This is a genomic window from Streptomyces sp. NPDC044064 (assembly GCF_056434245.1).
This window is the reverse complement of record NZ_JBWKFN010000018.1, coordinates 56,063-112,067: the sequence shown is the minus strand read 5'-3', so window position 1 is coordinate 112,067 and position 56,005 is coordinate 56,063. Positions and strand designations below refer to the sequence as shown.

Genomic DNA, 56,005 nt, shown 5'->3' with positions numbered 1-56,005 from the left:
GTGTACCTGGACGTCGGCCTGGCCCTGCACTACACGGGCCCGGCCCGCTCCCGCGCGGTGCTGGAGGAGGCGCTGGAGATCACCCCGTTCCGCAAACTGCTGTACAGCTCGGACGCCTACGGTGTGGCCGAGTTCCACCACCTGGGCGCACTGTCCTTCCGGCAGGGTCTGGCCGCAATGCTCCAGTCCCGGGTGGACGCCGACGAGTTGAGCCTGCCCGACGCCCTGCGTATCGCGGCCTGGACGGGCCGTGACAACGCCCGCCGACTGTACGGACTGCCCGCAAACGATCCGGCCCGCGACTGAGCGCGCGCCCCACCCGGAAAGTATGATCAAGCAATGTCTGACATGACCGAAACCACGCCCGGCTGGCTGACCACGGACGAGCTGGAAATGGCCAGGGCCCGGATGCCGATCCTGTACGTCGAGGCCGTGCCCGTGCGCGTGGACGACAGCGGCGAAGTCACGAGCATCGGACTGCTGCTGCGCATCGGCCCGGACGGAACGGTCAGCCGGACGCTGGTCTCCGGCCGCGTCCTGCACCACGAGCGGGTCCGTGACGCCCTGCTGCGCCATCTGGAGAAGGACCTCGGCCCGGTCGCGCTGCCCCGGGTGCCGGCCTCCCTGCAGCCGTTCACGGTCGCCGAGTACTTCCCGACTGCCGGCATCACGCCGTACCACGACCCGCGCCAGCACGCGGTGTCCCTCGCCTACATCGTCCCGGTGACCGGCGACTGCCGGCCCCGGCAGGACGCACTGGACCTGGTGTGGTTCAGCCCCCAGGACGCCGCCTCGCCGGCCATGCAGAGCGAGATGCCGGGCGGGCACGGGGTGCTGCTGAGGCAGGCCCTCGCCCACGTGGGTGTCGTGTCCTGACACAGGCCGCCCGGGTGACTGGCCTGCCTATCAGGCCAGTCAGGGCCCTGACCAGGGCTTTCCCGGACGCTTTCAGGTTGTGTTCAGCTCTGCGGCGGCCTGTGGCAACACCTTCACCAGAAGCCCCAAAACTATGGCAAAGGGGTCTGGGGAAGGGGCAGTTGACCATGCGAGGGTGCGCCCATGAGTACAGAGCACGTCCTCGACCAGCGGTCCCACGACCCTGGCCGCGCCCGCATCCGTGCGGCCGCGAACAAGGTGCCCGAGGTCACCGTCTACTTCTGGATCATCAAGGTCCTCACCACCGGCATGGGCGAGACCGCGTCCGACCTCCTGGCGCACCTGCTCGGCCCGGTCCCGGCGGTCGGCCTCGGCGCTCTGGCCCTGGTGGCGTCGCTCGCGGTGCAGTTCGCCGTCCGCCGGTACGTGGCCTGGGTCTACTGGACGGCGATCGTCATGGTCAGCGTGTTCGGCACCATGGCGGCCGATGTCCTGCACGTGGGCATCGGCGTGCCCTACACCCTCTCGACGCCGCTCTTCATGGTCGCCCTGGCCGCCGTCTTCACCCTCTGGTACGCGAGCGAGCGGACCCTGTCGATCCACAGCATCCACACCCGCCGCCGCGAGGCTTTCTACTGGGCGGCCGTCCTCGCCACGTTCGCGCTCGGCACGGCCGCGGGCGACCTCACCGCGTCCATCGGCTTCGGCTACCTCGGCTCGGCGGTCCTGTTCGCCGTCGCGATCTGCGTCCCGGCCCTCGCCCACGGGGCGGGCACCCTCGGCGCGGTGCCCGCTTTCTGGACGGCGTACGTCATCACCCGTCCCCTCGGCGCCTCGATCGCCGACTGGATGGCGCTGGAGCCGCACCGTGGCGGCCTCGGACTGGGCCTCGGCCCGGTGACGCTGTCCTGGACGGTGGCCATCCTCGGGCTGGTCGGCTACCTCGCGCTCTCCCGGAGGGATGTCTCCAACGCCTGATTCGTTCGGAACGCCTGATTCCGCTCAGCGATGCCACAATCAGAAGGCGACGCAGCCGCTTGATCGGATCGTGCCAGGAGGCCGGAACACCATGGCGAGGGAGAGGGAGGGGAGACCGCCCGAGCAGCCGCACCTGCCCGACCTGCATGTGCAGCTGCGTTCCGAGCTGGGCCGGATCGACGACCAACTGCGCGACCTGCTGTCCGCCATGGACCGGCTGCAGGGACTGCTGGACGCGGTCGTGGCCATCAGCCGAGAGGTGGAGCTGCCCGCGGTGCTGCACCGCATCGTCACCACCGCCATGGACCTGGTCGGCGCCCGCTACGGGGCGCTGGGGGTGCTCAACGAGTCTGGGGAGCGCCTGGAAAAGTTCATCACGGCCGGACTGTCCGAGCAGGAACGCAATGATCTGGCCAACGTCGGCCTGCCACGGGGCCGGGGTGTCCTCGGCCATCTGATCCGCCACCCCGAACCCCTGCGGATCGCGGACATCCCGGCCCATCCCTCCTCCGCCGGCTTCCCGCCCGGCCATCCATGCATGGGCACCCTGCTCGGCGTCGCCATCACCGTGCGCGGCGAGATCTACGGCGATCTCTACCTCTCCGAGCGGCACGACGGACAGCCCTTCGACGTGCACGACGAGAACGTCGTCCTCGCCCTGGCCAGCGCCGCCGGCATCTCGATCGAGAACGTCCGGCTGTTCGAGCGGGTGCGCGTGGGAGCCGAGCAGTTCCAGCGGCTCCTCCTGCCCACCCTGCCCGACCTGCGGCCTTTCACCGCCGCCGCCATCTATCAGCCCGCAACCCAGCCCAGCCAGCTGGGCGGGGACTGGTACGACGCCATCCCCCTGCCCGACAACGTCGTGGCGGTCGTCATCGGCGACGTCGTCGGGCACGACATGCATGCCGCGGCCGCCATGGCCTCCACCCGCAACATGCTGCGCGCTCTGCTGCTCGACCAGACCAACCCGCCCGGCACGGTCCTCACCCAGCTCGACCGGGCCCTGCAGGCCACCACGAACAATCCCGTCACGACCACCACCCTGGCCCGTATCGAACCGGAGGGATCGGGCTGGCGGCTGCGCTGGAGCACCGCGGGCCACGTCCCGCCCCTGCTGATCACCCCTGAGCGCCACATGGAGTTCCTCTTCGCCGAGCCCGGACTGCCGCTCGGGGTCGACACCGAGCAGGCGCGCCCCGACCACTCCCGCTTCCTGCCTCCGGCCGCCACCGTGGTCTTCTTCACCGACGGACTGGTCGAACATCCCGCACACTCCATCGACGAGAGCCTGGCCGGGCTGGCGAAGCTCGCCACGGAACATGCCGCCCTGCCCCTGCAGGAATTCGTCCGGGCACTGGCCGAGCACCATCCCAGTGACGGTCACGACGACATGGCCATCCTCGCCCTGCGCACTCCGGACGCCTGAACGGTGGCGTGGAGGATCCGCCGGATCCGACGGATGATGGGCATCGGGGCGATGGACACGGAGGTCGCCCGATGGCTGTCGCACCGCATGAACGGCTCGGGCGGGCCGGGCTGGCCGTCCTGGAGATCTGTGTCATCGCCGGGCTGTATTTCGGCGCGGCGAAGGTCGGACTGCTCCAGCAACTGGTGCGCGGCCAGGTCACGCCACTGTGGCCGCCCAGCGGTATCGCGGTGGCGAGCCTGCTCCTGCGCGGCCCGCGGGTCTGGCCCGGGATCGCGCTCGGCGCGTTCCTGGTCAACTTCCCGCTGGGGCCGTCACTCCCGGCCGTACTGGCGATCGTGGCGGGAAACACCCTCGCACCCCTGTGCTCCTGCTGGCTGCTGCACCGTTCCGGGTTCCACAAGGAGCTGGACAGCTTCCGGGACGCCCTCGCCCTGATCTTTCTCGGCGCGTTCACCGGGATGCTGGTCAGTGCGACGACGGGCACCGGAACCCTGGTCCTGTCCGGGGTGCTGCCCTCCAGCGACTTCTGGCCCACGTGGTCGGTGTGGTGGACCGGCGACGCGATGGGTGTCCTGGTGGTCACGCCGGTCCTGCTCGTCCTGAGTTCGGCACGCTGGCCGAGGGAGGCGACGTCGGCCCGCTGGGTGGAGGGGCTGCTGCTGCTGGCTGCCGTTGCCACCATCGGTTACATCGAGACCAGCCGTACACCGCTGCTGTTCCTCGGCTTCCCGCTGCTGGTCTGGGCGGCCTTCCGCTTCCAGCTGGCCGGGGCCGCACCGTGCGCGCTGGCCGTGTCGACCTTCGCGATCATCGCCGCCGGCCGGCAGACCGGCCCGTTCTCAGGTCGCGACCTGCTCACCAACATGATCACCCTGCAGGCGTTCAACGGTTCCGCCGCACTGACCGCACTGCTGCTCGCGGCCGTCGTCAGCGAGCGGAACACGGACCATCTGGAGATCGAGCGAGCCTGCCGTCAGCTGGCCGGGATGGCGGCCAGGATCGCCACCGGCGACCACCGCCCGACACTTCCCGACGGGGAGGGCGGGAGTCCCGCGCAGACGGACGCGAACGCGGACACGAATGCGGGAACGGAAGCGGACACGGGAACGGAAGCGGGCACGGAAAAGGCCGCCCCCTCATCCCTGAGAAGACGGCCTCCGACCGGCAACAAAGCTGGTCGGGACGACAGGATTTGAACCTGCGACCCCTTGACCCCCAGTCAAGTGCGCTACCAAGCTGCGCCACGTCCCGGTGCCCGTTTGACCTGGGGTTTCCCCGGTCGAAACGCGCAGGGAAACAATACCGCACTCGGGTCGGTGGTCGCGCACGCTTTCCGGTTGACCTCAAGCTTGGTTGAGGTTGCACGATCTTCGACATGAAGATCGCAGCGGACGACACCCGCACCTACGGCTACGACGACCTGCCCCGGCTCATGGCGCTCATGACGGGCGACGAGAAGCACGGCCCCGCGGCCACCTCCACGCTCGACGCGCTGTGGGTGCTGTACGACCGGGTGCTCCGGGTCACGCCGGAGCGGCGCGAGGATCCCGCGCGGGACCGGTTCCTGCTGAGCAAGGGGCACGGGCCGATGGCGTACTACGCGGTGCTGGCGGCGAAGGGCTTCGTGCCCGTCGAGTGGCTGGCGGGGTTCGGGGCGTACGACTCCCCGCTCGGGCATCACCCCGACCGGGTGCTGGTCCCGGGGGCCGAGATCGGCAGCGGGTCGCTGGGGCACGGGCTGCCGATCGGCGTGGGCAGCGCGCTGGGGCTGCGTGCGCAGGGGCTGCAGGAGCCGGGTGTCTGGGTGCTGATCGGGGACGCCGAGCTGGACGAGGGAAGCAACCACGAGGCGATCGCCTTCGCGGGGCCCGCCGGGCTCGAACGACTGCACGCCGTCGTGATCGACAACTCCTCCGCCAGCCATGCCCGGCCCGGCGGGATCGCCGCCCGTTTCGAGGCCGCGGGCTGGTCCGCGGTGACCGTCGACGGGCGGGACCACGAGTCCCTGTACGCCGCGTTCACCGCGCCGCACCCGGGGCGTCCGCACATGGTCGTCGCCCGCGTGGAACCGAAGAACGCCTGATCCCTCCGGTCCTTCTCGTCCCTCGCGTACGTCCCGGCCGTCCTTTCGTCCGTCCCGTCCGTCCCGTCAGAACTCATTGGAAAGGGTCCAGCCCTCATGGACACCATGCGTGACCGTTTCGCCCCCGTCGTCTCCCGGCTGCTCGACGAGGATCCGCGGGTCGCGGTCGTCCTCGCCGAGATCGGCAAGGACGGCTTCGCCGGGGCACTGCGCCGGCATCCGCACCGGGTGATCAACGTCGGCATCCGCGAGCAGCTGCTGGTCGGCGCCGCCGCCGGTCTCGCGCTCACCGGGCTCAGGCCCGTCGTGCACACCTTCGCCAGCTTTCTCGTGGAGCGGCCCTTCGAGCAGGTCAAGCTGGACCTCGGGCACCAGGACACCGGGGCGGTACTGGTGAGCGCGGCCGCCTCCTTCGACTGGCCGGCCGGCGGCTACACCCACATGGCACCCGGCGACGTGGCACTGCTCGACACCCTGGACGGCTGGACCGTGCACGTGCCCGGACATCCCGACGAGGCCGAGACGCTGCTGCGGCACGCGGTCGCCGCGGGGGACGACAAGGTGTACGTCCGGCTCTCCGTGCAGGCCAACCGGAAGGGGCTCGCGGTCGACGGGGAGCGCTTCCTGACGGTCCGCGAGGGGCGTGCCGGTGTGGTCGTCGCGGTCGGGCCGATGCTGGACGCGGTGCTCGCCGCCACGGAGGGCCTGGACCTGACCGTGCTGTACGCGACGACGGTACGGCCCTTCGACGCGGCCGGGCTGCGCCGGGCCACGGAGTCCGCGGGCACGGACGTCGTCCTGGTCGAGCCTTACCTCACGGGAACGTCGACGGCAGCAGTGAGCGAGGCACTGGCGGATGTCCCGCACCGGGTTCTCGGCCTCGGCGTGGGACGCCGTGAGCTGCGGCGCTACGGCACGATCACGGAGCACGTCGCCGCACACGGGCTCGACGCACAGAGCCTGCGCGAGCGCATCGGGGCGTTCGTGGGGGCGGGTCGGGCGTCCGTGCGCGCGTGAGGCCGGGGCGGTTCGGCACGTGGGCAAGAGGCCATGCGAGCCGCCAACCCCGGCACCGGCTCGATGCCGGGACGCCAGCCGCTGCGAGCTCGACGGCGGCACCGGCGCGAAGCGCGGACGACAGCCGTGCGAACCCGGTTGAGGCACCCCGTCCGGGGCACACGCGGGAGCCCACGTGGCACCGGCTCAGCACCCGGACGGCCGGCATACGAACCCGGCCGAGGCCCCCCGGCCAGAGCCCACACGCCATGCCGCGACGCTGGCTCAACACTCGGACGGCAGCCATACGAGCCCGACCATCGCACGCCGCCCAGCACACCCGCGGCAACCCACCACGAGCCCGATCACGGCACCCCGGCCCGAACACGCGCGGGAGCCCCACGAGCCCAGCCGCGACGCCCGCCCAGCACTCGGACGGCAGCCATACGAACCCGACCTTCACACCCCCGTCCGGCACACCCGCGGGAGCCCCACGAGCCCAGCCACGACGCCCGCCCAGCACTCGGACGGCAGCCATACGAACCCGACCTTCACACCCACCCAGCACACCCTTAGGAGCCCGCCACGGGCCCAGCCGCGGCGCCTGCTCAGCGCATCTGCGTCGGCGTCTCCGCTCGCACCAGGCCCCGGATCGCGGGGACCGAGAGCAGGGCCGCGGCCACCACCACGCTCATGACGGCGGAGACCAGCAGGACGTGGTCGGCGCCGAGGGCCGCGGCCGCCGGGCCCGCGAGGGCCTGGCCCACGGGCATCATCGCGAGGGAGCCGGCCACGTCGTAGGCGTGGATGCGGTTGAGGACGTCGGACGGGACCTGGGTCTGCACGCTGGTCGACCACATCACTCCCCAGAACGACATCCCGGCCCCGGCCAGCGCCGCCCCGGCCGCCATGGCGGGCACGCCGAGTCCGGCGCCGACGGTCGCCGGGAAGCCGAAGAAGGCGAACAGGGCGAGCGCACCGGCCCGCAGCATTCGGCGGGGGCGCAGTCTCAGCGAGAGCAGGCCGCCGATCACGGTGCCGGCGCCGAGGGCGGAGTTGACCAGGCCGTAGGCACGGGGACCGTGGTGCTGGACGACCTCGGTGGCGACGAGCGGGACCGTCGGCCCCCAGACGGTGATCATGTACACGCACCACACGGCGATCACGCCCCACAGCCAGGTGCGCGACCTGAACTCCCGCCAGCCTTCGACCAGGTCGGCCCGGAAGACACGCAGGCCGGGGCCGGCGGCGCGGGCGGCCGAGGGGAGCGGGGACAGCCGCAGGACGAGCAGGCACAGGGCGCTGGTGGCGTAGGTGGTGGCGTGCACGGCGAACAGGCCGCCGGGCGAGACGAAGCCGACCAGGACGCCGGCGACGGCCGGCCCGGCGAGCTGTGCCGACGACTCGGCGATCCGGATCGCGCCGTTCGCCCTCTGGACGTCGGGGGCGAGACGGGGCACGGTGCTGGCCACGCCCGGCTGGAAGACGGCCGCGGCCGCGCCGTTGAGGACACCGATGGCGCAGATCTGCCACAGGACCACGTGCCCGGTGAAGAAGAGACCGGCGGCGAAGGACTGGGTGACGAGCCGGACCAGGTCGGCGCCGATCATCAGCCTGCGGGTGCTGAACCGGTCGGCGACGACCCCGCCGAGGACGACGAGTCCGGCGAAGGCGGCGACGGAGGAGGCCATGGCGAGGCCGACCGCGCCCGCGCCGTACCCGTGCTCCAGCAGACCGGCGGCGAGCGCCACGGGCAGCATGGTGTCGCCGAGGCGGGCGACGGCACGGGCGACGAAGAACAGCGCGAAGTCCCGCGACCAGACGCCCGGGGGCTCGGCACCGGCCTTGCGCCGAACCCGGGAGACGATGCCCGCGATGTCACGCCGTGCGTCCGTACCCGTCACGCGTACGCTCCCCTCCCCGCCCCACGGCATCCCCGCCGCGCGGGATCATGCCACGCCGCCGCTGCCCCCGCCGAGGGATTTTCAGCTGCCGCCGGGCAGGCCCAACTCCGGGTAGGCCTCCAGGAGTCGGGGCGGCGCGGCCTGCCTCCAGGAGTCGGCGAGGATGTCCCGCAGCTCGTCCTCGCCCTCCAGCGCGGCGAGTCTCGCTCTCACCCAGGCGAACTGGGCCTCGTGATCGGCGATCCAGAACTTCCCCGGCTCGGCCATGACCAGTTCGTCGCGCTCCTCCTTGGGGCAGCGCACGGCGATGGACGTCTCGTCCTCGGGCAGCGTGGCGAACATCTTCCCGGCAACCCGGAACGTGGGCATGCTCCAGGCGATCTTCTCCGTGGTGTCCGGCAGGGACAGGGCGACACGTCGTACGTCTTCAGCATCCGGCATGCCACGCACGGTAGTCCCTGCCACAGACAGTCACCCGGCCGGCGGATCCAGCCGCTTGTAGTAGAGGGTCGTCGGGCGCAGTTCGCCCGCCGGGTTCGCCGCGTAGTCGGGGAGGGTGCCGGCCTCGGTCCAGCCGGCCGAGCGGTAGAGGTGCTCGGCGGGGCTGCCGGTCTCGGTGTCCAGGTGGAGGAGGGTGATGCCGATGGCGGCGGCCGCGCCCTCGGCAGTGGCGAGGAGTCTGTGGCCGAGGCCCTGCCCGCGCGCGGAGCGGTACACCATCAGCTTCACGAGTTCGGCGCGGTGCCGGCTGTTGGGCTTGTCGGGCAGGGCCAGGCTCACCGTGCCCGCGACACGGCCCGTGTCGTCCACCGCCACCCAAAGCGCCAGCCGCCCGGCCGCCACCCCGTCGGCCCGGTCCCGCCACCAGGCGGCCGCCGCCGTCCGCCCGAGCGGCGCGAGGAAGCCGACCGAGGCACCCCCGGCCACGGCGTCGGCCAGCAGTCCGGCCAACTCCTCACTGCCGTCCCGCACTTGGGCCTCGTTCCAGCGCAGCACCCTCACGGCCGCACCACCGCCAGCACATAGCGTGCCTCCTCCGGCCCGGCGCAGCGGAACCTGGTCGGCCCGAGGACCCGCATCCGCAGACAGTCGCCCGCGTCGAGACGGTGGCCGGTGTCGCCGACGGTCACCTCCAGCGCGCCCTCCAGAACCCACAGGTGCTGTTCCAGGCCGGACACGGGCGGGCGGTCGTAGGCGATGTCGGCGCCCGGGGCGAGCCGGCCCTCGACCAGTTCGCCGCGCAGGCCGGCGTGCGGCGGGGACACGGACCGGCGGACGAAACCGGCGGCGCGGTCCTGCCACAGCTGCTGCTCGGCCGCCCGCACCAGCGGGGCCGGTTCCGCCTCGACCTCGCTGAGCAGCTGGGACATGGTGCGTCCGTAGGCGTGGCAGAGGCGGTTGAGGACGGCTGCGGTGGTGCTGATCTCCGCGCGCTCGGCCCGGGACAGGGTCGACCTGCTCACACCGCTGCGCTCGGCCAGCTCCCCCAGGGACCAGCCGTGTCGAGCCCGGAGTTCGGCCAGCCGGGCACCGATCCGGGCGTCGACGGGTTCAGGACCATCGCTTCTCATATCCGGGACGCTATCCCGGATATGAGACAGGGGTGTTACGGAAGGCTCACGCCTGCGCCGCCTCCCCCAGTGCCGCCAGCACCTGACGGATCAGGGGGTGTCCTTCGGCTCCTCGCCGCACGGCAGCGAAGACCCGGCGGGTCGGGGCCACACCGTCGACGGGGCGGACGACCACACCCGTGAGGTCCATACCGCGCAGGGCCGAGCGCGGCACGAGGGCCACGCCCGCGTCGGCCGAGGCCAGGGCGACGACGGCGCGGAAGTCGTCGGAGGAGTGCTCGAGGCGGGGCTGGAACCCGGCGCTCTCGCAGGCGAGGACCACCACGTCGTGGCAGGGGTTGCCGGGGTACGGGCCGATCCACGGGTCTTTAGCCAGCTCCGCCAGAGGAACCTCGGGGGCGTCCGCGAGGCGGTGGCCGACCGGTACGACCGCGTCGAAGGGCTCGGCGTACAGGGGCACGTGGGTGAGCCGGGGATCGTCGGCGGGCGGGGCCCCGCGGTACTCGACGGCGACCGCGACGTCCACCTGCCGGTCCAGGACCATGGGCAGGCTGGCATCGCCCTCGGCGTCCTGGACGCGGATGCGTATGCCGGGCGCGGCGGCCGCGAGGCGGGCCACCGCGGGCGCCACCACCTCGGCGATGCCGGTCGCGAAGGCGGCCACGGTGACCGTGCCCGCCTCCCCCGAGCCGTAGGCCGCCAGTTCGGCCTCGGCCCGCTCCAGCTGGGCCAGGACCGCGTTGGTGTGGCCCAGCAGGATCTCGCCCGCCGGGGTGAGCCGGACACCCTTGGCGCTGCGCTCCACCAGGCGGTGCCCGGTCTCCTGCTCCAGGGCCGTCAGCTGCTGGGAGACGGCGGAGGGGGTGAGATAGAGCGCGGCGGCCGCCGCCGTGACCGTGCGGTGGTCAGCCACCGCACGGAGGATGTGGAGCCGCCGGGCTTCGATCATGGGATCAATTATCTCAGGGTGTCCGCACTGGTCAGGCCGCCAGCTCCGCGCGGGCGGCGACGAAGGCGTCCACGGCCCGGTCGACGTCCTCGGTGGAGTGCGCGGCGGACAGCTGCACGCGGATGCGGGCCTGGCCCTGCGGGACGACCGGGTAGGAGAAGCCGATCACGTACACGCCCCGCTCCAGGAGCAGCTCCGCCATGCGGGCCGCCTCGGCGGCGTCGCCGATCATGACGGGGGCGATGGCGTGGTCGCCGGGGAGGATGTCGAAGCCCTCCTCGGTCATCCTGCGGCGGAACAGCGCGGTGTTCTCGGCGAGCCGGACCCGCAGTTCGTCGGCCGACTCCAGCAGGTCGAGGACCTTCAGGGAGGCGGCGGCGATCACCGGGGCCAGGGTGTTGGAGAACAGGTACGGGCGGGAGCGCTGGCGCAGCAGGGCGACGATCTCGGCGCGGGCTGCGACGTAGCCGCCGGAGGCGCCGCCGAGCGCCTTGCCGAGGGTGCCGGTGATGATGTCGACGCGGTCCATGACGCCGTGCAGCTCGGGGGTGCCGCGGCCGCCGGGGCCGACGAAGCCGACGGCGTGCGAGTCGTCGACCATGACCATCGCGTCGTAGCGGTCGGCGAGGTCGCAGATCTCATCGAGCGGGGCCACGTAGCCGTCCATGGAGAAGACGCCGTCGGTGACGATCAGCTTGCGCCGCGCGCCGCCCTCGGTCGCCTCCTTGAGCTTGGCCTCCAGGTCCGCGAGGTCACGGTTGGCGTAGCGGAAGCGGCGGGCCTTGGACAGGCGGATGCCGTCGATGATGGAGGCGTGGTTGAGGGCGTCGGAGATCACCGCGTCCTCCTCGCCGAGCAGGGTCTCGAAGACACCGCCGTTGGCGTCGAAGCAGGAGGAGTACAGGATCGTGTCCTCCTGGCCGAGGAACGCGGACAGACGCGCCTCCAGCTCCTTGTGCACCTCCTGGGTGCCGCAGATGAAGCGTACGGAGGCCATGCCGTAGCCCCAGCGGTCCAGGGCCTGGTGGGCGGCGGCGATCACCTCGGGGTGGTCGGCGAGGCCGAGGTAGTTGTTGGCGCAGAAGTTGAGGACCTCGCCGGGGCGGCCGCCGGCGCTGACGCTGACGGTCGCGGACTGCGGGCTGTCGATGACCCGCTCGGGCTTGTGCAGGCCGGCGGCACGGATCTCGTCGAGGGTGGCGCGCAGGTCGTCACGGACAGAGCTGAACATGAGGGGGCTCCTCTGAAGGTGCTGGCGGAAGAAGGGGGTTACGCAGTCCAGTCCAGGATGATCTTGCCGCCGGTGCCGCTCGCCGCGTCGGCGAAGGCCGCCTCGAAGTCGCGGTAGCCGTACCGGCCGGTGATCACCGGGGCGAGGTCCAGGCCGCCCTCCAGCAGGACCGACATCGCGTACCAGGTCTCGAACATCTCCCGGCCGTAGATGCCCTTGATGGTGATCATCGAGGTGACGATCCGGGACCAGTCGACCGGGAACTCCTCGGCGGGAAGGCCGAGCATGGCGATCCGGCCGCCGTGCGTCATGTTGGCGATCATGTCGCGCATGGCCTCGGCGCGGCCGGACATCTCCAGGCCGATGTCGAAGCCCTCCCGCAGGCCCAGCTCCCGCTGCCCGTCGGCGATCGAGGTCCGGGCGACGTTCAGGGCCAGGCTCACGCCGATCTTTCGGGCGAGCTCCAGGCGCTCCTCGCTGACGTCGGTGATGACGACGTTGCGGGCGCCTGCGTGGCGGGCCACCGCCGCCGCCATGAGGCCGATCGGCCCGGCGCCGGTGATCAGGACGTCCTCGCCGACCAGCGGGAAGGACAGCGCGGTGTGCACGGCGTTGCCGAACGGGTCGAAGATCGCGGCGACGTCGAGGTCGACGGGGATGCGGTGCACCCAGACGTTGGACGCGGGCAGCGCGACGTACTCGGCGAACGCGCCGTCCCGGCCGACACCGAGGCCGATGGTGGCCCGGCACAGGTGACGACGGCCGGCGAGACAGTTGCGGCACTTGCCGCACACCAGGTGGCCCTCGCCGCTGACCCGGTCGCCGACCCGGATGTCGGTGACGTCACGGCCGGTCTCGACGACCTGCCCGACGAACTCGTGTCCGAGCACGAGCGGAGTGCTGATGGCCTGCTGCGCCCAGCCGTCCCAGGCCCGGATGTGCAGGTCGGTGCCGCAGATACCGGTCCGCATGACCTTGATCAGTACGTCTCCGGGGCCGATTTCCGGCTCGGGTACGTCCGCGAGCCAGAGCCCGGGCTCCGCCTTCTCCTTGACCAGCGCCTTCAACGCTACGACTCCTGTGGGTGAGGTCCCGGTCGCAGGCATGCCGAAGGAGCCCGCACCGGGTCAGAGGGGTGGAATCACCCTGCAATCTGCCGTACGCGCGGGCCGGGGTCCATCGAGCTTTTCTTAACCGCCGCCTCAGCTTTCCTTCACGCCTCCCGGATCCCCACGGTCGTGTCCGTCCCCGCGGGCACTTCAGATCGGCAGCCCGTCGTCCGCGGACCGTTCGATGCGTGCGACGAGTTCGGCGGCCAGCGCCTTGATGGTCTCCAGCCCGGACCTCCCCCAGGCCCGGGGTGCGACGTCGAAGGCGCACACGGTGCCGAGCGCCATGCCGGAGCTGTCGATGAGCGGGGCGCCGAGGTAGGAGCGGATGCCGTACTCGTCCACGACCGGGTTGCCGGCGAAGCGGGGATAGTCGCAGACGTCCTCCAGCACCAGGGCCTTGCGCCGGACCACCACATGCGGGCAGAAGCCGTGGTCGCGCGGCAGGACACGGCCGATCTCGGGCCTGCTGCCGTCCTCCCGGACCACGGGCGCGGTCACCGGGGTGCGCAGGCCCGCGAAGTACTGGTGGCCCTCGCCGACGAAGTTGACCATGGCGTACGGCGCGCCGGTGAGCTGGGCGAGATGGTGCGCGAAGGCGTCGAGAGCGGCTTCGGGCCGCTCCCCCAGGCCGAGTCGGCGCAGCCGGGAGGTGCGGGCGGGCGCCTCCCTGTCCTCGGGGGTGAGCAGCAGACCCCGGACCGGTCGGGGCGGCTCGTAGCTCATGGCCGGGCTCCGGCGCTGTGGGCGTGTCGCATGGGGCGGCTCCGTGAACGGTATGGCTGGATCACATGTGGGCGCCGTGGCTCGGCGCGGGCGCCGGGGCGTGGGCGATGAGGTGGCGTACGAGGGTGAGCAGGGTCTGTACGCCGGAGCTGGAGATGCGGGCGTCGCAGCAGACGACCGGGATCTCCACGTCGAGGTCGAGGGCCGCGCGCACCTCCTCCGGGTCGTACCGGTAACCGCCGTCGAACTCGTTGATGGCGACGATGAAGGCGAGGCCGCGTTCCTCGAAGAAGTCCACGGCCGCGAAGCACTCCTCCAGGCGGCGCGTGTCGGCGAGGATGACCGCGCCGAGCGCCCCTTCCGACAGCTCGTCCCACATGAACCAGAACCGCTCCTGCCCGGGCGTGCCGAACAGGTACAGGACGTGCTCCGGATCGAGCGTGATCCGGCCGAAGTCCATGGCGACCGTCGTCTCGACCTTGTTCTCGATGCCGTCGAGGTTGTCCGTGGCGGCACTGACGGTGGTGAGCAGCTCCTCGGTGCTGAGCGGGGCGATCTCGCTGACCGCTCCCACGAAGGTGGTCTTGCCGACCCCGAACCCGCCCGCCACCAGGATCTTGAGGGCGGTCGGAAACGGGTCAGAGCTGTCGTCGTAGTCCATCGAGCACTGCCTCCAGCAGAGACCGGTCAGTGGGGTTGTGGTGGAACGCGGGGGGCTTGGTGGTCAGCGCCCCGCAGTCGACGAGGTCCGAGAGGAGCACCTTGGTGACCACGGCGGGCAGTTTGAGATGCGCGGCCACCTCGGCCACCGAGACGGGCGCGCGGCACAGGTCGAGCGCCTGGGCGTGCTCGGGGCCGAGGTAGCCGAGCGGGGTGACACCGGTGGCCATCACCTGCGACATCAGGTCGAGGGCGATGCTGGGCTCGGTGCGGCCGTTGCTGACCGTGAACGGGCGCACGAGCCGTCCGGCCGCGTCGTCGAGCCAGGGCCCGTCGCCGGCTGCGGCCACGTTCAAGGCCTCATCGCCGTGGAATCGACAGCGTGCTGCCGGGGTGCTGTCGCCAGGTAGGGGCGGACGCTCTTGACCAGCATCGCCATCTCGTAGCCGAGCACGGCGGCGTCGGCCTCGCGCCCGGCGAGCACGGCGAGGCAGGTGCCGGAACCGGCGGTGGTGACGAACAGCAGCGTCGAGTCGAGTTCGACGACGACCTGGCGGACGTCCCCGCCGTCGCCGAACCGGACGCCCGCGCTGCGGCCGAGGGAGTAGAGGCCGGAGGCCAGGGCCGCCATGTGGTCGGCGCTGTCCGGGTCTAGGCCGTGCACGGACTTCACCAGTCCGTCGCAGGACAGGAGCACCGCGCTGCTGGTGTGGGGTACGCGCTGCACTAGGCCGCTCAGCAGCCAGTCGAGGTCGGATGCCTGGGCGGTCGGCGCGTCGCTCGCCATGGTGGATCGACTCCTTGGGGTACGAAGGTCAGCGGGAGCGCTGGGGGTGGGGGGTGGTGCGGGACTGACGAGGGTGGTCATCCGGCCGGTGCGCTCCCGTCGGAGCGGCCGGTGCCCTCGGATACGGGCGTGTGCGTGTGCATGTGGGATATGGGCGTCTGGGCCAGGGGGTCGGCCGCGTCCATGGGGTGGCCGGCCATGGGGTTGGCGCCCGGTGGGCCTGCGTCGACGTGTGCGGGGTGCACATGGGGCGGCACCGTGGCCGGTGTTCTGTGGGCCGGGCCCGCGTCCAGGTGTCCGGGTACCCCGGGCGCGGCCTCCGCATGGGGTGAATCCCCGTATGCCGTCTCCATGTTCTGCTGTGCCTCGGCGAGTCCGATCCCCCGCTGGAAGGCCGCCATCAGGCCGGGGTCGTGGCCCGCGACGACGTCCCCGTCCTGGCGGGGAACCGGCCCACCGCGCAGTTGGGGAACGATGTGCTCCTGGGCGCGACGGCGGGGCAGTTGAGGCTTGCCCATCGTGCCGCGGACCGCACCCGCGCGCGGGCCGGGCAGGGTGCCCGCGTGGGCCTCGAGCACCGGCCGGTCCTCGGCGTTGATGCCGGGCACGGCCTCGGCGATGTGGGGCCGCTGCTCATGGGTGCCGCGCACGGGCAGCGGGGGTGGTGGGCCGGCATCCGGTGAACCCCCGTTCCGGGCGCTCCCGTTCTGCATGCCCGCGCGCCCGGGGGTACCGCTGTGCTCGGATCCGTGCTGCGCGTGCCGTCGCCGTCCGGCCGCCGGGTCCGGTCCGGTCCCGGCCTGCCCTCCCGTTCGCGGCCCGCCCGGGTCATTCGTGCCGGGCGCGCCCGCCGGGCCCGCGCCGGCCGCGGCTCCCGGCCGGTGCTCCACGGAAGACGGACGCCCCTGCTGCGGAACCTGGGGGTTTCCCATCGTGTCCTGGGGCTGCGGTGCGGCCCCGGATACCCCTCGCGTCGTGCCCAACAACGCCTGTGGGACCACGAGTACGGCCTGCACGCCGCCGTAGATGTTGGTCTGCAGGCGTACGCCGATGCCGTGGCGCCGGGCGAGCTGGGAGACGACGTAGAGGCCGATCCGTCCGTCGGCCAGCAGGCTCGCGACATTGACCTGGTCGGGGTCGGCGAGCAGGGCGTTCATCTTGTTCTGTTCGCCGACCGGCATGCCGAGCCCGCGGTCCTCGACCTCCACGGCGAGCCCGGAGGTGACGAGGTTGGCGCGGAGCAGCACCTGGGTGTGCGGGGCGGAGAACACCGTGGCGTTCTCGACTAGTTCGGCGAGCAGGTGGATCACGTCGGCGACGGCGTGGCCGCGCAGTTCGCCGTCGATGGGCGGCACCAGCTTCACCCGGGAGTACTGCTCGACCTCGGCGATCGCGGAGCGCAGCACCTCGGTCATGCTCACCGGGTTGCTCCACTGCCGGCGGGAGACGGCACCGCCGAGCACGGCGAGGTTCTCGGCGTGCCGTCGGATCCGGGTGGCCAGGTGGTCCACGTGGAACAGGCCCTTGAGGAGTGCGGGGTCCTCGATCTCGTGTTCCAGATCGTCGAGGATCGAGATCTCCCGGTGCACCAGGGACTGGAGCCGCCGCGCGAGGTTGACGAAGACCTCGAGCTTCTGCTCGCTGCCCGCCTGGCTGGAGAGCTGGCTGGCCTGCACGACGGCGGTGACGGCGCCGTCGTACGCGTGCGCCAGGTCGGCGGCGAGCAGTTCGAAGTCGTCGGCGTCCTGTGGTGGCCGGCGGCGCTGCCCCCGCTGCGGCGGGGTCTCGCCGTGGCGCAGCCCCTCGACGAGGGCACGAAGATCGGCCTCGCCGCGCGCGGTGCTGCGGCGCAGGGCGTCGACTCGGTCGCTGACCGAGCGGGCGGCCCGGTCGGCGGCGACGGCCGCGATCATGATGCCCGCGACGGTCACCGCGACCGCTCCGGCGAGCACGGCCCACAGGGTGGGCGCGGGGCGTGCGCCGGTGGAGCGGATGCTGAACAGGACCGCCGCACTGGCGCTGAGCGCGACCGCGACGGGCGGCAGCACGGCGAGCCGCATCAGCTGAGGCCGTATGTGCGTCTCGGGCAGTGCGGGAGCGGGTCGGGCGACCGGTCGCCCGTGCCGGCCGCCCTCACGGCGGTCGGCATGGGCGGCCGGTGCACGGAGGTGAGACATCTGCGTCCTCGTACTGGTCCGTCGGGCTGCCATCCGGACACTCACAGTAGTCGCCTGCGCATCAAGTGCGGTGGGCAGTTGACAAAGTCACCCGGGGAGGGTCCCGCTCTGGTATGAGCCCTCGTACGACAGACCGATAACCGTGCCACGCTCATCGATCCGACCCGAAAGAGAACGAAATCACCTGCTCAAAAGTGGTCATGGGGGCGAGGGGGCGATCCGGGCGTCGGAGCCCCCGTCCGCTTCGGCTCGCCCCCGGCGCGAGACACGGACCCCCACCGAAGCACCCGGCCGCGCTCCACCCGATCCGAGAAATTGTCACGGAGAGTATCAGTCATGGCCTTGACTCGACTCCTGCTGTGGAGGTGCCGGTCCCGGAGGTGTCAGTCGAGTGCCGTGACGCAGAACTGGACCAGCCCGGCGTCGACGTCCAGGACGATCCGCTCCATCTCCGGCCACGGCGGGTAGAAGCCGCCGGGTTCGTCGCCCCACTCGATGGTGAAGCCGAGGATCTTGCCCTTGTGCTCGTCGGCACGGTGCCGGGAGTAGGCGTAGTCGTCGCTGGTCCCACAGGTCGGGTAGAGGTGGAAGGCGGACATCGGGGTGTAGGCGCGGCCGCGTACGCCGTTCAGTGCCGAGCAGAACTGTTCGGCGAGGACCACGGCGTCGTCGGCGTCGGACTTCGGGAGGTACTCCGCGTACGTGTCACCGGGCACCCCTCGCTGGTGGTCGAAGGCCGGGTTGAGGAAGTTCTGGGCCGGGGCGGCGGACTGGTTCTCGTCGTCGCCCCAGACGGTCAGCATGTCCTCGGAGTAGCTGTGCACGTCGACGAGCCAGCGGGTGCGCGGGTAGGTGTCGAGCAGCCAGCGCACGTTGCGGGTCTCGGGTTCCGAGAAGGCGCTCGGGCCCTGGTAGACGAGGTCGGCGGGGTCGTCGGAGACGCGTGGTGCCGCGTCCGGGTCGAAGGCGGTGCGGAAATCGAAGAGGAAGTCGTAATTGCGGTTGATGTCGACGCCGATGCGGTCGGGGTCGCCGCCCGACTGTGCCGGGTTGCGGTTCTTGCGCCACATCGGCTCGACGGTCTGGCTGTAGAGGCGGCCGTCGGGATTGACCAGCGGGAGGACGACGACCTCCAGCTCGTCCAGGATCCTGTGCACCTGGTCGCTGGTGAAGCTCGTCCCCCCGTAGATCAGGCCGGTTCCCGCGTCGTACGCCTCCAGCAGGTCGGCGGCGAAGTGGACCAGGATCTCGCAGCTGCCCCACTCCCGGGCGTGGACGCCCCCGATGAGGACGGCGCAGTCCCGGGTTCCGGCCGGGGAGGCACCGATCCGCAGAGCGTGACCGGCGCGGCCCTCGACCGAGGGTTCGGGCAGGTCGATGAGCCGGCTCGTGACCGGGAAGGCGGTGGCCAGGCTGGTCACGGCGGACTCGACCTCGGTGATGTTCAGGTACGACATGGCACTCCTCCCGGGCGCTACGCCTTGACGGCCAGCCCGTGCGGCACGGCATCGGCGGGGGCGAACCGGTCCCCCTCGCCGACCTCGGCCTGGCGGGCGAGTCCCTTGGCAGTGGCGTTCTCGACCGTGGTGACCGACACGCCCTCGCGTTCGAGGGCCTCGGCCTGTTCGGCGGTGACGTAGGCGTCGATGCTGCACCTGCCGTCATCGGTCAGGCGGGGGCTCCCGCCGACGTCGGGATGCGCGTCGCGCAGGAGCCCACGCAGGGTTTCCGCGTCCCGGGCGGTGACGCGCACGCGCAGGACGGGTGGTGAAGTGCTGGACATGACCGCTTCTTCCGGCACCGCCGGGCGCGCCACAAGGCCACCCGGCAGCGCGAGTTGCCGCGTGTGAGGACCGTGCGGACTTCGACGATCGGAGACGTCGAATCGGAGACGTCGATGAACAACGCCGGATGACGTTTGATGGCACTTACGCCATATATGTACGTCGTATTCTCAGGGTGCTCCGCCGTGATAGAAGGCGTCAAGGGGAACCTCGGGCAGGCCGCTCAGCAGCCTGTCGAGGCCGGCCGCCAGTTCACGTTCGTCGTCGTACTCGGCGAAATGCGGGACGAGGGCGCGCAGCCGTGGGTAGTCGGCTGCGGGCAGCCGGTGCAGGCCGAGCCGGAGCATGAGGTCCGGCTCCTCGCTGTCGTCCACCACCTGGCGCTTGTCCACGAGGAGGCAGCCGAGGGTCCAGGCCACGAAGGTGCGGTAGACGGTCAGCACGGTGGCGTCGTCGAAACCGGCGCGGGCCAGGACGGCGAGCACATGCTCGGTGAGCTGGAGCCAGGACTGCGGTCGGCGGGCCACGGGCACGGCGAGCGGACGGGTGGCGACCACGGGGAGGATTTCGGGGTGGGCGTGCACGACATACGCGAACGCCCGGGCGATCCTGCGCAGTTCGGCCCGCCAGGGCGGCTCTTCGGCCACGGCGTCCGAGTCGGCGCGGGCCTGCTGCGCCGAGGTCCGCAGCCGCTCGTTGACCTCGGCGAAGAATGTCTCCACGAGGCCGTCGAGGAGGGCTTCCTTGCCGGCGGTGTACCGATAGATGGCCATCGGCTCCACGCCCAGGTCGGCGGCGAGGCGGCGCATGGTCAGGGCCGCGAGCCCCTCACGGTCGACCAGGGCGACGGCCGCGGCGAGCACGCGGGGGCGGCTGAGGCGCCCCCGTCCTTCTGGGTTGTCTCGCCGTGCCATGGCCGCACTCCGGATACGCCGTACACTTCATCAATAATTGTACGTTTTATCCGGAGAAACGCGCGGACCCCTCGATCACGCGTGGTCGAGCCCCTTGCGCACGCCGGGCTCGGCGGCCAGCGCCCCGAGCGCCCGCCAGGTGCGGCGCACGGTTCCGGAGACACCGCGCCACCAGGCCTCGGCGGGGAGCTTGCCGGCAGGCTCGAAGGGCTCGCCGGGCCGGGGCAGAGCGACCGCCTGGCCGGCCTCCTCGGCGGCCTCCTTGGTCCACTCGCCGGGTTCCGCCCACGGATGCGGGGCCAGGTTGAAGGTGCCCCAGTGGATCGGCAGCAGCACTCCGCGCGGGTCGCCGCCCTGGAGGTCGAGGTGGGCGCGCAGCCCCTCCTCGGGGGTCATGTGGATGTCGCGCCAGAACTCGCTGTACGCGCCGATCTGGATCATCGTGGCGTCGAACGGGCCGTGGGCCGCGCCGATGTCCTTGAAGCCCTCGAAGTAGCCGGTGTCACCACTGTGGTAGACCCGGTGCTCCTCGCCCGCCACGACCCAGGACGCCCACAGGGTGTGCTGGGTGTTGCGCAGGCCGCGGCCGCAGAAGTGGCGGGCCGGGGTGGCGGTGAGGGTGAGCCCGCCGATCGTGGTGGCCTCGTGCCAGTCGAGCTCGCGCAGCCGGTCCGCGGACACGCCCCAGTGTTCGAGATGGGCACCGACGCCGAGCGGCACGGCGAACACGGTGTCCGTGCCGGCCAGCGCCTTGATCGTGGGCATGTCCAGGTGGTCGTAGTGGTCGTGCGAGACGACCACCACGTCGACCGGGCCGAGCGCGGCCAGCGGCAGCGGCACCGGGTGCAGCCGCTTGGGCCCGGCGAAGGGGAACGGAGAGCAGCGCTCACCCCAGACGGGGTCGAACAGGACACGGTGGCCGTCGATCTCCACGAGCACGCTGGAGTGGCCCATCCAGGTCACCCGCAGCCCCGTGGCCGGCGGCTTGGCGATGTCGGCCAGGGTGGTGGGGTGCACCGGGACGGTGCCACGCGGCGCGCGCAGCGGCCGGGTGTCCTTGTCCAGGAACACCTTGGCGAGGTCGAGCGTGGACCCGGAGGGCCGGGTGCTTGCGGTGCCGCCGGGGTTCTGGAAGACGCCGTCCTTGAAGTGGGGGGAGCGGCGGATGCGGGCCATGCGCTCACCGCTCGGTTCCGTGCCGAAGGCCTCGGGCTGGAACATGCCGAGCCCGAAGCTCTGGGAACGCAAACCGGTCACGGTACCTCCTGGTGAGTCGCTGAGGCCCTCCATTATGGTCGGCGCCCCCGACAGGCCCCCGTGGCCGGGGTCACAGGCCGCCGTCCTGTGTGCGCCGCCACGGATCCGCCGCACGTTGACAGGCTGTCCACCAGATCCGAATACTGACTCGCGATTCAGTAACCCTCACCCGGGAGACCCCATGACCGCCCCTTTGATGTCGCTCGTCTGGACCGACCACATCACCGGCCGCCGGGGCTTCCTGGTCGTGGACCGGCTGGTGCGGGGCGTGGCCAGCGGCGGGTTGCGGATGCGGCCCGGCTGCACCCTGGAGGAGGTCACCGGACTCGCCCGGGGCATGACGATGAAGGAGGCCCTGCACTACGACCCCGAGGGCCGTTACGTCCCTCTCGGCGGCGCCAAGGGCGGCATCGACTGCGATCCGCAGGACCCCGGGGCGTACGGGCTGCTCGTGCGCTACCTGCGGGCCATGCGGCCGTACATCGAGAGCTTCTGGACCACCGGCGAGGATCTGGGCCTCACCCAGGACCTGGTGGACCGTGCGGCGGCGGAGGCGGGCCTGGTCTCCTCCGTGCAGGCCGTGTACCCGCTGCTGGACGACGAGGCGGCGGCCCGCAAGCGGCTCGCGGACGCCTTCGCCGTCGAGGTGGACGGCATCGGCCTGGACGAGCTGGCGGGCGGCTGCGGGGTCGCCGAGTCGGTGCTGGCCGCCCTGGACCGGGCATCGGTGTCATACCGCGGCACCCGGGTGGCCGTACAGGGCCTGGGCACGATGGGCGGGGCCACCGCCCGCTTCCTCGCGCGCGCGGGGCTCACCGTGGTGGCCGTGGCCGACGTCAAGGGGACCGTGGCCAACCCGGAGGGTCTCGACGTGGAGGCGTTGCTGGCCGCGCGGGACGCCTACGGAACGGTCGACCGCTCCGTGCTGCGCCCCGGCGACCGTGAACTGCCCGGTGACGCGTGGCTGTCCGCGGACGCGGAGGTGCTGGTGCCGGCCGCGGTGTCGTACGCGATCGGCACCGCCGAGCAGGAGCGGATCACCGCCCGCTGGATCGTCGAGGCGGCCAACATGCCCGTCCTGCCCGAGGCGGAGGCGCTGCTGGCCGCGCGCGGGGTGACCGTACTGCCGGACGTGGTGGTCAACTCAGCCACGAACGCCTGGTGGTGGTGGACCCTGTTCGGCGACATCGGCCCGGGCGCCGACGAGGCGTTCGCGCACATCCGCCGTTCGATGCGCGCCCTGGTCGATCTGATGCTCACGCGCGCCCAGACCGACGGTACGGCGCCGCGCGCCGCCGCCCACGCCCTGGTCGGCGATCGTCTGCCGGTGATCGCGGAGCGCTTCGGGTGGTACCGCTGACACCGGCCGGGCGCTTCTGGGCCCGCGGCACCCGAAGTGGCCGAGGGAGACCGGCCCTTTCGGTGCGGCCCTGAGCGACGGATTAGGGTGGCCGCGTGGCGAGAGTGCGGTTGAGTGTGGCCGAGCGGCGGGAGGAGCTGCTGCGGGCCGCCATCGAGCAGATCGAGGTGCGGGGCGTGGCGGCGGTGCGGATCGCCGACGTGGCCTCCGCGCTCGGCGTGAGCAACGCGCTGGTGCTGTATCACTTCTCGACCAAGGAGAAGCTGGTCGCCGAGGCCTTCACCTACGCGGCCGCGGACGACCTGGCCCATCTGCGGGGGCTGCTGGACCGGCGCACCTCCGCGCTGCGCCGGCTGCGGGCCGCCGTGCGCTGGTACGCGCCCACGGGTCAGGCCAAGGGCTGGCGGCTGTGGATCGAGGGCTGGGCGGTGGCGCTGCGCGAGCCCGCCCTGCGGCAGGTCACCCGCGACCTGGACCTGCAATGGAAGGCGGCGATCACCGAGGTCATCGCGGAGGGCGTGGCGGCGGGCGAGTTCGAGTGCGCCGACCCGGCGGGAGCGGCGCTGCGGCTCACCGCGCTCCTCGACGGTCTCGCGGTGCAGCTGACGTCGTACCCGGGCTCGGTGCCGCGGTCCCGGGCGCGGCAGTGGGCGGACGAGGCCCTGGCCCGGGAACTCGGGCTGGGCCGGGAGGCGTTGACCGAGCGGGAGCGCTGAGCCTGCGGCCGGCACGGTGGCACGGACGTGCCCCGCACCGCCGGGCTCGCGGTGCGGGGCACGGACGCCGGCCGTCACGCCACCGACGCGATCCGCATCTTGATGTCGTCCGGCGACAGGGTGCCCTTCGCCGTCACGTGATCCCCGGAGGACTCGCCGCGCAGCCGGCGGCCGATCCACGGGACGAGGTACTCGCGGGCCCAGTGGACGTCGTCGCGGCGGACCTCCAGGGTGCCCCGCGGCGGGAGCGGCGGCCAGGGCTGCTCCGGGTCGGCCGGGATCTGCAGGCCGAGGGCCTGTCCGGCGCGCAGTGCCACGCGCGTGTGCCCCTCGGGCGAGAGGTGGAGCCGGTCGCCGTCCCACGCCCTGCGGTCCTGGACGGACTTCAGGGACCACAGGTCGAGCACGGGGCACCCGTACCGGTCGGCGATGGCGCGGACGTGCCCGTTGTAGGTGGCGATCTTGCCGCGCAGATGCTTGAGCAGCGGGACGCCACGGGTGTCGAAGCCGGTCGTCACGAGCACGGTGCCCGCGACCTCGGTGAGCTGGGACACGGCCCGCTCGAAGCGCTCTGCCACCTCGTCCGGGTCGGTGCCGGGCCGGATGATGTCGTTGCCGCCCGCGCAGAAGGACACGAGGTCCGGGGCGAGTTCGACGGCCTTCGGGAGCTGGTCCGCCATGATCTGGTCGAGCAGCTTTCCGCGCACGGCCAGGTTGGTGTACGCGAAGTCGCCCTCGGGACGCCGGTCCGCGAGCAGTACCGCGAACCGGTCGGCCCAGCCCACGAACGCCCCGTCGGGGCCGGGATCGCCCACGCCCTCGGTGAAGCTGTCCCCCACCGCCACGTACGACCCGATCACTGATCTGTTGTCATTCTTCGAATCGTCTGCCACGTCGGACCATGATTCACCTTCGGATGTGACCTACGCGACCGTAGGCAGGGGTTGACGAACGGTGAGATGAGACACCCTTAAATCATTTGCCAATCCAGGAATAACGCGACGTTCGGACGCGTTGACGGTGCGCACACGCCGAAGGCCGGACCCGGGGAACCGGGTCCGGCCTTCGGCGGCTTGTCAGGGCAGGTGATTCTCGAGAGCGGGTCCCGCGGAGCGGGAGCCTCAGACGGCGACGCCGTGCGAGCGGAGGTAGGCGACCGGGTCGAGGTCCGAGCCGTAGTTCGGCGTGGTGCGGATCTCGAAGTGCAGATGCGGGCCGGTCACGTTGCCGGTTGCGCCGGAGAGGCCGATCTGCTGGCCCGCGGTCACGGTCTGGCCGGCCGAGACGGAGAGCTGCGAGAGGTGGCCGTACTGGGCGTAGTAGCCGTCGTTCAGCTTGATGACGACCTGGTTGCCGTACGCGCCGCCCCACCCGGCGGAGACGACGGTGCCGGCGGCGACGGCCTTGAGCGGGGTACCGGTCGGCACGACGAAGTCGACGCCGGTGTGGTAACCGCTGGACCACATGCTGCCGGCCACGTGGTACCCGGTGCCGATGGTGGCGCCGGTGACCGGGAGGGTGTAGCCGGCGGACGGCACGGAAGGTGCGGAGGGCGCGGCGGGTGCGGAGGGCGCGGCGGGTGCGGCGGGTGCGGCGGCGGCACCGGAGGCCTGGCCCGACTGGGACCGGGGCGGGGATGCCGGCGCCGGGGCGGAGGGCTCGGTGTGCGGCTGGGCGGCCTTCGCGCCGAGCGACAGCTTCAGACCCGGGTGGATCAGCGAGGGATCCTGGCCGACGGCCTGCCGGTTGTCGTCGTAGAGTCGCTGCCAGCCGCCGCTGACATGCTGCGCGCCGGCGATCTTCGCGAGCCAGTCGCCGGACTTCACCGTGTAGGTGCGCACACCCGAATTCCGCTGCGCGGCCGCCTTCTTCACGGCCGTCTTTACCACGGCCGGAAGGGACTGCACGACCTTTCCGGAAACGGACTGCGTGGTGGCGGCGTGCGCTCCGGTGGCCCCGAGGAGCGGCAGGGCCAGCGCGGCGCCACCGGTTCCGGCGACGGCGATCGAGCGGGTGAAACGCGGGGGCTTGGGACGGCGGTGCTTACCCTTCGCGGGCATGGCGCATTCCTCTCCGGCGCCTGCGAGGTGAGCTGACGGGTTCGGGCTGGAGCTGCCCGGCCGCGCGCTGCGCGGCTGCACCCCAGCCTGTCCCGGAGACCGGGACAGGCAGTCATACCTGGTGGGTCCCCCGCTCCTGCCGAACACGGGTGAAGTGTGTGGGGACTCCGGGCGGCGGCAGGATTCGGCGTTCCGACCGGATTGGTGGCGAACGTAAGCGAGCAAGACGGATTCGGACAAGCAGCTGGTTCCCGGCGCCACGGCTCCAAATGATCGAATTCGGAAATTCACGGTCACTCTCCGTGAATTCCGGAATCCTCACCCTTTTTAATTCCCTTCACCCTTACAGGAATTACGTGGACATGACGCGCGACACACGGTCACGAATATGACGCTCCTCACGCGCCGATCCCCACACCCCCTTACCTCAGAGCGAGTTGGAACGAAGGCTCCAATTCGGACAGATTACTCAGATGCGACGCAGCCGGAGAACCGTCGCATCCAGGTCGCCCCTCAGTCCGGTGCGCAGCCCGTGGTGCAGCAGGACCGCACCTCGGTGCACTTCGCCCGTTTCGCGGCATTCGTACGATGCTGTCGGGTCGAGTCCGCGCAGCCGCAGCGCCGGAACCGGCTCACCGTAGTGCTGCGCCTGGAGGCAGGCGAGGACCACGGCCTCGTCGCCGTGGACGTACTGGACGGCGCTCAGACCGCCCGTCGGCGGCCGCAGCCGGTACTGGTGGCCACGCTGGACCACCGGTCGGATCTCCTTGTAGAGGTCCACCCAGAGACGGGCCTCGGCCAGCTCTTCCCCGCTCCACTCGGTGAGGTCGCCGCCGACGCCGAGCACCCCGGCCATCGAGCTGACGAAGCGGAACCGCAACGAACTCTCCCGCCCGTTGAGCTGGGTGTTCGGGCTGTCGGTGACCCAGGCGGCCATGACCCGCGCCGGATGGATCTGACTGAAGCCGTGCTGGATGGAGAGCCGGTCGAGCGGGTCGGTGTTGTCGGAGGTCCACACCTGGTCGGTGCGGCTCATCACGCCGAGGTCGATCCGCCCCCCACCGCCCGAGCAGGACTCGAAGGCGACCGCGGGATGGGCTGCGCGCAGCCGGTCCAGCAGGGCGTACAGGGCGCGGACGTGGTCGACCCACAGGCGCTGCGGGTACGGCTCCCCGGGCCAGCCGGCGTCGGTGAAGCAGCGATTGAAGTCCCACTTCACATAGTCGATCGGGGCGCTCGACAGGAGGGTGTCCAGCTGCTCCCAGAGGTACTCCTGGACGTCCTCGCGGGCGAGGTTGAGAACGAGCTGATTGCGTAGCTCCGTCCGCTTTCGTCCAGTTTGGTATTGCACCCAGTCGGGGTGGGCACGGTAGAGGTCGCTGTCGGGGTTGACCATCTCGGGCTCGACCCAGATGCCGAACTGCATGCCGAGGCCGTGCACCTGGTCGGCGAGGGGCTTGAGGCCGTGCGGGAAGCGGTCGGGGTTGGGCGTCCAGTCGCCGAGGCCTGCCCGGTCACTGGTGCGGGCGCCGAACCAGCCGTCGTCCACGACGAACAGCTCGACGCCGATGCCGGCGGCCCGCCGGGCGAGGGCGGTCTGCTGCTCCTCGGAGATGTCGAAGTTGGTCGCCTCCCAGGAGTTGAACAGCACCGGCCGGTCCTGCTCCGCGTCCGGGATGACGTACGCCCGCTGGTAGGCGTGCCAGGTGCGGCTGGCCCCGCCGAAGCCGCCGTCGCTCCACAGGCCGGCGAAGACGGGACTGGCGTACGACTCCCCCGGCTCGAGCAGCAGCAGGCCGGATTCGTCGTATCCGGCGCCGCCCGTGATCTGCACCCGCGCGTCCGGGAGTTGGGCGACGGCGATCCGCCAGGACCCGGACCAGCCGAGCGCGCAGCCGTAGACCTCGCCGCGCTCCTCGGTCGCGTCGGTGTCCAGCGCGACCCAGGGCAGGTGCTGGTGGCCGGTGTGGCCGCGGCGGCTGCCGATGATCTTCTCGCCGTAGGCGAGGGGGGCGGTGGCCAGCAGCGACTCGGCGGCCCAGCGGCCGTGCAGCTGGGACAGCCGCCAGCCCTCGCGGTCGGGCAGGGTCCAGGTCGCGGCGTCGGCGCGCAGCAGCTCCACGCGCGCGTGCGAGCCGTTGTCCACGGTCACCCAGCGTTCCAAGACGTCCCCGCGCATCCGGTAGTGCAGGGTGACGGCGAGCCCGTCGTCGTCGAAGCACAGCCGCAGCTCGTCACCGTCGGCGCCGCCCACCGTGTCGGACGACACGAAGCGCCACTCGGTGCCGCGCCGCTCCTCGGTGCGCACCGACAGGGCCGGACGGACGAAGCGGGGGCCGCCCTCGACGGGGTACTCCTCACGGCCGTCGAGCGGGGACTCGAAGGGCCAGTAGGCAGGCAGCGGGCTCGCCGCCAGGGCCTCGGCGTCGGCGAGCACGATCCGTGGCCCCCAGTGCAGGTGCACCAGTTCGTCCGCCTCGGTGAGATGCAGCGCATAGCTGCTGCCGGGGCCCGACAGGAGCCATGTACGACCGTCATCGGCGATGTCCACCATCGAGACCTCACAGGTGCCAACAGATCCGCTCAAGTGCGAACATCATTAGGCCCCGCAGCCCCTGGTGGCAACGCCTGTGGACAACTCATTGCCCGAGGAAATCGATGTCGTATCGTCGACGGAGTGCCCGTCGACGAGCCGCGCCGGCGGGGCCGACCGGGAGGAGCCCCCGTGACGCAGCAGGTCCCCTCGACCGAGCCCGAGCTGGCCGGAGTGCGCAATTTCCGCGACGTGGGCGGACTGCCGACCGTGGACGGGCGGCGGGTGCGCCCCGGAGCGCTGTTCCGCAGCGGCCACCTCGCGCACGCCACCGAGGAGGACGCGGCCTTCCTCGCGTCCCTGGGCCTGCACACGATCTTCGACTTCCGCAACGCCGCCGACCAGAAGCTGGAGGGCCCGGACGTCGAGCTGCCCGGTGTGCGGAACGTGAACCTGCCGCTGAGCGACCCGGCGGACGGTGCCGAGTTCTGGCAGATGGTCCGCAACGGCGACATCGAGCAGCTGCGCGGCATCCTCGGGGACGGCAAGGCGGCGGCCCGGATGGTCGCCTCGTACCGGACGATCGTCAAGGAGCGCACCGCCGAGCACTCCCGGGTGCTGCACGCGATCGCCGAGGACAGCGTGCCCACGCTGATGCACTGCGCGGCGGGCAAGGACCGCGCGGGCATCTCCATAGCCGTCACGCTGCTGGCCGTGGGCGTGGAGCGCGACGCCGTCGTGGCCGACTACCTGGAGTCCAACGCCAAGCACCGGCGCTACAAGGTCCGTCGCAACGGCAGCCCGGACACCGCGTACACGCCCGAGGTGATGGAGCTGCTGAGTCCGCTCTTCGACGCCCGCGCCGAGTATCTCCAGGCGGCTTTCGCGAGTATCGAGGAGACGTGGGGCGGCACCGACGCCTACTTCGCGCAGGGTCTGGGGCTCACCCCGCAGACCCGGGAGCGGCTGCGGGAGCGTCTGCTGGACTGACGGCGGTCAGCCCTTGGCGCCCACCGAGAACAGCAGATAGAGGAATCCGGCGAACAGGTGGCCCACGGCGATGTAGATGATCAGCCGGATCCACAGCGAGCGGGGGAACTTCTCCTCGAAGTTGCTCATGGCAGCTCTCCAGTCAGCGGGCCCAGGCACAGCGTGGCCGTGGGGCTCTGCAGCAGGGTGTGAAGGAACAGCAGCTCCACGCCGTCGTGGTCCTCGGCGGCGAGGCGGTGCGGGGTGAGTGAGTCGAAGTGGGCGCTGTCGCCGGGCGCGAGCAGATGCGTGGTGTCGCCGAGGCGCAGCCTGAGCCGCCCCTTGAGGACGTGGAGCCACTCCTCGCCGGGGTGGACGCGCACGATGTCGCCCTGGGTGCCGTACGGCACCCGGACGCGCAGGGCCTGCATGGCGCGCCCCGGGGCTCCGGCCTGGAAGTAGGTCCAGCCGCCCGCGTGGGTCGGCTCCATGTCGGTGGCGCGCACGATGGCGTCCCGGTCGGCGACCGTCTCGCCGAGCAGCTCCGAGACGGTCGTACTGTAGATACGGGCGAGTGCGAGCAGCATCGGCAGCGAAGGCTGGCGCTGTCCGGTCTCCAGCCGGGACAGGTGGGCCGGCGAGAGCCCGGCCGACCGGGCCGCGGCCTCCAGGGTGAGACCGCTGCGTCGGCGCAGGTCACGCAGCTGCGGCGCCACGACGGACAGGTCGTCGCCGTGGCCCGCCGGTGGGGGGGCTTCTGAGGCGTTCATGCCTCCATTGAGCCGAATCATTGCCTCTGGGGCAAATTTATTGCCTCAGAGGCAAAAGATCAGCGGTTGGCCACCGCCTGCTTGATCAGGGTCTTGCCGAAGTCCCACATCAGGCCGCCGCCGCTGTGCGCGTCGTCCATCACCGCCGTGAAGGCGTCCACGAACCGGTCCACGTCGGCCTCGTTCACGACCAGCGGCGGGATGAGCTTGATGACCTCCAGGTGATCGCCGGAGACCTGGGTGAGGATCCGGTGGCGCTGGAGCAGCGGTACGACCACCATCTGCGCGAACAGGCCCTTGCGCGCGGCCTGGAGCATGGTCCAGCGGCCGCGCAGCTTCAGCGAGCTGGGCCTTCCGAACTCGATGCCGATCATCAGGCCCCGGCCGCGGACGTCGGCGAGCAGCTCGTACTTGTCGATCAGCGCGGTGAGCCGGGACTTCAGCACACCGCCCGTGGTGCGCACCCCGGCGACGATCTGCTCGTCCTCCATCACCGACAGCACGGCGAGGCCGGCCGCCATCGCCTGCGCATTGGACCCGAAACTCGCCGAGTGGACCAGGACACGGTCCATGGACGAGTAGACCTTCTTGAAGATCCAGTCCTTGCCCAGGGTCGCACCGACCGGGACGTAGCCGCCGGACAGCGCCTTGGCCACACACACCAGATCCGGTTCGACGCCGTCCTCGTGCTGGTAGGCGTAGAAGTCGCCGGTACGGCCGAGGCCGGTCTGCACCTCGTCGGCGATGAGCAGCGCCTTGTGCCGGTGCAGCAGGTCCTGCGCGGCGCGCAGATAGCCGGGCGGGGCCTCGTGGACGCCCTTGCCCTGGATCGGCTCCACGATCAGGGCGGCCACGTCACCCTTCTTCAGCTCCCGCGCGAGCGCGTCGAGATCGCCGAGAGGTACGGCGGTGTCGGGCAGCAGCGGGGCGAAGCCGTCGCGGAAGCCGTCCTCGCCGTTGACCGACAGGGAGCCGGTGGTCAGGCCGTGGAAGGCGTGGTCGCAGTAGAGGACGCGCGGTCTGCCGGTGGCGTACCGGGCGAACTTCAGGGCGGTCTCGACCGCTTCGGTGCCGCTGTTACCGAAGAACACCCGGTCCAGGTGCGGACTGTGGGTGAGCAGCCGCTCCGCGAGCAGGCCGGGCAGCGGCTGGCAGTCGAAGCGGGTGAGGTCGGCGAGGTTCAGGTCCAGCACGTCGTGCAGCGCCTGGCGGACGACCGGGTGGTGGCGGCCGAGCCCCATCACCCCGAACCCGGCGAGCATGTCCAGGTGGTCGTTGCCGTCCGCGTCGTAGAAGTGGGCGCCCTCGGCGCGCTCGTAGACCTTGTCGAAGCCGATGGTGTGCAGCATGCGCGGGAGCTGCGGGTTCAGGTACTTCGTGTGCAGCTCGTAGCGCTCGGCTCCGCGGTCGGCGAGGAGGGCGCCGAGGTCGAACTTCTTGGTCATTCAGCTTTCTCCTTGACTGTGCCCCCCGCGTCCTCGGCGGCGAAGTCCGCCTCCTCGACGGCGGGACCCGGGTCCCTGACGGCCAGGCTCGCGCCGATCCGCCCGGCGATCTCGACGGGCGTGAGGCCGATGTCGGCCAGCACCTCACCCCGCTTGGCGTGCGCGAGGAACTGCTCCGGGATGCCGAACCGGCGTACCGGCACGTCCACGTCGGCGTCGCCGAGGGCGAGCGCCACGGCCGAACCGACCCCGGCGGCCCGGCTGTTGTCCTCCACGACGGCCACCAGCCGGTGTGCGGCGGCCAGCCCCGGCAGCTCGGGGTCGACGGGCTTGACCCAACGGGGGTCGGCCACCGTGCAGCCGATGCCCCGCGCCGCCAGCAGTTCGGCGGCCTGCAGGCACACCGGCGCCATCACGCCGACGGCCACCAGCAGCACCTCGGGGTCTTCGCCGCGGTGCAGGACGTCCATGCCGCCGACGCGGTCGATCGCCGGGATCCGCGGGCCGACGGACTCCTTCGGGAAGCGGACCAGGGTGGGCGCGTCGTCCACGGCGACGGCCTCGCGCAACTGGGCGCGGAGCTGGTCGGCGTCGCGCGGCGCGGCGATCCTGAGGCCGGGGACGACCTGCAGCACGGACATGTCCCACATGCCGTTGTGCGACGCGCCGTCCACGCCGGTGACGCCGGCCCGGTCCAGCACGAAGGTCACCCCGCACCGGTGCAGGGCGACGTCCATCAGCAGCTGGTCGAAGGCGCGGTTGAGGAAGGTGGCGTAGACGGCGACGACCGGGTGCAGCCCGCCGGTGGCGAGACCGGCGGCGGAGACGGCCGCGTGCTGCTCGGCGATGCCCACGTCCCACACCCGGTCCGGGAAGCGCTCGGCGAACCGGCCGAGGCCCACCGGGTGCAGCATGGCCGCCGTGATCGCCACGACGTCCTCCCGCTCCTCCCCGATCCTGACGATCTCGTCGCCGAACACCGAGGTCCAGGAGGGCCCGCTGGACGGCGTGAGGGGCGCGCAGGTGAGCGGGTCCATCACGCCGACGGTGTGGAAGTGGTCCTCCTCGTGGGCGAGGGCGGGTTCGTAACCGCGCCCCTTCTCCGTGAGGCAGTGCACCAGGACGGGCCCGTGGAACCGTTTGGCCCGCCGCAGTGCCGACTCGACGGCCTTGATGTCGTGCCCGTCGATCGGACCGACGTACTTGAGGCCCAGGTCCTCGAACATGCCCTGCGGGGCGAAGGCGTCCTTGAAGCCCTTCTTCGCGCCGTGCAGGGACTCGTAGACGGTGGGGCCGACGACCGGGGTCCGCAGCAGGACGTCCTTGCCCCAGGCGAGGACCTTCTCGTAGCCGTCGGTGGTGCGCAGGGTGGCCAGGTGGTTGGCCAGGCCGCCGATGGTCGGGGCGTACGACCGCTCGTTGTCGTTCACGACGATGATCAGCGGCCGGTCCTTGGCGGCCGCGATGTTGTTCAGCGCCTCCCAGGCCATGCCACCGGTCAGCGCGCCGTCGCCGATGACCGCGACCACATGGCCCTTCTCCCCCTGCACCTGGTTGGCCTTGGCGAGACCGTCGGCCCAGCCGAGCGCGGTCGAGGCATGGCTGTTCTCGATGACGTCGTGCTCGGACTCCTCGCGCGAGGGATAGCCGGACAGGCCGCCCTTGCCGCGCAGCTTGGAGAAGTCCTGACGCCCGGTCAGCAGCTTGTGGACATAGCTCTGGTGGCCGGTGTCCCACAGGATGCGGTCGACCGGCGACTCGAAGACCCGGTGGAGCGCGATGGAGAGTTCCACCACTCCCAGGTTGGGCCCGAGGTGGCCGCCGGTTCTCGCCACCGCGTGCACCAGGAACTCACGGATTTCTTCGGACAGTTCACCGAGTTCCGCCTCGGACAGCGCCTTCAGGTCGCGTGGTCCCCTGATGCTCTCCAGAATCGTCACGCTGGGCCCCCTCTCGGTCCGTGCCGTGCTTCAACCCCAACTCACTTCGTCTGTTCGGCGAGCCTCATGGCCTCCTCGATGAGGGTCTCCACGATCTTGGACTCGGGGACGGTCCTGACGACCTCGCCCTTGACGAAGATCTGGCCCTTGCCGTTGCCCGAGGCAACCCCGAGGTCTGCCTCGCGGGCCTCGCCGGGACCGTTGACGACACAGCCCATCACCGCGACCCGCAGCGGCACGTCCATGCCGTCCAGCCCCGCCGTGACCTCGTCGGCCAGCCTGTACACGTCGACCTGGGCCCGCCCGCAGGACGGGCAGGAGACGATCTCCAGACCGCGCTGCTTGAGGTTCAGGGACTCCAGGATCTGGAGGCCGACCTTGACCTCCTCGGCCGGAGGCGCCGAGAGGGACACCCGGATGGTGTCGCCGATGCCCTGGCTGAGCAGCGCGCCGAAGGCGACCGCGGACTTGATCGTGCCCTGGAAGGCCGGGCCGGCCTCGGTGACCCCCAGGTGCAACGGGTAGTCGCAGCTCTCGGCGAGCAGCCGGTAGGCCTCGATCATCACGACCGGGTCGTTGTGCTTGACCGAGATCTTGATGTCGCGGAAGTCGTGCTCCTCGAAGAGCGACGCCTCCCACAGGGCGCTCTCGACCAGGGCCTCGGGGGTCGCCCTGCCGTACTTCTGGAGCAGGCGGCGGTCCAGGGAACCGGCGTTGACGCCGATCCGGATCGGGGTGCCGCGGTCCCTGGCCGCCCGCGCGATCTCCTTCACCTGGTCGTCGAACTGCTTGATGTTGCCCGGGTTCACCCGGACCGCCGCGCAGCCCGCCTCGATGGCCGCGAACACGTACTTCGGCTGGAAGTGGATGTCCGCGATCACCGGGATCTGCGACTTGCGGGCGATGGTCGCGAGAGCGTCCGCGTCGTCCTGCGTGGGGCAGGCGACGCGGACGATCTGACAGCCGGACGCGGTGAGTTCGGCTATCTGCTGCAGGGTGGCACCGATGTCCGACGTACGGGTCGTCGTCATCGACTGCACCGACACCGAGGCTCCGCCCCCGACCGCCACCGGACCGACATGGATCTGCCGCGACACGCGCCGCGGTGCGACCGGCCGGGCCGGTACCTCGGGTACGCCCAAGGGCACGGCGGTCACGGCGTCACTCCCGGTTTCCGGCGACGGTCTCGCGCATCGCCCGCAGCGACTCCTTCAGGGAGCCCATGGTGGCGAGGACGGCGGTGGGCTCGTAGCCGCAGTGCGCCATGCAGTTGGCACAGCGCGGGTCCTTGCCGCGGCCGTACTTGTCCCAGTCGGTCTCCTCGACGAGTTCGCGGTACGTCGGCACGTATCCGTCGCTCATCAGGTAGCAGGGGCGCTGCCAGCCGAAGAGCGAGTAGTTCGGGATCGCCCAGGCGGTGCACGGGAAGTCGACCCTGCCCTCGAGGAAGTCCAGGAAGAGCGGGGAGTGGTTGAGCCGCCAGCGCCTGCGGTTGCCGCCGGCGAAGGCCTTCCTGAACAGCTCCCGGGTCTGCTCGACGCCGAGGAAGTGCTCCTGGTCGGGCGCCTTCTCGTAGGCGTAGGCGGGCGAGATCATCATCTCGTCCACCTTCAGGTCGTCATTGAGGAAGTTGAGCACCTCGATGATCGTCTGCGGGGTGTCGGTGTTGAAGAAGGTCGAGTTGGTGGTCACCCGGAAGCCGCGCCGCTTGGCCTCCTTGATGGCTTCCACCGCCTCGTCGAACACGCCCTCCTTCGCGACGGACTCGTCGTGCCGCTCGCGCAGCCCGTCGATGTGCACCGCGAAGGCGAAGTAGGGCGAGGGCGTGAACTTGTCCATCTTCTTGCGCAGCAACATGGCGTTGGTGCACAGGAAGACGTATTTCCGCCTGGCCACCAGCTGGCGCACGATCTCGTCGATCTGAGGATGCATCAGCGGCTCGCCGCCGGCGATCGACACCATCGGCGCGCCGGACTCCAGCACCGCGCCCACGGCCTGGGCCACCGGCATGCGCTGCTTGAGCACACCCGCCGGGTGCTGGATCTTGCCGCAGCCCTCGCACTTGAGGTTGCAGGCGAACAGCGGTTCCAGCTCGACGATGAGCGGAAACTTGTCCCGCCTGCGGATCTTCTGTTCAGCCAGGTAAGTAGCGACCTTGATGGACTGACGCAGCGGCATGGCCATCTGGCTCACCTCCGGGGGAGCAACAAAGAACGGTGCCATTCGAAAAAAGCAGGAAGGACGGCACGAAGGACGCGGAAGGCTGATATTCCACCGCGCACTGTGCCGATCCGGACGAGTTCATGTTCTGGAGCGTCCACGACCACCCGTACGGCCGCAACCGGGCGCTCGCCCGCGCGGACGGCGCTCAGGAGTGTGGCCGCGGACTCCATGTCGACCGCGATCGCGCCGGTCGCGAGCAGGTCGGACCGCTCGTGGCCGCGGACGACATGGTCGGAGCCGGTGACCGGCCCGGTGTGGACGGTGCGCCCGGGCAGGATGCGCACGAGTTCGTTCACGAGCAGGTCGGTACCCACGCACGGGACGGTCCCGTGCGGGTCCCGGGTCTCCTCGGCGACGACCAGGTCGCCGGGGTGCATCCCGGGTGCGAGCCCGGCGCAGAAGCCGGTGGCCAGGACGGCCGTGCCGGCCCGCGCCGGGTCCGCGAGAAGCCGGGTGACGGACCGTTCCGCCGCCTTGGGGCCCATACCCGTACGGACGACGCTGAACGGTCCGTCGGCACCGCCCCGGTCGCCGGTGCGCAGGGCGAGGTGCTCGATGCCGAGCGCGCAGGCGATCAGCAGCGGGGCCGGGGCGGGCTGGGCGCTCATTCAGCTCCCCTTGACCTCGGAGAGCGGCTTCTTGATCTCGGAGAGCGGCTTCCTGGCCCTGGCGAGCGGCGGCCGCTCGAAGGGGTCGCCGTGCAGGTACCGGCCGAGCGCGGTGAGCGGGAAGACCTGCCGGTAGAGGTGGTAGTTGATGGAGAAGTCCCAGGGGAAGCCGGTGCCGGTGAAGTACGGCTCGTCCCAGGAGCCGTCCTCCCGCTGGGTCTCGGCCAGCCACCGGACACCGCGCTCGACGGCTTTGGAGTCCTGCTCCCCCGCCGCGAGCAGGGCCATCAGCGCCCACCCGGTCTGCGAGGCGGTGGAGGCTCCGCGGCCGCTCCACTCCTTGACGTACTTGTAGGAGCGCAGGTCCTCGCCCCAGCCGCCGTCGTCGTTCTGGACGCTCTCCAGCCAGGTCACCGCCCGCCGGATCGCCGGGTGGGAGCCGGGCAGTCCGGCCGCGGTCAGCGCGGGCACCACCGAGCCGGTGCCGTAGACGTAGTTGACGCCCCAGCGCCCGAACCACGAGCCGTCCGGCTCCTGTTCGGCGAGCAGCCACTCGATGCCGCGCCGGGTGCGCGGGTCGTGGGCGAGGCCCTCGGCGGCGAGCATCTCGACCACGTGCGCGGTGACGTCGGCGGAGGGCGGGTCGATGACCTCGCCGAAGTCGCAGAACGGCAGCCGGTTCGGGAACGGGCTGGTGTTGTCGACGTCGAAGGCGCCCCATGCGCCGTTCTTCGACTGCATCCCGAGGTTCCAGCGCACCGCGCGCCCGATCGCCCCGTCCACTCGGTCGGGGTCGTGATGCCTGACCCGGCGCAGCGCGAGAGCGACCTCGGCGGTGTCGTCGATGTCCGGGTAGTTGTCGTTGTGGAACTCGAACGCCCAGCCGCCGGGCGGCAGTCCGGGCCGTTTCACGGCCCAGTCACCGGGCCGGACGATCTCCTCGCCGAGCATCCAGTCGGCGGCCTTGACCAGTTGGGGGTGGTCGACGGGCAGTCCGGCGTCGGCCAGGGCGATGGTGGCGAGACAGGTGTCCCACACCGGGGACTGACAGGCCTCGATCATCCGGGCGCCGTCCTCGCGCCATACGGCGAAACGGTCCAGCGAGGCGAGGCCCTCGCGCATCACCGGGTGCTGGAGGTCGTAGCCGAGCAGGTACAGGGCGATGACCGAGTACACGGCCGGCGGCTGGATGCCGCCCCAGCAGCCGTCGTTCTCCTGGCGCTCGATGATCCAGCGGGCGGCGGAGTTCATCGCGGCCCTGCGCAGACGGCGCGGGGCGACCTTGCGCAACTGGTGCAGCGCCTTGTCCAGGCGCTGGAAGGCACCGTCCCAACTGGCCACGGGAGCCAGGGGCCCGGCCGGGTTGGGGTCGGCCGGGTCGGTGTGCAGCTCGTCCAGCGGGAAGGGCGCCGGGCGGACCGGCCGCTTGGCCGAGACGATGGTCAGCGGCACGATGGTCTGCCGGGCCCAGCAGCCGAAGTCGTAGATGTTGAGCGGCATCCAGCTGGGGAAGTAGATCAGCTCCGGCGGGAGTTCGGGCAGGTCCTCCCACTTCCACCAGCCGAACAGGGCCAGCCAGATCCGGGTGAACACCCGGGAGGCGGCGATCCCGCCTCGCTCGCGGATCCAGGCGGAGGCCTTCGCCATGTGCGGGGCGTCGGGCGCGTCGCCGGCCAGGCGGAGGGCGACGTACGCCTCGACCGTGGTGGACAGTTCACCGGGCCCGCCGTAGAAGGTGGCCCAGGTGCCGTCCTCGCGCTGCTCGCCGCGGATGAACAGGGCGGCGGCCTGTGTCGTCGCATCGTCGCGGATCCCCAGGAACTGACGGAGCAGCAGGTCCTCGGCGTCCATGGTGACGTTCGTCTCGAGGTCGCCCTTCCACCAGCCCTGGGCGTCCTGCCGTGCCAGCAGGAAGTCGGTGGCGCGCCGTGCGGCGCGTTCGGCGGCTTCTTGTACCCCGGTCGCCGCGGGGGTGGTGACGTCGGTTTCGCTGGCCGCGGCAGCGCGGGGCGGGATGGTCGCCCCGGTGCTTCCGTCGGTCGTCGCTGTCATGGCTTCCCCTTCGTGCAGTCGTGCGAGTCGTGCTGCTACGGGTCCGCCGTCGGCCGGTGTCCGTCGTCCCTCGACACCGGCCGGCGACTACGCGAGGGATATTCGACCGATAACGATCATCTCTTTCGTACGACGACGAAGTCGGCGAGTGCCGTGAAGGCGGCCCGCACCTGTTCGGGCATGTCGACGGTGTCGAGGGCTTCGATGGCGATGGTGTGCTGACGGCGCGCTTCCCCGGCCGTCCACTCGCGGCCGCCGGCCTCCTCGATGAGGGCCGCGCGGGCCGCGAACTCCTCCTCGGAGAAGTTCGCGAAGTCGCTGCTCTTGGCGTCGGCGGCGAGGATCTCGCCGAGCCGCTCGGAGGCGGAGCCGCCCGCGGCGAGCGCGGCCACCACCGGCAGGGACTTCTTGCGCTGGCGCAGGTCGCTCCAGGTCTGCTTGCCGGTGGACCCCGGGTCGCCCCAGATGCCGAGCAGGTCGTCGACGGCCTGGAAGGCGAGGCCGAGGTGGTAGCCGTACTTCTCCAGGGTGTCGGCGGTGCGGTCGTCGGCGCCGCCGAGCACCGCGCCGATGGAGCTGGACGCGGCGAGCAGGGCGCCGGTCTTGTTGCCCTCCATCTCCAGGCACTCCTCGACGCTGACGCGGTCGCGGTGCTCGTAGGAGATGTCCTGCGCCTGACCGTCGATCAGGGCGCGGCTGGCGGCGGTCAGGCGGCGGGTCGCGCGGCCGGCCTCGACGGTGCCGAGCTCCAGCAGGATCTCGTTGGCGAGGGCGAACAGGGCGTCACCGACCAGGATGGCCTGGGCGGGGCCGTGCACCTTCCAGACGGTGTCGCGGTGCCGACGCTGCTCGTCGCCGTCCATCAGGTCGTCGTGCAGCAGCGAGAAGTTGTGGACGAGTTCGACGGCGACGGCCCCGGGGACACCCACCTCGGGTGCGGCGCCGGTGACTTCGGCGGAGAGAACGGCCAGGGCGGGGCGCACGGCCTTGCCGCCGTCGCCGTCGGCCGGGTTGCCGGCCGCGTCGATCCAGCCGAAGTGGTAGGCGGCGACGGTGTCCATCGGAGGCGCCAGGCGGTCGACGGCCGCACGCAGGACCGGGGTGGCCAGGGTCCGGCCGCGCTCCAGAAGCGCGGTCACGTCCACCGCGGTCCTCCGAGCGGGCATCGGGGCCGGGGGCACAGTGGGCACAGTCTCTCCTCTTGTTGCGGTACCGGGGGTGCGGGGGCCTGCCGCGTCCTGATCGAGCGTCACGCCGCCTCCTCGAACTCGAAGAGTTGGCGGGGGCGGGGCCGGCCCAGGGCGCTCAGCGCGGCGTCGGCCGCGCTCACTCCACTGCGGACCGCACTTTCCATGGTCGCGGGCCACCCGGTGGCGGTCCACGCTCCGGCCAGGTACAGGCCGGGGGCCTTGGTGCGGGCGCCGGGCCGCAGCCGCCCGACGCCGGGGGTGGGAGCGAACGTCGCCGTGCGCTCCCGGGTCACGAAGAAGTCCTTCACCGCAGCGCCTCGGGTGCCCGGGACGAGGCGCTCCAGCTCGGGCAGATAGCGCTCGCGGAGCTCGGCGACCGGTGCGTCGATCTCGTCCTGCGCGGCGGACTGGGACAGCGCCAGGTACTGCCCCTCGGCGAGCCCGGACGCGTCCGTCCGGTCGAAGACCCACTGCACCGGGGTGCCGAGGGCGGCGAAGAAGGGCCGGGCGAGCACCTTGCGGTCGTAGACGACATGCACGTTGAGGATCGGCGCGGTGCCGATCCTGAGCAGTTGTTCGGGGGCGTCGAGGGCGCCGGGCGGCAGCAGGTCGTGCGTCTCGCGCTGGGGTACGGCGAGGACGACCGCGTCGGCCCGGAGCGTCTCGCCGGGAACCTGAACGCTCCAGGTCCCGTTTTCGTTGTTGGAGACGGAGGTGACGCGTGTACGGACTTCGGTACGGACGCCCGCGGAGTCGAGCGCCTTGCGGGCCAGCCGGTCGTGCAGTTCGCCCAGCGGCACATGGGCCCAGCCGATGTCGGCCGCGCCCGGGTCGGACAGCAGACCGGTCTTGAACACCATCGCGGCGAGCCCCAGCGAGGCGTCGCCCGCGACCGCGTTGAGGGTGGCGACCCCGACCAGGTCCCACAGGGCCTCGACGGCACGCGCCGACTGGCCGTGGGCGGCCAGCCAGCTGCCGAAGTCCTGGGTGTCCAGGGCCGGATCGGCGAGGTCGAGTCCCTTGAGCGCGAGCGCGGCACGCCCGACCGCGGCACGCTCGGCGAGCGACAGGTGCGGATAGGTGGCCAGGCTCCGGCCCAGATGCAGGGGTACGGGCAGGGCATCGCGCCGCAGCCTGCCCAGCCGCCGTCCCTCGGGCCGGTTCACGTCGAGTACGGGCACGTCGAGACGATCCTGCAGCGGTGCCAGCGCCGCGCCCTCGATGCGGTCGAGGAACCAGCGGTAGGCGGTGCAGCAGCGCAGGTACACGTGCTGGCCGTTGTCGACGGTCAGGTCGCCGCGCTGGAAGGAGAAGGCGAGGCCCCCCAGTCTCGGCCTGCCTTCGAGCAGGGTGACCCGGACGCCCGCGTCGGCGAGCGCGAGCGCAGCGGTGATCCCGGCGAGGCCGCCGCCGACCACGACGGCACTGCGCCCCGCCGGTGCCGGGGTGCCGGCGTGCGCCGCCGAGTCGTGTGCGCCGTCGCTCATCGTGCGTCCTTCCCTGCCTGCCGGGCGTGCTGGATGAACGGTGCACGCTCGGCCGTCGCAGTCAGGGACGCCACGCCGCAGCGGAGGGTTGCCCGCCGCATCGGACCGTCGGAGTCCGCCTGGTCCACAGAGTCCATCAGGCGCGCCTCCTGACGGTCCGCCGGGACACGTGCCGGGTGTCGAGCCCCGACAGTCCGCGTACGGCGACGTAGGCCTTCTCGCGCCCGGGCAGGGAGACCCGGCCGCGCAGCACGGCCTCCGGGTCGCGCTCGATGCGGTCGAGCAGGCGGCGGTAGATGCCGGCCATGGCGGCCACGCATGCGCCGCTGCGCCGGTCGAGCATGGGGAGGAGCCGGTAGCCCTCGGCGAAAAGGGCGCGGGCCCGCCGCACTTCGAAGTGCACGAGGCCCGCGAAGTCGGAGCCCTCCGGCGGGGTGGGGCCGTTGAAACCGGCCGAGCACCCGAATTTCGCGAGGTCGTCGGCGGGCAGATAGGTACGGCCGCCCTCGGCGTCCTCGCGGACGTCCCTGAGGATGTTGGTGAGCTGCAGCGCGAGACCGAGCGTGTCGGCGTACTCGGACGCGCGCTCGGCGCCGCGCGCCCCCGGTTCCGTGCCGAACACGCCGAGCGAGAGGCGGCCGATGGCGCCGGCCACGCAGCGGCAGTAGACCTTGAGGTCGTCCCAGGTCTCGTAGGTCTCCCCGCGCACGTCCATCTGGACGCCGTCGATCAGCTCGTCCAGCCCGCCGAGCGGGATCGGGAAGGCGTCGGAGGCATGGGTGAGGGCGACGGCCACCGGGTCGGTGTCGTCCTCCTCGACCTGGCCCGCCCGGACACGGTCGAGCAGCGCCCGGGTGTCCTCCAGGCGCGCGACCTTGACCTCGCCGGGCAGGTCGCCGTCGCCGATGTCGTCGACACGCCGGGAGAAGGCGTACAGCGCGGACATGGCGCGGCGCTTGGGCGTCGGCAGCAAGCGGATGCCGTACGCGAAGTTGCGGGCCTGCTGCCCGGTGACGGCCTCGCAGTAGCTGTAGGCGGCGAGTACCGGTGCGGACACGTGTGGCACAGAATCCACGGTCCGGATCACCCCTCTCCTCGCAGGGTCACGCCCACCTCACGCAGCAACTGGACCTTGCCGGGTCTGGGCGGGCCGGGAAGTACGTCGTATTCGGCGGCGGCGATCGCCCGGATCGCCGCCCTTCCCCCTGCCACGAACCCCGCGAGCAGCAGCTTCAACCTGCCGTTGACGCTACCCACCAAGGGGGCGCCTTCATTCAGCAGATCGCGGGCGCGTTGCGCTTCGTATGCAACCAGAGCGCGCAACGATGCGCCTGTGGTTTTCGTGGCGAGATCCGTTTCATGGATGTGGAAGCGCTTCATGTCCTCGGCGGGCAGATAGATCCGGTCACGGCCGAAGTCCTCGGCCACGTCCTGGAGGTGTTCCACGATCTGCAGTGCGGTGCAGATGGCGTCGGAGAGGCGGATCCGCTCGGGGGTCGAGGTACCGGTGACGGCGAGGACGAGGCGGCCGACGGGGTTGGCGGACAGCTCGCAGTAGGCGAGGAGGTCGTCGTAGGTCTCGTACCGGGCGACCAGCTGGTCCTGGCGGTTGGCGGCGATCAGGCCGAGGAAGGGCTCGGGGGTGAGGGCGCGGCGGCGGACGGTGGGCTGCAGACGGCGGAGCAGGGGGTGGCGGGGCGTGCCGTCGAAGACACGCCGCAGGTCGGCCTCGAAGGCGTCGAGGAGGGCCAGTCGGTCCTCGGCCTCGGCTGCCGTCACACCCAGGACGCGCGCGTCGGCTCCACCGGGGGCGAGGTCGCCGTCGCCGATGTCGTCCACCAGGCGGGCGAAGCCGTACACGGCCATGAGGTCGGCGCGCCAGGCCCGGGGCAGGAAAAAGGGGGCCACGGGGAAGTTCTCGCTCGCAGCCTTGTCCAGCGTGGCGCGCTCCAGTTCCGGCGCCGTGTCGGTTCCCGTCACCGCGCGCTGCCCGGGGCGGGGACGGCACATGCTGCGTTGAGCTGGGGAGTTTCCGTAGCCATTGCCGTCACATCTCCCGTTCTACACTGCCGATCCGATACACACTATTTCGGACACGCCGCCCGGCCCTCCGCGGGGCTGCCGCCGGGAGGGTGTCGCGCATTATGGCCCTACTTGCCGCTTTCCGGCACCCGTACAGCTTACGTTGTACAACGCGGCACAGTCCGCCGGGGTGTCCTGCACATCACAACAACACACCGATTGGCGTCAAGATTCCTAAGGGCGCCGGGAGTTGACGTTTCCTTTGCAGACGCAGGGCCCCACCGGACGGTTGCCGACGGGGCCCTGGCCGAAACGGCTCAACGGGTCACTTGCCCGTGAATTTCTCGTACTCCTTGAGGACCTCTTCGGTCGGCCCGTCCATGCGCAGTTCGCCGCGCTCGAGCCACAGGACACGGTTGCAGGTGTCGCGGATGGACTTGTTGTTGTGACTGACCAGAAACACCGTGCCGGCCTCCTTGCGCAGTTTCCGGATGCGCTCCTCGGAGCGCTTCTGGAACTTGCGGTCACCGGTGGCCAGCGCCTCGTCGATCATGAGGACGTCGTGGTCCTTGGCGGCGGCGATGGAGAAGCGCAGCCGGGCCGCCATGCCGGAGGAGTAGGTGCGCATCGGCAGGGTGATGAAGTCGCCCTTCTCGTTGATGCCCGAGAAGTCGACGATCTCCTGGTAGCGCTCCTTGACCTGCTCGCGGGACATGCCCATGGCGAGACCGCCGAGGATCACGTTGCGCTCGCCGGTGAGGTCGTTCATCAGGGCCGCGTTCACGCCGAGCAACGAGGGCTGGCCGTCGGTGTAGACCTTGCCCTTCTCGGCGGGCAGCAGACCGGCGATGGCGCGCAGCAGGGTGGACTTGCCCGAGCCGTTGGAGCCGATCAGGCCGATGGCCTCACCTCGGTAGGCGACGAAGGAGACGCCTCGCACGGCGTGCACCTTGCGCACGCCCCGCTCCTCGCCGCGCTTGATTATGCGGCTCAGGGCGGCCGTCGCACTGCCCTTGCCAGTCTTCGCACCGTTGACCCGGTAGACGATGTGCAGGTCGTCCGCGATGACCGTCGGGCGCCGGTCGGCGCTTTCCTGGGTGTTCTGCTCAGCCACGGCCGTACCTCTCCTCCGCCTTCCAGAAGTACACGAACCCGCCGGCGAAGGCGACCACGGCCCAGAACAGGGCGATGACCCACACGTGCGGCGGCAGGTTCGAGGCGCCGTACCCGTCGATCAGCGCGAAACGCATCAGGTCCATGTAGACGGCGGCCGGGTTCACCTGGAGCAGGCGGACCACCCACTCGGAACGGCCCTCCATCATCTTGCTGATGGAGAACATGACGCCGGAGGCGTACATCCAGGTCCGCAGGATGAACGGCATCAGCTGGGCGAGGTCAGGCGTCTTGGCGCCCATGCGCGCCACGATCAGCGCGAGCCCGGTGTTGAACAGGAACTGCAGCACCAGCACCGGCACGATCAGCAGCCAGGACAGGCTCGGGTAGCTGCCGAAGCCGATCGCCACGAGGAACATCACGATCATCGAGAAGAGCAGCTGCTGCAGCTGCTGCAGCGAGAAGGAGACGGGCAGCGAGGCCCGCGGGAAGTGCAGGGCGCGCACCAGGCCCAGGTTGCCGGCGATCGCGCGGACGCCCGACATGATCGAGCTCTGGGTGAAGGTGAAGACGAACACGCCCGTCACCAGGAACGGGATGTACACGTCCTTGGACATGCCCCGGCTCGCGTGCAGGATGACGCCGAAGATGAAGTAGTAGACCGCCGCGTTCAGCAGCGGGGTCGCCACCTGCCACAGCTGGCCGAGCTTGGCCTGGCTGTACTGCGCGGTCAGCTTCGCCTGCGAGAAGGCGAGGATGAAGTGGCGCCGCCCCCACAGCTGCCGGACGTACTCGGTGAGCGAGGGCCGGGCACCGCTCACGGCGAGCCCGTACTTGGCGGCGAGCTGGGCCGCCGTCAGTCCCTCGTCGGGCGACGGGGCCGCGGTCACCGCGACACCGCCGTCGTGCGTTGTCTCACTCACAGGTGGAAGCTTTCGTCTTCTAGTGCGTCGGGTTCGTCGGGACCGTCGTGGCCGGCGTGGTGCGTCGTGCTCGCGCCGTCCGGCTGCGTCGGATCCGGCTTCGGGCGCGCCTCGGGGCGCGGCCCGCACGGTCGAGCTTGTCAGATGACGGGGGGCCGGCCCAGTCGTGTGAGCCGCCACACCGTGCGCCACCGCATCGGGCGGCGGGGGCCGCACGGGGAGGTCCAGCCCTCCTTGAAGCCGCCGAACCAGGCCTTCAGGGCCGGTCCCGAGGGGCGGCGCAGCAGGGTGAGCAGCAGCCAGACCCCGAGGTAGACCGGGACCAGGAGCGCGGGCAGATTGCGCCGGGCCAGCCAGACGCGGTTGCGGGCGACCATGCGGTGGTACACCGCGTGCCGCGAGGGCGCGGTCGTCGGGTGGTACAGCACCATGTCGGACCGGTAGTCGATCATCCAGCCGGCGTCGAGGGCCCGCCAGGCCAGGTCGGTCTCCTCGTGGGCGTAGAAGAACTCGTCCGGGAGGACGCCGGCCTCGGCGAAGACCCGGGTGCGGACCGCGTTGGCGCCGCCGAGGAAGGTGGTGACCCGGGAGGAGCGCATCGGGTCGGAGGCGCGCAGCCGCGGGACGTGCCGGCGCTGGGTCTCGCCCGTGTCCGGGTCGGCGATGCGGAAGCTGACGATGCCGAGCTTCGGGTCGGCGTCGAACGCCTGGCGGCACAGCTCGGCGGTGTCGTGGCGGGCGAGCAGGCCGTCGTCGTCGAGGAAGAGGAGTATGTCGACGTCGCGGCCGCCGGGTCCGAAGGCCTCTATGCCGACGTTGCGGCCGCCGGGGATGCCCAGGTTCTCGGGCAGCTCCATGGTCCGTACGCCCTCGGGGACGTCCGGGACGGGCGAGCCGTTGCCGACGACGACGACCTCGACCCGGTCGCCGTCCTGCTTGGCGACCGAGTCGAGCAGAGCACGCAGTTCCTCGGGCCGGTTGCCCATGGTGATGATGACCGCGCCGACCTTCATGCCGCTCACCTCAGCCTGCTGGAGGCGAGGATGGACACCAGGTGCAGCACGGTCTGCAGCACGGCGATGCCGGCGAGCACCGCGGTGCCGAGCCGGGTGAAGAACAGGTCCCCGTGGATCTGGTCCAGGACCGCGAGGACCAGGATCAGCAGCGAGGCCTCGATGCCGAGGATCAGCCGGTGGAACTTGAGCGCCGAGGCGGCCCGGCGGGCCAGCGCCATGCCGGAGGAGCGCGGCTCGGACGCCGCCTCCTTGACCGGCGCCAGACCGGCCTGGTGCCGGGCGACACCGACGAGGTCGGTCTCGGCCTTGATCAGGATCGCGCCGAGCGCGGCGAGGGTGCCGAGGAAGGCCCACAGCCAGTCGATACGGCCGCTGCCCCACAGGTCGGCGGCGCGCAGGCCGAGGCCGACCAGGACGGCCGCGTCGGTCAGGTACGCGCCGACGCGGTCCAGGTAGACCCCGCCGAGCGAGTACTGCTTCTTCCAGCGGGCGATCTCGCCGTCGACGCAGTCCAGCAGCAGGTACAGCTGGGTGGCGACCACGCCGAGCACGGCGCCCGCGATCCCCGGCACCAGCAGGGCCGGGGCCGCGAGCACACCGCAGACGGTCATCAGGTACGTGAGCTGGTTGGGCGTGACCCTGGTGTTCACCAGGTAGCGGTCGACGCGCAGGGACACCTCGCGCATGTAGAGGCGTCCCGCCCAGTGCTCACCGCTGCGCCGGTCCTTCACCCCGGCGGGGTGGACGACCGGTCGGAGTTCAGCTACCGATGGCCTTGACATAGTCGGCGTAGATGTCCTTGATCTGGTTCGTCTTGAGGTCGAGGTGCTCGAGGATCGTGTAGCGGCCGGGTCTGGTCTCCGGAGCGAACTCCACGGCGCGGACGAACTCGTCCAGCGTGAAGCCGATCTCCTCCGGCAGCACCGGAAGCCCGTGCCGGCGCAGCACCTCGGCCATGTGCACCGACTCCTCGTGCGCTCCGCGGAGGTACATCGCGAAGGCGGCACCGAGCCCGCACTGCTCGCCGTGGCTCGCGGCGCGCTTGGGGAAGAGCAGGTCGAAGGCGTGGTTGATCTCGTGGCAGGAGCCCGAGGCGGGCCGGGAGTCGCCCGAGATCGACATGGAGATGCCGGTCAGGACCAGCGCCTCGGCGAGCACCTGGAGAAAGTCGTTGTCGCCGATGCCACCGGGGTGCCGGAGCACCGCCTCGCCGGCCTGACGGGCCATGGCCGCCGCCAGACCGTCGATCTTCTCGCCGTTGACGCGGTTGGACAGCTCCCAGTCCGCGACCGAGTTGATGTTGGAGATGGCGTCGCCGATGCCGGAGCGCACGAAGCGCGCCGGTGCCTCACGGATCACGTCCAGGTCGATGAGGACGGCGATCGGGTTCGGCACACCGTAGGAGCCGCGGCCGGCGTCGTTGTCGAGCGTGGCGACCGGCGAGCACAGGCCGTCGTGCGCGAGGTTCGTCGGCACGGCGACCAGGGGCAGACCGACGCGCGCCGCGGCGAACTTGGCGCAGTCGATGATCTTGCCGCCGCCGAGGCCCACGACGGCGTCGAAGTGGCCGGCCTTGATGTCACCGGCCAGCCGGATCGCGTCGTCGAGGGTGCCGCCGCCGACCTCGTACCAGGTGGCACCGGGCAGCGACGGGGCGATGCGCTCGCGCAGCTTGGCGCCGGAGCCGCCGCTGACGGCGACGGCGAGCCGGCCCGACTGCGAGATCCGCTCGTCGGCGAGCACTCCGGCCAGGTCGTCGAGGGCACCCGGGCGGATGTCCACGACGACCGGCGACGGAATGAGCCGCGTCAGTACTGGCACGCGATCTCCCGTCCGCGGGCGAGGTCGTCGTGGTTGTCGATCTCGACCCACTGGACGTCGCCGATCGGCGCGACGTCGATCTTGAAGCCGCGGTTCACCAGCTCCTGGTACCCGTGCTCGTAGAACTGCTGCGGGTCGGTCTCCCAGACCGTCTTCAGCGCGTCGGCCAGGTCGGGAGCGGCGTCGCCCTCGATCAGGGTGACACCGATGTACTCGCCGGTCGCCTCGGCGGGGTCCATCAGCTTGGTGATCTTCTGGACGCCCTTGGCGGGGTCGACGACGACCTTCATCTCCTCGTCGGCGAGGGACTTCACGGTGTCCAGCGCGAGGATGATCTTCTTGCCGTCGCCGCGGGCGGCGAGCAGCGTCTTCTCGACGGAGACCGGGTGCACGGTGTCGCCGTTGGCGAGGATCACACCGTCCTTGAGGGCGTCACGGCCGCACCACAGGGAGTAGGCGTTGTTCCACTCCTCGGCCTTGTCGTTGTCGATGAGCGTCAGCTTGAGGCCGTACTTCGCCTCCAGCGCCGCCTTGCGCTCGTACACGGCCTCCTTGCGGTAGCCGACGATGATCGCGACCTCGGTCAGGCCGATCTCGGCGAAGTTTCCGAGAGTCAGGTCGAGAACCGTGATCGAGTCCTCTATGCCCGCGGGACCCACCGGCACGAGTGCCTTGGGAAGGCTGTCGGTGTAGGGGCGCAGACGCCGTCCGGCGCCGGCCGCCAGCACAAGGCCGATCATGCGGGTTCTCCTTCATCGTGTACGGCGGGTGCCCCTGCGGACACCCAGAAGCGGATGCTCTCGATGAGCACCACCAGGGCGACGACCACGGCGAGGACCGTGAGCGCGACCTTGAACTGCGAGGCGGTGAGCACCGCCGCGAGGACGGTGACGAGCACCGTCCGCCCCTCCTGGCCCCCGATGGCACGGACCAGCCAGGCCGGGGGCGCTCCGGCGTTGCCGCGGATGCGGTACACCGTGTCGTAGTGATGGTAGGCGACGGCGGCCACCAGGCCGAAAGCCGCAGGGAGGGCTCCGTTCATCCCGGCGCCACTCGCCAGGACGAGCACCGTGCCGTACTCGGCGGCCCGGAACAGCGGTGGTATCAGCCAGTCCAGGGCGCCCTTGAGGGGGCGGGACAGCGCCCAGCCGGAGGTGACCGCGTAGACGGCGGCACCCAGCACAGGCCACCCGGCGAAGAGGTTCACCGTGAGGACCGCCACACCCGCGAGCGCCACCAGGAGCGGGGCTGCGGGACGCAGGCGCGCGAGGCGGACCACGAGGGCGGCGAGCGGTCCGTTGTCGGCGAGGTCCGCCAGTGCCTGCGCGGCCCGGTCGGTGCGCCTCGCCTTGCGGGTCACCGAGCGCAGCACACGGCCGGCCGTGGTGTACGTCGCGGCGAACGCGCACCCGACGAGGAGCACGTAGAAGGTGATGCGGGGGGTGGTGAGCGCGGTGAGGACGGCGATCATGGCCCAGCGTTCGCCGATGGGCAGGACGATCATCCGCCGCAGCCAGACCGTCCAGCCGACGCTGTCCAGCTTGTCGGAGAGGGCGGCGGTGGGGCTGGTGTTGGCGGTGGCGTCGTGGTTGGCCTCGTTGAAGGAGAAGTCCACGACGTGCCGGCAGGTCTGCAGGATCATCGCGCCGAGGGCGAGGGCCCACACGTCGTCGCCGCCGCGGGCCGCTCCGAGGGCGAGTCCCGCGTAGTAGGCGTATTCCTTGGCCCGGTCGAAGGTGGCGTCCAGCCAGGCGCCGAGCGTGGAGTACTTCAGGGCGTAGCGGGCGAGCTGGCCGTCGGTGCAGTCCAGGACGAACGAGGCGATCAGCAGCACGCCGGCCGCTACGAACCCGGCCCGGGTGCCGGTCGCCGCGCAGCCCGCCGCTATCAGGGCCGTGAGCAGCGAGGCGGTGGTGACCTGGTTGGGGGTCAGGCCCCGGCGGGCGCACCAGCGGGCGATGTAGCGCGAGTACGGGCTGATGAAGAACGTGGTGAAGAAGCCGTCGCGGGACTTCACGGCCGACTTCAGGCGTACGGCCTCGTCGTCGACGGCGGCGACGGCCTGCCGGACCTCGTTGCGGGCCTGCGGGTCCGCCGGCACGGCAGCCACCAGGCTGCCCAGCTCGGGGCGGTGGACCGCGCTGCCGTCGGCGTCGAGGGCGGTGATCACGCGGTCGGTGACGCTGTCGACATCCGCCACGCTCGACTTCGCTCGCGCGGGGGCACCCCCATGCGCCGTACCGCCGCCGGCGGAGGTCTCGCGGGCCAGGGCCCGGGTCAGCGCCTGCCGGGCGGCGGGCTGGGCGGTGACGGCGCCGGGTACGGCGGCGAGCGGGAAGCGCGGGTCGGTGAGGCCCAGGCGCAGGGCGTGCAGGTGGCCGACGAAGCGGGCGTCGACCAGGGCCACGCGCCGGTCGGCCGGGACGGCCGCGAGCAGGCTCTCCGCCTCGGAGGCGTCGGTGGCCGCGCGCACGTCGAAGCCGAGAGACCGCAGATCGTTCTCGAGCGACGATCCGGGCACCGGCTGACCGGTGACGATGGCGGTCGACAACCGAACTCACTCCCTGGGTGCCGGCGTGGCGGCGCCGGTCTTCTGCGTGGTTGGGGCGCCCCTGCCTGCGGCTCCCGGGCGGCATGTCGGCGAAGGGTATCCGATGGACTCGATCCCTTGTTCACCGGCCGTTCACGGTCCGGCCCACGGGGGCTGCCCAGGCCTTTGCCGCGATCATCATCGGGGATCCGGGGCCCGCCCCACAAACCGTGGCCCCAGACCCGGGCATCAGGGACATGCGGACGGGTCGGCATAGGGTGGGCGACCATGACCTGGCTGATCACCGGCGGAGCCGGATACATCGGGGCGCATGTGGCACGGGCCATGACGGGCGCCGGGGAGAGCGTCGTGGCGCTCGACGACCTGTCGGCCGCCGTGCCCTCGCGCCTCCCCGCGGGCGTCCCGCTCGTCCAGGGTTCGACGATGGACGGCGACCTGCTGAAGCGGGTCTTCGCGGACCACGGCGTGACAGGTGTCGTCCATCTCGCGGCGCGCAAGCAGGTCGCCGAGTCCGTGGCGCAGCCGACCCGCTACTACCGGGAGAACGTGGGCGGCCTGGCCACCCTCCTGGACGCGATGGCCGAGGCCGGTGTCGGCCGGCTGCTCTTCTCCTCGTCGGCCGCCGTGTACGGCAACCCGGATGTGGACCTCATCACCGAGGACACCCCGTGCGCGCCGGTGAACCCGTACGGCGAGACCAAGCTCACCGGTGAGTGGCTGGTGCGGGCGGCGGGAGCCGCGCACGGGATCTCCACGGTGTGCCTGCGCTACTTCAACGTGGCGGGCGCGGCCGCGCCGGAACTGTCGGACACCGGTGTGTTCAACATCGTGCCGATGGTCTTCGACCGGCTCACCCACGACGAGGCCCCGCGGATCTTCGGTGCCGACTATCCGACGCCTGACGGCACCTGCGTCCGTGACTACATCCACGTGGCCGACCTCGCCGAGGCGCATCTCGCGGCGGCCAGGCGGCTCGCCGACGGCGGCCCGGCCGGCGATCTGACGCTGAACATCGGCCGCGGCGAGGGCGTCTCGGTGCGCGAGCTGATCACGGTCATCGGTGAGGTCACCGGCGACCGGCGGCCGCCGCTGGTGGAGGAGCGCCGCCCCGGGGACGCGCCGCGCGCGGTCGCCTCGGCCGAGCGGGCCGCCGAGACACTGGGCTGGCGGGCCCGGCGCGGGGTGCGCGAGATGGTGGAGTCGGCCTGGCAGGGCTGGCAGCTGCACCACGGCAAGTGAGCCGGCAACGCCCTGACCAGCGGTTCGTTTGCGCAGGTCAGAGCACATGACAACGGTGTTCAGTGCCGCGTTGCCCGATACCCCCTACCCGTAGTTGACTGTCAGCTCGGGAGCAACACGGAAGGGTGGACTTCTCATGGGGGCAGGGCACGACCACGGGCACACGCACAGCCATGTGCCGCCCACGGGTACGGCCGCGGCCGCGTACCGTGGCCGGCTGCGCGTGGCGCTGGGCATCACGCTCATGGTCATGGTGGTCGAGATCGCCGGCGGTCTTCTGGCGGACTCGCTCGCCCTGATCGCGGACGCGGCCCACATGGCGACCGACGCGGTGGGTCTGGGCATGGCGTTGCTCGCCATCCACTTCGCGAACCGCCCGCCGAGCACCAACCGCACCTTCGGCTACGCCCGCGCCGAGATCCTCGCCGCCCTGGCCAACTGTCTGCTGCTGCTCTGCGTCGGCGGCTACGTCCTGTACGAGGCGATCCAGCGGTTCGTCACGCCCGCGGAGACCCGGGGCGGCCTGATGATCGTGTTCGGCTTCATCGGCCTGGTCGCGAACACCGTGTCCCTGACCCTGCTGATGCGCGGGCAGAAGGAGAGCCTGAACGTGCGCGGCGCCTTCCTCGAGGTGGCCGCGGACGCGCTGGGCTCGTTGGCGGTGCTGATCTCCGCGACCGTGATCCTCACCACGGGCTGGCAGGCGGCCGACCCGATCGCCTCGCTCGTCATCGGGCTGATGATCGTGCCGAGGACGCTCAAGCTGCTGCGCGAGACGCTGGACGTGCTGCTGGAGGCGGCCCCCAAGGACGTCGACATGGCGGATGTGCGCGCGCACATCCTGGCCCTGGACGGCGTGGAGGACGTACACGATCTGCACGCCTGGACGATCACCTCGGGCCTGCCCGTGCTGTCCGCGCACGTGGTGGTCAGCTCGGAGGTGCTGAACGCCATCGGGAACGAGAAGATGCTGCACGAGCTGCAGGGCTGCCTGGGCGGCCACTTCGACGTGGAGCACTGCACCTTCCAGCTGGAACCGGGCGGGCACGCGGAGCACGAGGCACGTCTGTGCCACTGACCGCACACACATTCGTTCGATATTCCGGGGCGGTTCCCGGCTGTGCCCGCCGGGCACGATGATCTACCGGGCCCCACCTCGGTGCCGCCCCCCGCGCGGGACATGCGGACGCGCCGGGAAGTGCCGGGAGTGCCGGATTCGTACGGCAGACTTGGGGTGCGAAGACCGAGGCGAAGGATGGGTATGCCGATCACACCTGCCACCGAGACGCACAGCTCGTCGAACGGCACCGCAGAGGCGATTTTGCTGGAACTGGTCGACGAGAAGGGCGTGACGATCGGCACCGCGGAGAAGCTCGCCGCCCATCAGCCACCGGGACAGCTGCACCGGGCGTTCTCGGTGTTCCTCTTCGACGAGCAGGGCCGGCTGCTGCTCCAGCAGCGGGCGCTCGGCAAGTACCACTCCCCCGGTGTGTGGTCCAACACCTGCTGCGGCCACCCCTACCCCGGCGAGGCCCCCTTCGCGGCTGCGGCCCGGCGGACGTACGAGGAGCTGGGCGTGTCGCCGTCGCTGATGGCGGAGGCGGGCACGGTCCGCTACAACCACCCGGACCCGGCCTCGGGCCTGGTCGAGCAGGAGTTCAACCACCTGTTCGTCGGCCTGGTGCAGGCGCCGCTCGCGGCGGACCCGGAGGAGGTCGGTCAGACCGCCTTCGTGACGGCGTCCGAGCTGGCGGAGCGGCACGCCCGCGACCCGTTCTCGGCGTGGTTCATGACCGTGCTGGACGCGGCCCGTCCGGCGGTCAGGGAGCTGACGGGCGAGTCGGCGGGCTGGTAGTCCGACGTCAGGCGAGGGTCACGGGCTTGAGCGGCAGGGCGGCCCAGATCACCTTGCCGCCGCTCGCCGTGTGCTCCACGTCGACGACTCCGCCCGCCTCCCGGGCCACCTCACGGACCAGGAGCAGCCCGCGACCGCCGGTCTGGCCGTGATCGGCCTCCAGGGCGGTGGGACGGTAGGGGTGGTTGTCCTCCACCGACACCCGTACCCACTCGGCCCCGACGGCCACCTCCACGGCGAGCACCGGCGACAGCAGCGCCGCGTGCCGGACCGCGTTCGTGACCAGCTCGGAGACGATCAGCAGCAGTCCGTGGACCAGGTCGTCGGAGACCGGTACGCCCTGGCGCAGCAGCAGGTCCCGTACGGCGTGCCGCGCCTGCGGGACCGACGCGTCCACGGCGGCCGCGGTGAACCGCCACACTCCCTCGTACGGCAGTGGATCAGGCGGCCCATCGGCGCCCCCCGCTGGGCGCGGGTCGTCCCCGCGCCCGTGGTCGTCCATCGTCCGGTCGCCACCCTCGCGCTCGATTGTCACCACACGTCGAGTGTTGGTAACGATCCGCTCCGTACCGAAGAACTGAACACAAGTCAGCGCTTATCGAGCGGTTCTGACCATGTGCGTATGACAACGGCAGTTGTGGGACCGCTCCTGTCCCCCTGACGCCGGTTCACGAACTATTCGTGTTGTGGGAAAACTCCCACAGAGCCCGCCGGAGCCGTCCGGATAGCATCCACCGCATGGATCCCCAGCTGTCTCACCAGGTCGTCGACGCCGTGGCCACCGTCGTCATCCGTCACCCGGCCAAGCGCAACGCCATGACGGCAGCGATGTGGCGAGCCCTGCCCCCGCTGCTGGCCCGGCTGGCGGGAGACCCGGACGTGCGGGCACTGGTGCTCACCGGGGAGGGCGCGACCTTCTGCGCGGGCGCGGACATCTCCACGCTCCGGGGCTCGCCCGCCGAGGCGCAGGGGCTGGCCGTGGCGGCCGAGGAGGCCCTCGCCGCGTTTCCCAAGCCGACGCTCGCCGCGGTCCGCGGCCACTGTGTGGGCGGCGGGGCCCAGCTGGCCGCGGCCTGCGATCTGCGGCTGGCCGAGGAGGGCGCGCTGTTCGGCGTGACGCCGGCGAAGCTCGGGATCGTGTACGCGGCCTCGTCCACCCGGCGGCTGGTCTCGCTGGTGGGACCGGCCGCCGCCAAGTACCTGCTGTTCTCGGCCGAGTTGATCGACGCCGAGCGGGCGCTGCGCACCGGGCTCGTGGACGAGGTACTGCCCGAGGGCGAACTGGACAAGCGGGTCGCCGAGTTGACCCGGATCCTGGTGTCGCGCTCCCAGCTCACCCAGGCCGCGGCGAAGGAGTTCGCGAACGGCCGCACCGACCGGGACGCCCACTGGGCGGAGCAGGCACGCGGCAGCGGCGACACCGCGGAGGGGGTCGCCGCGTTCCTGGAGCGCAGGCAGCCGCGCTTCACCTGGACTACGACAGGATGAAGCGGCTCCGTGCGCGCAGCTGGTCGACGATGTACGCGGGTGCCTTCTCCGGCGAGCCCGCGTCGTAGGGCGGCTGTGGGTCGTACTCGGTCGCCAGCTGGACGGCCTGGGCGTGCTCGTCACCCGCGATCCGGCCGAGCAGGGCGAGCCCCATGTCGATGCCGGAGGACACGCCGGCCGCGGTGACGTACTTCCCGTCGAAGACGACGCGCTCGCCCGTCGGCTCGGCCCCGAACCGGGTCAGCTGATCGAGGGCCAGCCAGTGGGAGGTGGCGCGGCGCCCCTCGAGGAGTCCGGCGGCGGCCAGGAGCAAAGAGCCGGAGCAGACGGAGGTCGTCCAGGTGCTGGTGGCGTCGGCGGCGCGCAGCCAGTCCAGCAGGGGCTCGTGGTCCATCAGCGCGCTCTGGCCGGGGCCGCCGGACACCAGCACGATGTCCGGGTCGGGTACCTCTGACAGTGCCTTGTCGGCGCTGATCGCAAGAAATCCGGTGTCCGTGCGCACGAGGCCGGCCTCCTCGGCGACGAACACCGTCTCCGCGTCCGGGACCCGGGAGAGGATCTCGTACGGGCCGACGACGTCGAGGGCGGTGAAGCGGTCGTAGACGACGATGGCGATCTGCATCGGTTTCCTTTCAGTGGGCAGATGCGGGCCGGAAGCGGCGGCGGTACTCGGCCGGGGCCGTTCCAAGAGCCCTGACGAAGGCGCGGCGCATGGCCTCGGGGGTGCCGTACCCGCTGGCTCGGGAGATCTCTTCGATCCCGTCGCCCGTGTCCTCCAGGAGGCGGCGAGCGTGTTCGAGACGGACCCGGTCGACAAAGCGTCCGGGCGTCATGCCCGTCTCGGCCTGGAACGCGCGGGCGAAGTGGCGCGGTGAGAGACTCGCCCGGGCTGCGAGCACCTCCACGGTGAGGTCACCGGCCGGGTGCTCGGTGATCCACTGCTGGACCTCCCGCAGCGGGTCGCGCTGTGCGGTCTGGGCGGCGAGCTGGGCGCTGAACTGGGCCTGGTTTCCGGGCCGCCGCAGGAACACGACCAGGTGGCGGGCGATGACCAGCGCCGCCTCACGGCCCAGGTCCTCCTCCACCAGGGCGAGAGCGAGGTCGATGCCCGAGGTGACACCGGCCGAGGTGGAGACGTGTCCGTCCCGGACAAAGATGGGGTCGGGATCGACCTCGACGGCCGGGTGGTCGCG

At 71.3% G+C, this 56,005-nt stretch carries 56 protein-coding genes, 1 tRNA gene and 1 riboswitch (2 of these 58 cut by a window edge); of the genes, 14 read left to right on the top strand and 43 right to left on the bottom strand.

Annotation, left to right across the window (positions count from 1 at the left end; all coding sequences use genetic code 11):
* From AC07DS_RS27815 to AC07DS_RS27795, 5 genes are all read left to right on the top strand, one after another.
* Positions 1–306, top strand: the 3' portion of a protein-coding gene (locus tag AC07DS_RS27815; RefSeq protein WP_479149546.1) for an amidohydrolase family protein. It extends 861 nt beyond the left edge of the window; 306 of the gene's 1,167 nt are visible here — the last part of the coding sequence; its start codon lies off the left edge, out of view; the stop codon is at positions 304–306.
* Between the two features lie 42 nt (positions 307–348).
* Positions 349–876, top strand: a complete 528-nt coding sequence (locus AC07DS_RS27810) for an NUDIX hydrolase family protein (protein ID WP_479149707.1) — start codon at positions 349–351, stop codon at positions 874–876.
* A 183-nt stretch (positions 877–1,059) separates the two neighbouring features.
* Positions 1,060–1,854, top strand: coding sequence for a COG4705 family protein (locus AC07DS_RS27805; protein ID WP_479149544.1), 795 nt, complete (start codon positions 1,060–1,062; stop codon positions 1,852–1,854).
* A 91-nt stretch (positions 1,855–1,945) separates the two neighbouring features.
* On the top strand, positions 1,946–3,280 hold the full coding sequence (locus tag AC07DS_RS27800; RefSeq protein WP_479149541.1) for a PP2C family protein-serine/threonine phosphatase: 1,335 nt from the start codon (positions 1,946–1,948) through the stop codon (positions 3,278–3,280).
* 71 nt (positions 3,281–3,351) lie between these two features.
* Complete coding sequence (locus AC07DS_RS27795; RefSeq protein ID WP_479149537.1) at positions 3,352–4,479, top strand: MASE1 domain-containing protein; 1,128 nt, start codon at positions 3,352–3,354, stop codon at positions 4,477–4,479.
* On the opposite strand, the gene AC07DS_RS27790 is transcribed toward AC07DS_RS27795, so the two are convergent.
* Positions 4,458–4,534, bottom strand: a tRNA-Pro gene (locus AC07DS_RS27790). The two genes, AC07DS_RS27795 and AC07DS_RS27790, sit on opposite strands and share 22 nt — an antisense overlap.
* A 124-nt stretch (positions 4,535–4,658) precedes the next feature.
* Here AC07DS_RS27790 and AC07DS_RS27785 point away from each other — a divergent pair.
* Together AC07DS_RS27785 and AC07DS_RS27780 are read left to right on the top strand one after the other, a co-directional pair.
* Entirely contained in the window at positions 4,659–5,366 is a 708-nt protein-coding gene (locus AC07DS_RS27785) for a transketolase (protein ID WP_479149535.1), read from the top strand.
* A 96-nt stretch (positions 5,367–5,462) separates the two neighbouring features.
* A complete protein-coding gene (locus AC07DS_RS27780; RefSeq protein WP_479149533.1) occupies positions 5,463–6,383 on the top strand; it encodes a transketolase family protein in 921 nt (306 codons plus the stop codon).
* Positions 6,384–6,970: 587 nt separating this feature from the next.
* On the opposite strand, the gene AC07DS_RS27775 is transcribed toward AC07DS_RS27780, so the two are convergent.
* The 16 genes from AC07DS_RS27775 to AC07DS_RS27700 all read right to left on the bottom strand — a co-directional run bounded on the left by AC07DS_RS27775 (position 6,971) and on the right by AC07DS_RS27700 (position 21,431).
* On the bottom strand, positions 6,971–8,239 hold the full coding sequence (locus tag AC07DS_RS27775; protein ID WP_479149705.1) for an MFS transporter: 1,269 nt from the start codon (positions 8,237–8,239) through the stop codon (positions 6,971–6,973).
* A gap of 108 nt (positions 8,240–8,347) precedes the next feature.
* Positions 8,348–8,707, bottom strand: a complete 360-nt coding sequence (locus tag AC07DS_RS27770) for an MmcQ/YjbR family DNA-binding protein (RefSeq protein WP_479149531.1) — start codon at positions 8,705–8,707, stop codon at positions 8,348–8,350.
* Positions 8,708–8,737: 30 nt separating this feature from the next.
* Positions 8,738–9,268, bottom strand: coding sequence for an N-acetyltransferase family protein (locus AC07DS_RS27765; RefSeq protein WP_479149529.1), 531 nt, complete (start codon positions 9,266–9,268; stop codon positions 8,738–8,740).
* Entirely contained in the window at positions 9,265–9,837 is a 573-nt protein-coding gene (locus tag AC07DS_RS27760; RefSeq protein WP_479149527.1) for a helix-turn-helix domain-containing protein, read from the bottom strand. Before AC07DS_RS27760 ends, AC07DS_RS27765 begins: the two co-directional genes overlap by 4 nt.
* A gap of 46 nt (positions 9,838–9,883) precedes the next feature.
* Positions 9,884–10,786, bottom strand: coding sequence for a LysR family transcriptional regulator (locus AC07DS_RS27755; RefSeq protein WP_145877602.1), 903 nt, complete (start codon positions 10,784–10,786; stop codon positions 9,884–9,886).
* 31 nt (positions 10,787–10,817) lie between these two features.
* Positions 10,818–12,017 carry a glycine C-acetyltransferase gene (locus AC07DS_RS27750; protein WP_479149525.1) on the bottom strand — a complete coding sequence of 400 codons (1,200 nt, stop codon included), beginning with the start codon at positions 12,015–12,017 and terminating at the stop codon, positions 10,818–10,820.
* A gap of 38 nt (positions 12,018–12,055) precedes the next feature.
* Complete coding sequence (tdh, locus tag AC07DS_RS27745) at positions 12,056–13,084, bottom strand: L-threonine 3-dehydrogenase (RefSeq protein ID WP_479149523.1); 1,029 nt, start codon at positions 13,082–13,084, stop codon at positions 12,056–12,058.
* Positions 13,085–13,276: 192 nt separating this feature from the next.
* Entirely contained in the window at positions 13,277–13,852 is a 576-nt protein-coding gene (locus tag AC07DS_RS27740) for a GAF domain-containing protein (RefSeq protein ID WP_479149521.1), read from the bottom strand.
* Positions 13,853–13,913: 61 nt separating this feature from the next.
* Complete coding sequence (locus AC07DS_RS27735) at positions 13,914–14,513, bottom strand: GTP-binding protein (protein ID WP_479149519.1); 600 nt, start codon at positions 14,511–14,513, stop codon at positions 13,914–13,916.
* Positions 14,491–14,862 (bottom strand): DUF742 domain-containing protein, encoded by a 372-nt coding sequence (locus tag AC07DS_RS27730; protein ID WP_393470319.1) that lies wholly within the window; start codon positions 14,860–14,862, stop codon positions 14,491–14,493. Before AC07DS_RS27730 ends, AC07DS_RS27735 begins: the two co-directional genes overlap by 23 nt.
* Positions 14,863–14,864: 2 nt before the next feature.
* Positions 14,865–15,299: a roadblock/LC7 domain-containing protein gene (locus AC07DS_RS27725; protein WP_479149517.1), complete on the bottom strand. Its 435-nt coding sequence runs from the start codon at positions 15,297–15,299 to the stop codon at positions 14,865–14,867.
* A 77-nt stretch (positions 15,300–15,376) separates the two neighbouring features.
* Complete coding sequence (locus AC07DS_RS27720; RefSeq protein WP_479149516.1) at positions 15,377–17,476, bottom strand: ATP-binding protein; 2,100 nt, start codon at positions 17,474–17,476, stop codon at positions 15,377–15,379.
* Positions 17,477–17,859: 383 nt separating this feature from the next.
* Positions 17,860–18,933: a M14 family metallopeptidase gene (locus tag AC07DS_RS27715; protein ID WP_479149514.1), complete on the bottom strand. Its 1,074-nt coding sequence runs from the start codon at positions 18,931–18,933 to the stop codon at positions 17,860–17,862.
* A 17-nt stretch (positions 18,934–18,950) separates the two neighbouring features.
* Entirely contained in the window at positions 18,951–19,259 is a 309-nt protein-coding gene (locus AC07DS_RS27710; RefSeq protein ID WP_479149512.1) for a hypothetical protein, read from the bottom strand.
* A 171-nt stretch (positions 19,260–19,430) separates the two neighbouring features.
* A complete protein-coding gene (locus AC07DS_RS27705) occupies positions 19,431–20,174 on the bottom strand; it encodes a TetR/AcrR family transcriptional regulator (protein ID WP_479149510.1) in 744 nt (247 codons plus the stop codon).
* 75 nt (positions 20,175–20,249) lie between these two features.
* Complete coding sequence (locus AC07DS_RS27700; RefSeq protein WP_479149508.1) at positions 20,250–21,431, bottom strand: MBL fold metallo-hydrolase; 1,182 nt, start codon at positions 21,429–21,431, stop codon at positions 20,250–20,252.
* A gap of 181 nt (positions 21,432–21,612) precedes the next feature.
* Here AC07DS_RS27700 and AC07DS_RS27695 point away from each other — a divergent pair, with 181 nt between their 5' ends.
* Positions 21,613–22,791 (top strand): glutamate dehydrogenase, encoded by a 1,179-nt coding sequence (locus tag AC07DS_RS27695; protein ID WP_479149506.1) that lies wholly within the window; start codon positions 21,613–21,615, stop codon positions 22,789–22,791.
* Positions 22,792–22,886: 95 nt separating this feature from the next.
* On the top strand, positions 22,887–23,507 hold the full coding sequence (locus AC07DS_RS27690) for a TetR/AcrR family transcriptional regulator (protein WP_479149504.1): 621 nt from the start codon (positions 22,887–22,889) through the stop codon (positions 23,505–23,507).
* 74 nt (positions 23,508–23,581) lie between these two features.
* On the opposite strand, the gene AC07DS_RS27685 is transcribed toward AC07DS_RS27690, so the two are convergent.
* From AC07DS_RS27685 to AC07DS_RS27675, 3 genes are all read right to left on the bottom strand, one after another.
* The gene (locus AC07DS_RS27685) at positions 23,582–24,367 is read right to left on the bottom strand and encodes an SGNH/GDSL hydrolase family protein (RefSeq protein ID WP_145877926.1); all 786 of its coding nucleotides are present in this window, start codon (positions 24,365–24,367) and stop codon (positions 23,582–23,584) included.
* A 261-nt stretch (positions 24,368–24,628) separates the two neighbouring features.
* Positions 24,629–25,567, bottom strand: coding sequence for a M23 family metallopeptidase (locus tag AC07DS_RS27680; protein WP_479149502.1), 939 nt, complete (start codon positions 25,565–25,567; stop codon positions 24,629–24,631).
* A gap of 4 nt (positions 25,568–25,571) precedes the next feature.
* Positions 25,572–25,734: riboswitch (cyclic di-AMP (ydaO/yuaA leader) on the bottom strand.
* Positions 25,735–26,036: 302 nt separating this feature from the next.
* Positions 26,037–28,121 (bottom strand): alpha-galactosidase, encoded by a 2,085-nt coding sequence (locus tag AC07DS_RS27675; protein WP_479149703.1) that lies wholly within the window; start codon positions 28,119–28,121, stop codon positions 26,037–26,039.
* A 171-nt stretch (positions 28,122–28,292) separates the two neighbouring features.
* Between AC07DS_RS27675 and AC07DS_RS27670 the strand changes: the two genes are divergently transcribed.
* The gene (locus AC07DS_RS27670; RefSeq protein WP_479149500.1) at positions 28,293–29,090 is read left to right on the top strand and encodes a tyrosine-protein phosphatase; all 798 of its coding nucleotides are present in this window, start codon (positions 28,293–28,295) and stop codon (positions 29,088–29,090) included.
* Positions 29,091–29,096: 6 nt separating this feature from the next.
* On the opposite strand, the gene AC07DS_RS27665 is transcribed toward AC07DS_RS27670, so the two are convergent.
* The 20 genes from AC07DS_RS27665 to AC07DS_RS27570 form a co-directional block, all read right to left on the bottom strand.
* Positions 29,097–29,219: a DUF6126 family protein gene (locus AC07DS_RS27665; RefSeq protein WP_479149499.1), complete on the bottom strand. Its 123-nt coding sequence runs from the start codon at positions 29,217–29,219 to the stop codon at positions 29,097–29,099.
* On the bottom strand, positions 29,216–29,839 hold the full coding sequence (locus AC07DS_RS27660; protein ID WP_479149497.1) for a helix-turn-helix domain-containing protein: 624 nt from the start codon (positions 29,837–29,839) through the stop codon (positions 29,216–29,218). Before AC07DS_RS27660 ends, AC07DS_RS27665 begins: the two co-directional genes overlap by 4 nt.
* A gap of 59 nt (positions 29,840–29,898) precedes the next feature.
* Positions 29,899–31,284: an aspartate aminotransferase family protein gene (locus tag AC07DS_RS27655; protein ID WP_479149495.1), complete on the bottom strand. Its 1,386-nt coding sequence runs from the start codon at positions 31,282–31,284 to the stop codon at positions 29,899–29,901.
* A complete protein-coding gene (gene dxs, locus AC07DS_RS27650) occupies positions 31,281–33,224 on the bottom strand; it encodes a 1-deoxy-D-xylulose-5-phosphate synthase (RefSeq protein ID WP_479149493.1) in 1,944 nt (647 codons plus the stop codon). The genes AC07DS_RS27655 and dxs overlap by 4 nt, the downstream gene beginning before the upstream one ends.
* Before the next feature lie 41 nt (positions 33,225–33,265).
* Positions 33,266–34,381, bottom strand: coding sequence for a flavodoxin-dependent (E)-4-hydroxy-3-methylbut-2-enyl-diphosphate synthase (gene ispG, locus AC07DS_RS27645; protein ID WP_479149491.1), 1,116 nt, complete (start codon positions 34,379–34,381; stop codon positions 33,266–33,268).
* 4 nt (positions 34,382–34,385) lie between these two features.
* Positions 34,386–35,408, bottom strand: a complete 1,023-nt coding sequence (hpnH, locus tag AC07DS_RS27640) for an adenosyl-hopene transferase HpnH (protein ID WP_479149489.1) — start codon at positions 35,406–35,408, stop codon at positions 34,386–34,388.
* 5 nt (positions 35,409–35,413) lie between these two features.
* Complete coding sequence (locus AC07DS_RS27635) at positions 35,414–36,055, bottom strand: phosphorylase family protein (protein ID WP_479149487.1); 642 nt, start codon at positions 36,053–36,055, stop codon at positions 35,414–35,416.
* Positions 36,056–38,107, bottom strand: coding sequence for a squalene--hopene cyclase (gene shc / locus AC07DS_RS27630; protein WP_479149485.1), 2,052 nt, complete (start codon positions 38,105–38,107; stop codon positions 36,056–36,058). It abuts the gene before it with no gap.
* A gap of 116 nt (positions 38,108–38,223) precedes the next feature.
* Positions 38,224–39,288: a polyprenyl synthetase family protein gene (locus tag AC07DS_RS27625; RefSeq protein WP_479149701.1), complete on the bottom strand. Its 1,065-nt coding sequence runs from the start codon at positions 39,286–39,288 to the stop codon at positions 38,224–38,226.
* Between the two features lie 68 nt (positions 39,289–39,356).
* Complete coding sequence (hpnE, locus tag AC07DS_RS27620; protein ID WP_479149484.1) at positions 39,357–40,784, bottom strand: hydroxysqualene dehydroxylase HpnE; 1,428 nt, start codon at positions 40,782–40,784, stop codon at positions 39,357–39,359.
* Entirely contained in the window at positions 40,781–40,885 is a 105-nt protein-coding gene (locus tag AC07DS_RS27615) for a DUF6380 family protein (RefSeq protein ID WP_479149699.1), read from the bottom strand. Before AC07DS_RS27615 ends, hpnE begins: the two co-directional genes overlap by 4 nt.
* A 35-nt stretch (positions 40,886–40,920) precedes the next feature.
* Positions 40,921–41,871, bottom strand: a complete 951-nt coding sequence (gene hpnD, locus AC07DS_RS27610) for a presqualene diphosphate synthase HpnD (RefSeq protein ID WP_186581415.1) — start codon at positions 41,869–41,871, stop codon at positions 40,921–40,923.
* Entirely contained in the window at positions 41,868–42,794 is a 927-nt protein-coding gene (gene hpnC / locus AC07DS_RS27605) for a squalene synthase HpnC (protein ID WP_479149482.1), read from the bottom strand. The genes hpnD and hpnC overlap by 4 nt, the downstream gene beginning before the upstream one ends.
* A gap of 337 nt (positions 42,795–43,131) precedes the next feature.
* Complete coding sequence (locus AC07DS_RS27600; RefSeq protein ID WP_479149480.1) at positions 43,132–43,920, bottom strand: ABC transporter ATP-binding protein; 789 nt, start codon at positions 43,918–43,920, stop codon at positions 43,132–43,134.
* Positions 43,913–44,842: an ABC transporter permease gene (locus AC07DS_RS27595; protein ID WP_145877654.1), complete on the bottom strand. Its 930-nt coding sequence runs from the start codon at positions 44,840–44,842 to the stop codon at positions 43,913–43,915. Before AC07DS_RS27595 ends, AC07DS_RS27600 begins: the two co-directional genes overlap by 8 nt.
* Positions 44,843–44,982: 140 nt before the next feature.
* Positions 44,983–45,855, bottom strand: a complete 873-nt coding sequence (locus AC07DS_RS27590) for a glycosyltransferase family 2 protein (protein ID WP_479149478.1) — start codon at positions 45,853–45,855, stop codon at positions 44,983–44,985.
* A gap of 5 nt (positions 45,856–45,860) precedes the next feature.
* A complete protein-coding gene (locus AC07DS_RS27585) occupies positions 45,861–46,640 on the bottom strand; it encodes a CDP-alcohol phosphatidyltransferase family protein (protein WP_479149476.1) in 780 nt (259 codons plus the stop codon).
* Positions 46,618–47,679 carry an iron-containing alcohol dehydrogenase family protein gene (locus tag AC07DS_RS27580; protein ID WP_479149475.1) on the bottom strand — a complete coding sequence of 354 codons (1,062 nt, stop codon included), beginning with the start codon at positions 47,677–47,679 and terminating at the stop codon, positions 46,618–46,620. Before AC07DS_RS27580 ends, AC07DS_RS27585 begins: the two co-directional genes overlap by 23 nt.
* Positions 47,667–48,419: a phosphocholine cytidylyltransferase family protein gene (locus AC07DS_RS27575; protein ID WP_145877662.1), complete on the bottom strand. Its 753-nt coding sequence runs from the start codon at positions 48,417–48,419 to the stop codon at positions 47,667–47,669. The genes AC07DS_RS27580 and AC07DS_RS27575 overlap by 13 nt, the downstream gene beginning before the upstream one ends.
* Complete coding sequence (locus AC07DS_RS27570; RefSeq protein ID WP_479149474.1) at positions 48,416–50,230, bottom strand: DUF5941 domain-containing protein; 1,815 nt, start codon at positions 50,228–50,230, stop codon at positions 48,416–48,418. Before AC07DS_RS27570 ends, AC07DS_RS27575 begins: the two co-directional genes overlap by 4 nt.
* Before the next feature lie 267 nt (positions 50,231–50,497).
* Between AC07DS_RS27570 and galE the strand changes: the two genes are divergently transcribed.
* The 3 genes from galE (at position 50,498) to idi (ending at position 53,324) form a co-directional block, all read left to right on the top strand.
* On the top strand, positions 50,498–51,469 hold the full coding sequence (gene galE / locus AC07DS_RS27565) for a UDP-glucose 4-epimerase GalE (protein ID WP_479149473.1): 972 nt from the start codon (positions 50,498–50,500) through the stop codon (positions 51,467–51,469).
* Between the two features lie 136 nt (positions 51,470–51,605).
* The gene (locus tag AC07DS_RS27560; protein ID WP_479149472.1) at positions 51,606–52,547 is read left to right on the top strand and encodes a cation diffusion facilitator family transporter; all 942 of its coding nucleotides are present in this window, start codon (positions 51,606–51,608) and stop codon (positions 52,545–52,547) included.
* A gap of 183 nt (positions 52,548–52,730) precedes the next feature.
* Positions 52,731–53,324: an isopentenyl-diphosphate Delta-isomerase gene (gene idi, locus AC07DS_RS27555; RefSeq protein ID WP_479149470.1), complete on the top strand. Its 594-nt coding sequence runs from the start codon at positions 52,731–52,733 to the stop codon at positions 53,322–53,324.
* A gap of 7 nt (positions 53,325–53,331) precedes the next feature.
* On the opposite strand, the gene AC07DS_RS27550 is transcribed toward idi, so the two are convergent.
* Positions 53,332–53,826 (bottom strand): ATP-binding protein, encoded by a 495-nt coding sequence (locus AC07DS_RS27550; protein ID WP_479149697.1) that lies wholly within the window; start codon positions 53,824–53,826, stop codon positions 53,332–53,334.
* A gap of 236 nt (positions 53,827–54,062) precedes the next feature.
* Here AC07DS_RS27550 and AC07DS_RS27545 point away from each other — a divergent pair, with 236 nt between their 5' ends.
* Entirely contained in the window at positions 54,063–54,812 is a 750-nt protein-coding gene (locus tag AC07DS_RS27545) for an enoyl-CoA hydratase/isomerase family protein (protein ID WP_479149468.1), read from the top strand.
* Here the strand turns inward: AC07DS_RS27545 and AC07DS_RS27540 are convergent.
* Positions 54,799–55,434, bottom strand: a complete 636-nt coding sequence (locus AC07DS_RS27540) for a DJ-1/PfpI family protein (protein WP_479149466.1) — start codon at positions 55,432–55,434, stop codon at positions 54,799–54,801. The genes AC07DS_RS27545 and AC07DS_RS27540 overlap by 14 nt on opposite strands.
* A 10-nt stretch (positions 55,435–55,444) precedes the next feature.
* Positions 55,445–56,005 carry the 3' portion of a GlxA family transcriptional regulator gene (locus tag AC07DS_RS27535; protein ID WP_479149465.1) on the bottom strand. 399 nt of this gene lie beyond the right edge of the window, so 561 of the gene's 960 nt are visible here — the last part of the coding sequence; its start codon lies off the right edge, out of view; its stop codon occupies positions 55,445–55,447.

Coding starts and splice junctions, on each gene's coding strand:
- AC07DS_RS27810 (WP_479149707.1), top strand. CDS start 349: ATGACCGAAACCACGCCCGGCTGGCTGACCACGGACGAGCTGGAAATG.
- AC07DS_RS27805 (WP_479149544.1), top strand. CDS start 1,060: ATGAGTACAGAGCACGTCCTCGACCAGCGGTCCCACGACCCTGGCCGC.
- AC07DS_RS27800 (WP_479149541.1), top strand. CDS start 1,946: ATGGCGAGGGAGAGGGAGGGGAGACCGCCCGAGCAGCCGCACCTGCCC.
- AC07DS_RS27795 (WP_479149537.1), top strand. CDS start 3,352: ATGGCTGTCGCACCGCATGAACGGCTCGGGCGGGCCGGGCTGGCCGTC.
- AC07DS_RS27785 (WP_479149535.1), top strand. CDS start 4,659: ATGAAGATCGCAGCGGACGACACCCGCACCTACGGCTACGACGACCTG.
- AC07DS_RS27780 (WP_479149533.1), top strand. CDS start 5,463: ATGGACACCATGCGTGACCGTTTCGCCCCCGTCGTCTCCCGGCTGCTC.
- AC07DS_RS27770 (WP_479149531.1), bottom strand. CDS start 8,707: ATGCCGGATGCTGAAGACGTACGACGTGTCGCCCTGTCCCTGCCGGAC.
- AC07DS_RS27760 (WP_479149527.1), bottom strand. CDS start 9,837: ATGAGAAGCGATGGTCCTGAACCCGTCGACGCCCGGATCGGTGCCCGG.
- AC07DS_RS27755 (WP_145877602.1), bottom strand. CDS start 10,786: ATGATCGAAGCCCGGCGGCTCCACATCCTCCGTGCGGTGGCTGACCAC.
- AC07DS_RS27750 (WP_479149525.1), bottom strand. CDS start 12,017: ATGTTCAGCTCTGTCCGTGACGACCTGCGCGCCACCCTCGACGAGATC.
- AC07DS_RS27740 (WP_479149521.1), bottom strand. CDS start 13,852: ATGAGCTACGAGCCGCCCCGACCGGTCCGGGGTCTGCTGCTCACCCCC.
- AC07DS_RS27735 (WP_479149519.1), bottom strand. CDS start 14,513: ATGGACTACGACGACAGCTCTGACCCGTTTCCGACCGCCCTCAAGATC.
- AC07DS_RS27725 (WP_479149517.1), bottom strand. CDS start 15,299: ATGGCGAGCGACGCGCCGACCGCCCAGGCATCCGACCTCGACTGGCTG.
- AC07DS_RS27720 (WP_479149516.1), bottom strand. CDS start 17,476: ATGTCTCACCTCCGTGCACCGGCCGCCCATGCCGACCGCCGTGAGGGC.
- AC07DS_RS27715 (WP_479149514.1), bottom strand. CDS start 18,933: ATGTCGTACCTGAACATCACCGAGGTCGAGTCCGCCGTGACCAGCCTG.
- AC07DS_RS27710 (WP_479149512.1), bottom strand. CDS start 19,259: ATGTCCAGCACTTCACCACCCGTCCTGCGCGTGCGCGTCACCGCCCGG.
- AC07DS_RS27705 (WP_479149510.1), bottom strand. CDS start 20,174: ATGGCACGGCGAGACAACCCAGAAGGACGGGGGCGCCTCAGCCGCCCC.
- AC07DS_RS27695 (WP_479149506.1), top strand. CDS start 21,613: ATGACCGCCCCTTTGATGTCGCTCGTCTGGACCGACCACATCACCGGC.
- AC07DS_RS27680 (WP_479149502.1), bottom strand. CDS start 25,567: ATGCCCGCGAAGGGTAAGCACCGCCGTCCCAAGCCCCCGCGTTTCACC.
- AC07DS_RS27675 (WP_479149703.1), bottom strand. CDS start 28,121: ATGGTGGACATCGCCGATGACGGTCGTACATGGCTCCTGTCGGGCCCC.
- AC07DS_RS27665 (WP_479149499.1), bottom strand. CDS start 29,219: ATGAGCAACTTCGAGGAGAAGTTCCCCCGCTCGCTGTGGATCCGGCTG.
- AC07DS_RS27660 (WP_479149497.1), bottom strand. CDS start 29,839: ATGAACGCCTCAGAAGCCCCCCCACCGGCGGGCCACGGCGACGACCTG.
- AC07DS_RS27655 (WP_479149495.1), bottom strand. CDS start 31,284: ATGACCAAGAAGTTCGACCTCGGCGCCCTCCTCGCCGACCGCGGAGCC.
- hpnH (WP_479149489.1), bottom strand. CDS start 35,408: ATGGCCATGCCGCTGCGTCAGTCCATCAAGGTCGCTACTTACCTGGCT.
- AC07DS_RS27635 (WP_479149487.1), bottom strand. CDS start 36,055: ATGAGCGCCCAGCCCGCCCCGGCCCCGCTGCTGATCGCCTGCGCGCTC.
- shc (WP_479149485.1), bottom strand. CDS start 38,107: ATGACAGCGACGACCGACGGAAGCACCGGGGCGACCATCCCGCCCCGC.
- hpnE (WP_479149484.1), bottom strand. CDS start 40,784: ATGAGCGACGGCGCACACGACTCGGCGGCGCACGCCGGCACCCCGGCA.
- AC07DS_RS27615 (WP_479149699.1), bottom strand. CDS start 40,885: ATGCGGCGGGCAACCCTCCGCTGCGGCGTGGCGTCCCTGACTGCGACG.
- hpnC (WP_479149482.1), bottom strand. CDS start 42,794: ATGTGCCGTCCCCGCCCCGGGCAGCGCGCGGTGACGGGAACCGACACG.
- AC07DS_RS27590 (WP_479149478.1), bottom strand. CDS start 45,855: ATGAAGGTCGGCGCGGTCATCATCACCATGGGCAACCGGCCCGAGGAA.
- AC07DS_RS27585 (WP_479149476.1), bottom strand. CDS start 46,640: ATGTCAAGGCCATCGGTAGCTGAACTCCGACCGGTCGTCCACCCCGCC.
- AC07DS_RS27575 (WP_145877662.1), bottom strand. CDS start 48,419: ATGATCGGCCTTGTGCTGGCGGCCGGCGCCGGACGGCGTCTGCGCCCC.
- galE (WP_479149473.1), top strand. CDS start 50,498: ATGACCTGGCTGATCACCGGCGGAGCCGGATACATCGGGGCGCATGTG.
- AC07DS_RS27560 (WP_479149472.1), top strand. CDS start 51,606: ATGGGGGCAGGGCACGACCACGGGCACACGCACAGCCATGTGCCGCCC.
- idi (WP_479149470.1), top strand. CDS start 52,731: ATGCCGATCACACCTGCCACCGAGACGCACAGCTCGTCGAACGGCACC.
- AC07DS_RS27550 (WP_479149697.1), bottom strand. CDS start 53,826: ATGGACGACCACGGGCGCGGGGACGACCCGCGCCCAGCGGGGGGCGCC.
- AC07DS_RS27545 (WP_479149468.1), top strand. CDS start 54,063: ATGGATCCCCAGCTGTCTCACCAGGTCGTCGACGCCGTGGCCACCGTC.
- AC07DS_RS27540 (WP_479149466.1), bottom strand. CDS start 55,434: ATGCAGATCGCCATCGTCGTCTACGACCGCTTCACCGCCCTCGACGTC.